The organism is Alistipes montrealensis (assembly GCF_018362775.1).
In the GTDB taxonomy this organism is placed as follows: domain Bacteria; phylum Bacteroidota; class Bacteroidia; order Bacteroidales; family Rikenellaceae; genus Alistipes; species Alistipes montrealensis.
This window is the reverse complement of record NZ_JAGYXY010000007.1, coordinates 1-57,671: the sequence shown is the minus strand read 5'-3', so window position 1 is coordinate 57,671 and position 57,671 is coordinate 1. Positions and strand designations below refer to the sequence as shown.

Annotated in this window: 45 protein-coding genes (1 of these 45 running past the window's edge); 18 read left to right on the top strand and 27 right to left on the bottom strand. The window is 53.7% G+C overall.

Annotated features, from left to right (window positions below):
- Positions 1 to 144: the final stretch of a hypothetical protein gene (locus KG007_RS12710; RefSeq protein WP_213349320.1), read on the top strand. 804 nt of this gene lie to the left of the window's left edge; only the last 144 of its 948 coding nucleotides appear in the window; the start codon falls outside the window, past its left edge; the stop codon is at positions 142 to 144.
- A 30-nt stretch (positions 145 to 174) separates the two neighbouring features.
- On the opposite strand, the gene KG007_RS12705 is transcribed toward KG007_RS12710, so the two are convergent.
- The 6 genes from KG007_RS12705 to KG007_RS12680 all read right to left on the bottom strand — a co-directional run bounded on the left by KG007_RS12705 (position 175) and on the right by KG007_RS12680 (position 10,040).
- On the bottom strand, positions 175 to 3,006 hold the full coding sequence (locus tag KG007_RS12705; RefSeq protein WP_213349317.1) for an FAD-binding and (Fe-S)-binding domain-containing protein: 2,832 nt from the start codon (positions 3,004 to 3,006) through the stop codon (positions 175 to 177).
- 65 nt (positions 3,007 to 3,071) lie between these two features.
- Complete coding sequence (locus tag KG007_RS12700; protein WP_213349315.1) at positions 3,072 to 3,986, bottom strand: ROK family protein; 915 nt, start codon at positions 3,984 to 3,986, stop codon at positions 3,072 to 3,074.
- Positions 3,967 to 5,826: a class I mannose-6-phosphate isomerase gene (locus tag KG007_RS12695; protein WP_249413355.1), complete on the bottom strand. Its 1,860-nt coding sequence runs from the start codon at positions 5,824 to 5,826 to the stop codon at positions 3,967 to 3,969. Before KG007_RS12695 ends, KG007_RS12700 begins: the two co-directional genes overlap by 20 nt.
- A 25-nt stretch (positions 5,827 to 5,851) precedes the next feature.
- Positions 5,852 to 7,294 (bottom strand): hypothetical protein, encoded by a 1,443-nt coding sequence (locus KG007_RS12690; RefSeq protein ID WP_195461634.1) that lies wholly within the window; start codon positions 7,292 to 7,294, stop codon positions 5,852 to 5,854.
- Positions 7,287 to 8,549, bottom strand: coding sequence for an MFS transporter (locus tag KG007_RS12685; protein ID WP_195461635.1), 1,263 nt, complete (start codon positions 8,547 to 8,549; stop codon positions 7,287 to 7,289). Before KG007_RS12685 ends, KG007_RS12690 begins: the two co-directional genes overlap by 8 nt.
- Before the next feature lie 15 nt (positions 8,550 to 8,564).
- Positions 8,565 to 10,040 carry a GH39 family glycosyl hydrolase gene (locus tag KG007_RS12680; RefSeq protein WP_213349312.1) on the bottom strand — a complete coding sequence of 492 codons (1,476 nt, stop codon included), beginning with the start codon at positions 10,038 to 10,040 and terminating at the stop codon, positions 8,565 to 8,567.
- Positions 10,041 to 10,202: 162 nt separating this feature from the next.
- Between KG007_RS12680 and KG007_RS12675 the strand changes: the two genes are divergently transcribed.
- The 4 genes from KG007_RS12675 to KG007_RS12660 all read left to right on the top strand — a co-directional run bounded on the left by KG007_RS12675 (position 10,203) and on the right by KG007_RS12660 (position 16,449).
- On the top strand, positions 10,203 to 11,237 hold the full coding sequence (locus KG007_RS12675; protein WP_195461637.1) for a GntR family transcriptional regulator: 1,035 nt from the start codon (positions 10,203 to 10,205) through the stop codon (positions 11,235 to 11,237).
- Positions 11,238 to 11,378: 141 nt separating this feature from the next.
- The gene (locus KG007_RS12670) at positions 11,379 to 12,533 is read left to right on the top strand and encodes an acyltransferase (protein ID WP_213349309.1); all 1,155 of its coding nucleotides are present in this window, start codon (positions 11,379 to 11,381) and stop codon (positions 12,531 to 12,533) included.
- Between the two features lie 323 nt (positions 12,534 to 12,856).
- Positions 12,857 to 15,604, top strand: coding sequence for a PCMD domain-containing protein (locus KG007_RS12665; protein ID WP_249413354.1), 2,748 nt, complete (start codon positions 12,857 to 12,859; stop codon positions 15,602 to 15,604).
- A 17-nt stretch (positions 15,605 to 15,621) separates the two neighbouring features.
- Positions 15,622 to 16,449, top strand: a complete 828-nt coding sequence (locus tag KG007_RS12660) for a porin family protein (RefSeq protein ID WP_213349306.1) — start codon at positions 15,622 to 15,624, stop codon at positions 16,447 to 16,449.
- Between the two features lie 24 nt (positions 16,450 to 16,473).
- On the opposite strand, the gene KG007_RS12655 is transcribed toward KG007_RS12660, so the two are convergent.
- Entirely contained in the window at positions 16,474 to 17,871 is a 1,398-nt protein-coding gene (locus KG007_RS12655) for an alanine/glycine:cation symporter family protein (protein WP_213349304.1), read from the bottom strand.
- Between the two features lie 667 nt (positions 17,872 to 18,538).
- On the opposite strand from KG007_RS12655, the gene KG007_RS14090 reads away from it, so the two are divergent.
- The 13 genes from KG007_RS14090 (at position 18,539) to KG007_RS12590 (ending at position 36,778) form a co-directional block, all read left to right on the top strand.
- Positions 18,539 to 19,453 (top strand): RNA polymerase sigma factor, encoded by a 915-nt coding sequence (locus KG007_RS14090; protein ID WP_317194944.1) that lies wholly within the window; start codon positions 18,539 to 18,541, stop codon positions 19,451 to 19,453.
- Positions 19,454 to 19,485: 32 nt separating this feature from the next.
- Entirely contained in the window at positions 19,486 to 20,304 is an 819-nt protein-coding gene (locus KG007_RS12645; protein WP_249413352.1) for a FecR family protein, read from the top strand.
- Positions 20,304 to 21,335: a DUF3575 domain-containing protein gene (locus KG007_RS14005; protein ID WP_249413351.1), complete on the top strand. Its 1,032-nt coding sequence runs from the start codon at positions 20,304 to 20,306 to the stop codon at positions 21,333 to 21,335. The genes KG007_RS12645 and KG007_RS14005 overlap by 1 nt, the downstream gene beginning before the upstream one ends.
- A 294-nt stretch (positions 21,336 to 21,629) precedes the next feature.
- Complete coding sequence (locus KG007_RS12635) at positions 21,630 to 22,229, top strand: DUF3575 domain-containing protein (RefSeq protein WP_213349300.1); 600 nt, start codon at positions 21,630 to 21,632, stop codon at positions 22,227 to 22,229.
- 16 nt (positions 22,230 to 22,245) lie between these two features.
- The gene (locus KG007_RS12630) at positions 22,246 to 23,796 is read left to right on the top strand and encodes a DUF3868 domain-containing protein (protein ID WP_213349298.1); all 1,551 of its coding nucleotides are present in this window, start codon (positions 22,246 to 22,248) and stop codon (positions 23,794 to 23,796) included.
- Positions 23,797 to 23,844: 48 nt separating this feature from the next.
- Positions 23,845 to 24,966, top strand: a complete 1,122-nt coding sequence (locus KG007_RS12625) for a hypothetical protein (RefSeq protein WP_213349295.1) — start codon at positions 23,845 to 23,847, stop codon at positions 24,964 to 24,966.
- Between the two features lie 67 nt (positions 24,967 to 25,033).
- Positions 25,034 to 26,158, top strand: coding sequence for a hypothetical protein (locus KG007_RS12620; RefSeq protein ID WP_249413350.1), 1,125 nt, complete (start codon positions 25,034 to 25,036; stop codon positions 26,156 to 26,158).
- A 64-nt stretch (positions 26,159 to 26,222) separates the two neighbouring features.
- On the top strand, positions 26,223 to 27,347 hold the full coding sequence (locus KG007_RS12615; RefSeq protein WP_213349294.1) for a hypothetical protein: 1,125 nt from the start codon (positions 26,223 to 26,225) through the stop codon (positions 27,345 to 27,347).
- A 57-nt stretch (positions 27,348 to 27,404) separates the two neighbouring features.
- Positions 27,405 to 28,538 (top strand): hypothetical protein, encoded by a 1,134-nt coding sequence (locus tag KG007_RS12610; RefSeq protein WP_249413349.1) that lies wholly within the window; start codon positions 27,405 to 27,407, stop codon positions 28,536 to 28,538.
- Between the two features lie 68 nt (positions 28,539 to 28,606).
- Positions 28,607 to 29,512, top strand: coding sequence for a FimB/Mfa2 family fimbrial subunit (locus KG007_RS12605; RefSeq protein ID WP_213349291.1), 906 nt, complete (start codon positions 28,607 to 28,609; stop codon positions 29,510 to 29,512).
- A gap of 41 nt (positions 29,513 to 29,553) precedes the next feature.
- Complete coding sequence (locus KG007_RS12600) at positions 29,554 to 32,490, top strand: fimbrial protein (RefSeq protein ID WP_213349289.1); 2,937 nt, start codon at positions 29,554 to 29,556, stop codon at positions 32,488 to 32,490.
- Between the two features lie 20 nt (positions 32,491 to 32,510).
- Positions 32,511 to 35,570 (top strand): fimbrial protein, encoded by a 3,060-nt coding sequence (locus tag KG007_RS12595; protein WP_213349286.1) that lies wholly within the window; start codon positions 32,511 to 32,513, stop codon positions 35,568 to 35,570.
- Positions 35,571 to 35,590: 20 nt separating this feature from the next.
- Entirely contained in the window at positions 35,591 to 36,778 is a 1,188-nt protein-coding gene (locus tag KG007_RS12590) for a clostripain-related cysteine peptidase (RefSeq protein WP_213349283.1), read from the top strand.
- A gap of 389 nt (positions 36,779 to 37,167) precedes the next feature.
- Here KG007_RS12590 and KG007_RS12585 read toward each other — a convergent pair whose 3' ends face one another.
- The 20 genes from KG007_RS12585 to KG007_RS12490 all read right to left on the bottom strand — a co-directional run bounded on the left by KG007_RS12585 (position 37,168) and on the right by KG007_RS12490 (position 57,547).
- Positions 37,168 to 38,406, bottom strand: a complete 1,239-nt coding sequence (locus tag KG007_RS12585) for a Gfo/Idh/MocA family protein (RefSeq protein ID WP_229095520.1) — start codon at positions 38,404 to 38,406, stop codon at positions 37,168 to 37,170.
- Entirely contained in the window at positions 38,403 to 39,239 is an 837-nt protein-coding gene (locus tag KG007_RS12580; RefSeq protein WP_213349281.1) for an FAD:protein FMN transferase, read from the bottom strand. Before KG007_RS12580 ends, KG007_RS12585 begins: the two co-directional genes overlap by 4 nt.
- Positions 39,240 to 39,242: 3 nt before the next feature.
- Entirely contained in the window at positions 39,243 to 39,470 is a 228-nt protein-coding gene (locus KG007_RS12575; RefSeq protein WP_213349280.1) for a hypothetical protein, read from the bottom strand.
- Between the two features lie 61 nt (positions 39,471 to 39,531).
- Complete coding sequence (locus KG007_RS12570) at positions 39,532 to 40,896, bottom strand: Gfo/Idh/MocA family oxidoreductase (RefSeq protein ID WP_394369674.1); 1,365 nt, start codon at positions 40,894 to 40,896, stop codon at positions 39,532 to 39,534.
- A gap of 96 nt (positions 40,897 to 40,992) precedes the next feature.
- Entirely contained in the window at positions 40,993 to 42,330 is a 1,338-nt protein-coding gene (locus KG007_RS12565) for a 3-keto-disaccharide hydrolase (RefSeq protein ID WP_394369673.1), read from the bottom strand.
- A 900-nt stretch (positions 42,331 to 43,230) separates the two neighbouring features.
- Entirely contained in the window at positions 43,231 to 44,478 is a 1,248-nt protein-coding gene (locus KG007_RS12560) for a DegT/DnrJ/EryC1/StrS family aminotransferase (RefSeq protein WP_213349275.1), read from the bottom strand.
- Between the two features lies 1 nt (position 44,479).
- Positions 44,480 to 45,082, bottom strand: a complete 603-nt coding sequence (locus KG007_RS12555; protein ID WP_213349273.1) for a sugar transferase — start codon at positions 45,080 to 45,082, stop codon at positions 44,480 to 44,482.
- Between the two features lie 9 nt (positions 45,083 to 45,091).
- Positions 45,092 to 45,379 carry an acyltransferase gene (locus KG007_RS14000; protein WP_249413348.1) on the bottom strand — a complete coding sequence of 96 codons (288 nt, stop codon included), beginning with the start codon at positions 45,377 to 45,379 and terminating at the stop codon, positions 45,092 to 45,094.
- A gap of 222 nt (positions 45,380 to 45,601) precedes the next feature.
- Positions 45,602 to 46,588 (bottom strand): glycosyltransferase family 2 protein, encoded by a 987-nt coding sequence (locus tag KG007_RS12545; protein ID WP_213349271.1) that lies wholly within the window; start codon positions 46,586 to 46,588, stop codon positions 45,602 to 45,604.
- A gap of 30 nt (positions 46,589 to 46,618) precedes the next feature.
- On the bottom strand, positions 46,619 to 47,362 hold the full coding sequence (locus KG007_RS12540; RefSeq protein ID WP_213349269.1) for a polysaccharide deacetylase family protein: 744 nt from the start codon (positions 47,360 to 47,362) through the stop codon (positions 46,619 to 46,621).
- A gap of 1 nt (position 47,363) precedes the next feature.
- Positions 47,364 to 48,359 carry a GNAT family N-acetyltransferase gene (locus KG007_RS12535; RefSeq protein WP_213349267.1) on the bottom strand — a complete coding sequence of 332 codons (996 nt, stop codon included), beginning with the start codon at positions 48,357 to 48,359 and terminating at the stop codon, positions 47,364 to 47,366.
- A 54-nt stretch (positions 48,360 to 48,413) separates the two neighbouring features.
- Entirely contained in the window at positions 48,414 to 49,244 is an 831-nt protein-coding gene (locus KG007_RS12530) for a glycosyltransferase family 2 protein (RefSeq protein ID WP_213349264.1), read from the bottom strand.
- 2 nt (positions 49,245 to 49,246) lie between these two features.
- Positions 49,247 to 50,305 carry a glycosyltransferase gene (locus tag KG007_RS12525; protein ID WP_213349261.1) on the bottom strand — a complete coding sequence of 353 codons (1,059 nt, stop codon included), beginning with the start codon at positions 50,303 to 50,305 and terminating at the stop codon, positions 49,247 to 49,249.
- The gene (locus tag KG007_RS12520) at positions 50,295 to 51,431 is read right to left on the bottom strand and encodes an O-antigen ligase family protein (RefSeq protein WP_213349259.1); all 1,137 of its coding nucleotides are present in this window, start codon (positions 51,429 to 51,431) and stop codon (positions 50,295 to 50,297) included. The genes KG007_RS12525 and KG007_RS12520 overlap by 11 nt, the downstream gene beginning before the upstream one ends.
- A gap of 50 nt (positions 51,432 to 51,481) precedes the next feature.
- Positions 51,482 to 51,937: an acyltransferase gene (locus KG007_RS12515; protein ID WP_213349256.1), complete on the bottom strand. Its 456-nt coding sequence runs from the start codon at positions 51,935 to 51,937 to the stop codon at positions 51,482 to 51,484.
- 100 nt (positions 51,938 to 52,037) lie between these two features.
- Positions 52,038 to 53,168, bottom strand: a complete 1,131-nt coding sequence (locus KG007_RS12510) for a glycosyltransferase (RefSeq protein ID WP_213349254.1) — start codon at positions 53,166 to 53,168, stop codon at positions 52,038 to 52,040.
- Complete coding sequence (locus KG007_RS14140; RefSeq protein WP_317194943.1) at positions 53,158 to 53,796, bottom strand: DapH/DapD/GlmU-related protein; 639 nt, start codon at positions 53,794 to 53,796, stop codon at positions 53,158 to 53,160. Before KG007_RS14140 ends, KG007_RS12510 begins: the two co-directional genes overlap by 11 nt.
- 2 nt (positions 53,797 to 53,798) lie before the next feature.
- Positions 53,799 to 55,226, bottom strand: a complete 1,428-nt coding sequence (locus KG007_RS12500) for a lipopolysaccharide biosynthesis protein (RefSeq protein ID WP_213349252.1) — start codon at positions 55,224 to 55,226, stop codon at positions 53,799 to 53,801.
- A 61-nt stretch (positions 55,227 to 55,287) separates the two neighbouring features.
- A complete protein-coding gene (locus KG007_RS12495; RefSeq protein ID WP_213349250.1) occupies positions 55,288 to 56,547 on the bottom strand; it encodes a nucleotide sugar dehydrogenase in 1,260 nt (419 codons plus the stop codon).
- A 22-nt stretch (positions 56,548 to 56,569) separates the two neighbouring features.
- Positions 56,570 to 57,547, bottom strand: a complete 978-nt coding sequence (locus KG007_RS12490; RefSeq protein ID WP_213349247.1) for an SDR family oxidoreductase — start codon at positions 57,545 to 57,547, stop codon at positions 56,570 to 56,572.
- Positions 57,548 to 57,671 lie beyond the last annotated feature (124 nt).

Sequence of the window (57,671 nt, the reverse complement as noted above, 5' to 3'; positions counted from 1 at the left end):
ATCCAGGCCTCGGGCAGCGGGCAACTGTCGCACATGGTCCTCTGGGTCTGCCCGACAGTTGCGTGCCTCGAACCCTACACCCCGTTCCGGGTCTTTCCCGGCGAGACGGGCGTGTGGCACATCGACTACGAACTGCTGGCATAAGAAAACCCCGGTCTTCGGACCGGGGTTTTCTTATCGTTTCGCCACTGTACAGGCGTCCACCAGGTAGACGATCGAGACATAAGGCACGCCGGCATGGGCCGTGAGCCCGATTTCACACGTGCGGCTGTTCGAATACCCGACACGGACGCCTGCGCGTTCGACGACGGGCCGCAGTTTGCGCAGGGCATAGGCGTTCACCTCGGGGTGCGTGAATCCGCGGTCGCCGGCAAATCCGCAACACCCCACCTCCTCGGGAACAACCACCTCGCGGGCGCACAACTGCGCCAACGAGACGATCATCCCGGCCAGCCCCATGCGCCGCATCGAGCAGGTAACGTGTACGGCAACAGGCCCGGGCTGGGGCCGGAACTCCAGCCGCTCCCGCAGAAAAGTCCAGATAAACTCCGCCGGCTCGTACAATTTCATGCGCCCGATCTTCTCGCGCATGCGGTGCAGACAGGGGCTCTGGTCGCACAATACGGGCCAGCGGCCTCCTTCGCTCGCACGCCACAGCGCCTCCTCCAACTCCGCCGTTTTGCGGTCGGCAATGTCGGCCATACCTTTGCTCTCCCAGATCGTTCCGCAGCAAAGACGCTCCATATTTTCCGGAAAAATCACCTCATAGCCCGCTTTCCGGAGCAGGGCGGCCATTTTTTCAGCCAGCGGCTCCGCAACCGGCGTCTCGCGGGGCAGGCCCATCGTCTGGTTAATGCAACTCGGGAAATAGACGACCTTATCGGACTCCTGCACCGGAGCGGTTTTCAACACACCGGTAATGCGGTACGCCCGCGGCATCGAGGCGAGCCATCGGGGTATCCCCAGCGCATGCAACCCCTTCGCCACGGCCGTCATCGCCGGCGTTCCGAGCACCCGGTGCGTCGCATCGGCCATCGTCAGCACAGGGCGCAGGGTGTCTTTCAATCCCGCGAAATGGCGGGCTGCAAATTCCCCTGCGGCATGGCCGGCACTGCCGGGCGGCATCCGGAGCGCGCGCAGCGCATGTGTCAGTTCCCCTGTATTGATCCCCACCGGACAACTCGTCGAGCAAAGCCCGTCCCCGGCACAGGTCTGCTCGCCGGGGTAACGGTAGCCGCGTTCGAGTTCCTTCAGCCGGCGCGGGTCCTCGCCGGAGGCTTTCAGCCGGGCGATCTCCCGGCGCACGACAATGCGCTGGCGCGACGAGAGCGTCAGCCCGCACGTCAGGCAGTTTACTTCGCAGAAACCGCACTCGATACAGCGGTCGACCAGCGGATCGGTCAGCGGCAGGGGTTTGAAGTGGGAGAGGTGGCAGCGGGGATCGTCGTTGAAAATCACCCCGAGGTTCAGCACTCCCGCCGGGTCGAACAACTCCTTGACAGCCCGCATCACCGCAAACGCATCGTCACCCCACTCCCGGCGCACGAAAGGCGCCATGTTGCGGCCCGTGCCGTGCTCGGCCTTGAGCGAGCCGTCGTATTTGCCGACGACCAGTTCCACCACATCGTCCATCAGCGCTTCGTAGCGCGCCGCCTCGGCCGGATCCGAAAACGACTGGTTGATAATGAAATGGTAGTTGCCTTCGAGCGCATGCCCGTAGATACAGGCGTCGTCGTAACCGTGGCGGGCGATCAGCGCCTGCAGTTCGGCGGTGGCCCGGGGCAGGTCTTCGATGTGGAACGCCACATCCTCGATCAGGCAGGTAGTCCCGGGGCGGCGGCCGCCGCCCACCGCGGGAAAAATACCCGACCGAACGGCCCAGTACTTCGCCTGCTCGGCGGGATCGCCGGTAAACCGCGCGGGAACATAAAGTGCAAACCGCCCCAGCAACGCTTCGATCCGGGCCACGTTGGCGGCCAGCTCATCCGCCGTGTGCGCCTTGGTCTCGGTCAGCACGGCCGTAAGACCCTCCCCCGTCGTGTCGCCGACCGAAGCCAGCGATTTGCGGTCGAGCATCTCGGCGCTATGCACGATCCGCTCCCCGGCGGCGTCCTGCAATTTGTGCATCTCCACGACGGCGCGGCTCGCCTCGCCGATGTCGCTGAAATAGACCATTGCGCTGGCCTTGTATTCGTATTCACGCTCGGTGCGCATCGTGACCCCGGCCAGAAACGCCAGCGTTCCCTCGGAGCCGACCAGAAGATGGGCGATGATGTCGAACGGATCGTCGAAACGCACCAGCGGCAGCAGGTTGAGCCCCATGACGTTCTTGATCGAATATTTATGCAGAATGCGCTCCGTCAGGGACTTGTTGCCGCGGACCCGGCCGCGCAGCGCTTCGACGGCGCGGAGGAATCCGCCGTGGCTCTGCGAAAAGGCCCGGCGGCTCGCAGCGTCGCCCGTGTCGAGCAGCGTGCCGTCGGCCAGCACCAGACGCGCCGAGAGCAGCACCCTGTCGCTGTTGGCATGGGTTCCGCAGTTCATACCCGAGGCGTTGTTCATCACGATACCGCCCACCATCGCGCTTTTGATCGAAGCGGGGTCGGGCGAAAAGCGATACCCGTAGGGTTTGAGCACCTCGTTGACCCGTGCACCCACGACGCCGGGCTGGAGCCGCACGGCACGGCCGCCGTCGAGGACCTCGCAACCCTCCCAGTGTTTACCCGCCACAACGAGCACCGAATCGCTGACGGCCTGCCCCGAAAGGCTCGTTCCCGCGGCGCGGAACGTCAGCGGCACGCCCGACTCACCCGCCGCCTGCATAAGGCGGACGACCTCCCGCTCGTCGGCAACGCGCACGACGATCTGCGGGACAAGACGGTAAAACCCGGCGTCGGTTCCCCACGCCAGGCGGCGCAGGTAGTCCGTATAAACCCGCTCACGGGGTATGAAAGCGCGCACGGCGCGCAGGAATCTGCGATGTTTGTTGGTCATATGTTTTTGCATTCAAAAACAGGAGAGGCGTGGCCTCTCCTGACAAATATACGAAATCGGTCGGTTCGACGCAAACTTTACCGGTCGGCATCGAGTTGTGCCAGCAGCCCGTAGAACGCCGCATGCCCGATATGCGCCGCAGGAGCAATCGTCCGAAGGCTCCCGACTCCCTGCAACCCCTCGCGGAGCGCAGGTTCCAGCAGGGCGAACGAACGCGAAATCTGGCCGCCCATCAACAGGCATTCGATCTTCTGTTCTTCGAGCAGGCCGCGGATGCCTCCGGCGAGGATACGGCCCGCTTCGGCGAAGGTCGCTTTCGCCGCAGGGTCCCCTTCGGAGGCCATGCGGCCCAGGTCGGCCACCGTCAGCGCCGGGTCCGCAGAACCTGCGAGTTCGGCGTAGATGCGCAGGAAACCCCGCTTCGAGACATAGTCTTCGAGGATGCCGTCGCGGTAGGGACAGTTGTAAATCGCCAGCCGCGGCGACCCCGTGGGCGAGTACTGCACTTCGCGCCCGAGGCAGCAGGCAAAGCCGAGTCCGGTCCCGAGCGTCACGAGCGCGGCGTTTGCCGCATCCCGGGCATTGCCCCAGGTCATCTCGCCCAGCATCGCCGCATTGACATCGTGCATAAAGCGGACCGGCATGCCGGGTCCCGTCTCCGGAAGCCCGTGCAGCAGGTCGGCAAGCGAAAGCCCGTAAATACTCCGAAACTTGTGCTCCATGCGGGGGATGCCGTTGGCGTAGTCGAACGGCCCGGGAAAGGCGATGCCGATGCCCGCCAGCACGAGCCCGTTGCGCGCGGCGAAGGCTGCTCCCCGGGCCACCGAAGCGGCCAGGGCTCCCGTAATCGCTTCGCGCGTGCCGTCCGAAGGCATCGGACAGGAGAACTCCGACCCGGGGATCAGTCCCCCGGCGGAATCCGCTGCGACAGCTTTGAGGAACGTTCCCCCGACATCGAACAGCAGCCGGCAGCTATTCGTTTTCAAATCCATCCTTAAGCATCGTCTTGTGGACACAGATCGGCTCCGTGCGCAGGTTCTCGATCACGTAACGCCCCATGTCCGCGGGAACCACGACCATATCCATATACTCGGCGTCAAAGAAGCGTTCGGGCTCATCGACGGAGCGGATGCGCACGCGCTCGCCATCGACCAGCACCAACACGTGGAACTTGCCGTCGGTATTGTCCTCGATCGACTTCTCGAACTCCAGACGGCGCAGCGAGAAGTAGAGCATATCGCACTCGCCCACGATCTTCTCGGCCCAGCCTTCGCCCTGGCGCACGACGCGGGGCTGCTGAACGATATTGCCCCGCAGCCAGCTCGTACGGCAGTCGTAGTTGAGCGTGCGCTCGCCGTGCCACGTGTGGATGGGACGGGGTTTGCCGTCGAGGTCGGCGCGCAGGTAGTCGTAGAGTTTGTAGGTGTACGACCCGATCGTGAGGCTGCCGATCTCCAGGATCACCTGGTTGCGGCCCGAAGAGTGGATCGTACCGGCGGGAAGCATCACCTGGAGGCCGGGTTTCGACTCCTCGTAGTGGACGTATTTCAGGTAGTCGACAGGCTTATGCTCCGTATCGGCCAGCTTGATGTCCCGGATAAACTGGTCCGTATCGGCATCGTCGCGGAACCCGACGAAGGTCTTGGCGTCGTGAGCCGCCACAATGACGTAGTAGCTCTCATCCTGACGCCCCAGCTCTCCGAAATTCTCTTCGTTGTACTTGGCTCCCGAATGCACCTGGATCGACATGTTGCCGTTGCTGTGGTAGGTGTCGTCGTAGTTGAAACGGACAGGGAAGTAACCGCCGAACTTCTCGACGCACTTGTCGCCCATGATGGCATGGCCCTCCTTCTGTACGAACGAGAAGTAGGGGAAGTCGATCTTTTCGCCGCCCACCTCCACGACGATCGACACCTCCATCGGAATCAGGTCGAATACCCAGGCGCAGTTGCGCATCGAGTCGGGCAGGTTGCGGAGCTTCTTGACGTAGGTTCCGCCCCAGACGCCTTCCAGGTAGACCGGCTTGCACCGGAACGGATAGGACGCCAGCGACCTGAATATCTCGGTCAGCGCAGCCATCGGGATCATCTGGATGTTTTCGGGCTTGTCCGACGCCATGTAGTAATCAATCAGCGCGCCGCGCAGCAACTCGCCGCGGTGGTGAACGCCGATTTCGAAGTCGGCATAGTAGCAGCGGCGGATCACCTGATTGGCCGGGCGTGCAACTTTGTCGCCCATATTGGCATACTGTCCGCGACGGATACGCAGGATCGACTCCTTGGGGGTTACGTCGAAGTAGCACTTCACATCGTACAGGCCGAGCAGTTCCTTGGTCAGGCATCCGTTTCCGAAGACGATCAGCACGCGGCCTTCCGCCGCGGGCGCTTTCAACTCCTCGAGCCGGGACTTGAACGCGGCAAACTTCCGGGTATCGAAGAAATCTTCGAAACTGCGCTTAATCAGCCGGCCGAACAGCAGCGAAGGGTCTTTGCGGGTGTCCCACTCCAGATTGGGATTGATCATATCGGCAATTTCCTGCTCCGATTTGAGCACCTCGGCAAACGGGAAAGCCTCGACTTCGACGCCTTTTCCGATGAGTTGCTGCGAAAGCAGGTTGACCATGCGCGTCCAGTCGGCGGTAGCATAGCCGTCGAATGCCACGACGACATTCTTTCCGGGCGCGGCGCCGAGCCGCCCCATGACATCGGCAGCCAATGCCGAAGCGGCTTTCGGGGTTCCCGCGACGACCGCCTCGACGGCTTTTTTCGGAAGTTGCGGACGGTTGACGGCACGCGGGTCGTCATACGGGAAGGGGTTGTACATGAAACTCATGACAAATACATTTTTATAGGGTTAATTAGCTTATTTCGTGATATTCGAAGTCCATGATCTCGGACAACATGCCCAGTTCGCGCAGGTAGTCGCCGTCGACGATGGCGAAGTGCTGCGTGGTCCCGATCTTCAGTATCTCCTCGAAGAGCCGCTCGACGGGAACCACCGGACGGAAGATGCTGTGCGAATAGGTAGCCAGGATATGATCGCCTTCGAGCGAATCGACCAGCGTGGCGACCAGTTTATAGCGGCCGTCGCACTCGACCAACTGGGCCATGGTCTTGCGGCCCGGAGAGATGCGGTACCAGGCGAACGGCGCCCCGGCATACTTGTACGAAGTCTTGGCGAAACGTACGTCGCGGGCGATGACGACGTTTTGCTGCCAGGCGGGGTCGTTGTGGTCGTTGGGACCTGCATGGCCGCCCGCGAAAGTGCCGTAGTCGGACTCGATATGGAAAGGTTCGAGGAAGTTGACGTTCTTACCCGAAATCAGTTTCAGCAGGTAGGTGACGAGGCCCGCGCCGATGTCGGCCTCGGGAACCAGCACCGAGCAGTTGTCGTTGAACCACGGGTGGTAGAATCCGGCGCGCAGGCCTACCAGTTCGAACATGGCCCGGTCGATGTCGTTGAATACCATCACGTCGATGTCCGAAGATTGGGCCATCTTCTGGAGACCGATCGAAGCGCGTACCGAGGCTTCGAACTTGTCGCGCGCCACGTCGTCCATCATCTTGTAGCGGGAAGTCAGTTCGTCGCAGTAGGCCTTCAGCTCCTTGTCGCTCACCGCGTCGATCACATCGCCGTAGACCGAATAGGGCAGGAAACGGATTTCGGGGCCCAGTTTGGTGAACAGGTCGTAAGGGTCGATGTAGGTGGACCACATGGCCTCGTTGTAGTTGGCCAAAAGACCCACGTTCGACTGGCGGAGGATGGCGCGGGCACGGGCCGCCGAAGCGAAGAGGCGAACCTGTTCGGTGACCTCCTCACGCGAACCCATCACGACCTTCACGTGTTTGCGCCCGGTACGGGGAACCGACCCCGAGGCTTCGAGCGAACCGACGAGCGTGCCGGCGCAGAGGTAGTCGATAAAGTCATCTTCGTCGAGCGTATCCTTGAACGAAACGTGGTCTTTGGCGACGTTGACAAAGAGAATCGGCACATCGGGCATGTCCCGCAGGAAACGAATCCACGCAAAATCCTCGGACCAGGAGAGGAACTCGGCGATCACGAAATCGACCTTCTCCATGTAAAAATGGTCCATGGCGTCCATGGCCTCCTGCTTGTCGTAGACGATTCCGGGGAATACGACATCGAGGAAATCCATCGTCCCGAGTATTTTTTTCACATCGGCATCCTTGCGCTCGGCGTAAGTGCCTCGTTTCAATCCTTCGCCCAGCATCTTGAAGCGCGGCGACGCGATCAGCAGCAAACCTGCCTTCGCTTTTCTGGTTTTCAGGTTACTATTCATGTCTGATTTTGTTATAGTCCTTCATGTAGAAATATTTGGCGCCCAACAGCATGATCACGCCGCACACGAGCCACACGACAGCCAGCATCGAGATGCCGAACGACAGTCCGGCGGCCTGCTTCACCATACCCAGCACCAGGGGAGCCAGCGCTCCGATGGCGAAGCCGGTCATGATCATCACGCCCGAAGCCGAAGAGTGGTAACGGGGCGGAATAACGTCGTAGAGTACCGTGTAGGTGTTGGCGTCGAAGAATGCGCGGGCGAACCCGAAGCCGGCGAACCCGATATAGATCATCCACAGCGCGGCGGAATTGCCCATCAGGACGATGAACGGCACGGCGGCCAGCAAGCCGAAGCCCTGCATGGCCATGCGCCACGCGGGATGCAGGCTGCCCAGTTTGTCCGAGAGGCGTCCGGCCAGCAGCACGCCGATAAAGGCGAACAGGTGGGTGTAGAACATCGAGTGGAATCCGGCGCCTGCGAGGTCCATGCCGAAGTTTTCGTAGAGGTAGGTCGGCATCCACGTGAGGTAGCCCGTCAGCACGAAGATCAGTCCCGCGAAACAGACCGTGAGGATCAGGGCCGTCGGCGTGGTGAAGACCATGCGGAACCCCTCCATGATGCGCGGTTTGGGCTCGGCGGCCTCCGCGGCTGCGACGGCGGCCGGCTCCTTTTTGTCCTTCAGGCGCACGGCCATGACGATGCCGTGCACGACGCCGATGGCGCCGAAGATGTAGAAGGCGCTGCGCCAGCCCCACAACTGTCCGATATATCCCGCGGCGTAACCGCTGATGATGATGCCGATGTAGTAGGCCGTCTGGTGGACCGACATGGCGAAAGCCCGCGTCTTATCGTGGTACTGGGCCAGGAGCGAATAGTTGGCCGGGCCGAAGAACGCCTCGCCGCCGCCCGTGGCGACGCTGCGCATCAGCACGAGCATCACGAAACCGTTGCAGAGCCCCGTGAACATCGTGGCCACGCTCCAGAACAGGATACTCCCCGTAACGATCCATTTGCGGCTAAAACGGTCGCCGACCAGTCCGCCGATAGGAACCAGCAGGGCATAGAAAAGGTTGAAAACCGTGGCGATGGAGCCGATGGCTACGTCGCTCAGGCCCAGGTCTTCGCGGATGAGCGGAAGCACCACGTTGAAGACCTGCCTGTCAGCCTGGTTCAGCAGGTAGGCGACCCACAGCAGGGCCAGCACCTCCCACTTATATTTCGGGTTCTTCTTCCCGACGGTTGCAGTTGTCATTGGTTAGGGGTTAGGTTAATACAACATGTCATTGGTCGTTCCGGCGGCCTGTTTCCCGACAGCCGGAGTACGGAACGGAACGGCGCTGCGCTCCATAACGAGCATCGGGCTGTCCCAGACGGGGAGTCCCGTCAGTTTCAGTTGTCCGCCGATACTGTGGCCGTGCGGCAGCGAAAGCGCATAGATGCGGCCCGTAATCGGCTCGACGAGCACCGGATCGGAGAGCGAGAGTCCCCTGACGGCCAGTTCGACCTCGTCCCACGCCAGTTCGTCGGCCGGAATCCGGTCGGAATACCAGTACATGGCCCCGACGAGTTTCCCCTCGGCCCCGGCAATCCCCACGACAGCGATCTCCCGCGACGTATTGGCCCGGTATTCCAGCCGCCCGGCCGGCTTCATGCCGCGGTGCAGCAGGTTGACCATGTGCTGTACGCCATGGTAGGAAGGACGTTTGTAAACCACCTCTTTCAAGAGATTCGTGCGCAGCAGTCCGAACGATTGCTGCATGTTGGGATATTGCAGGTCGACGAGGGTGAAAATCGACGAACGGAGGCCCAGCGCAAAGTCGTTGGCCATGCGGCGCATGTCCCATTTGGCCTGGCTGTATTCGCTCCACTCGTGGTAGCGCAGCGCATGGCCCCATTCGAGCACCGAAGGACAGCCGCTCTCGCCCTGGAACAGGCGGATGCGCGGATCGTACGAAGCGACGAGTCCGGCCAGCGCCTCGATGCCGGGCGTAGCGTCGTCGGGATTTTCATAATAGGGGTGGAAACTGACGTAGTCGATCAGTCCCAGCTTGCCCCGCTCGCGGAGCATATCCAGTACGCGCCTTGTGAAGTCAATCGGCATGCGCGAAAGCCCGAATCCGATGATCACCGCTTCGGGGTCGACCTTGCGCACGGCTTCGGCAGTCCGGACCAGCAGTTCGGCATAAGCGTCGGGATGCTTGGCGTTACTGCCCAGGTTGGGCTCGTTCCACACTTCCCACTCGGCCACGCGCCCTTTGTAGCGGCGGACGACGGCCGTAACATACTTTTCCCACGCACGCATGGTCTCCTCGTCGGTGAAAATCCGCGAGCCGAGGCCCTTGGCGGCTCCGTAGAGGGGATTGCCGTAGGAAAGGCACATCCACGGCTTCACGCCCTGTTCGACGAGTCCGTCGACGGCTTCGTCGAGCCAGGCGAATTCGTATTTGCCCTTCTGTTTTTCGCAACGCGCCCAACCGCTCTGGAGGCGCGCAGCCCCCACGCCCAGCTCGCCCACATAGGGTTTGTAGGCTGCAAATTCGGCATACTCCCGGTCGAGGGTTTCACACCCTACCGACCAGGCCGGGTTGGCAAGTTCACGCGAAGCAGCGGTCGTTACCGATCCGATCTGTTCGAGCCGGGGCGAGACCATCTGCATCTTTTTCCAGGTCAGCGACCAGTGTTGTGCGGGTGCAGACGATGCAAACAAAAGGCCCAATAAGCTGAGAAAGACTGTTTTTTTCATTTTAAAAAGCGGTTAGCAGTTTTTTTTCATATCTTTGTAATTCCACAACATAAAAGGTGTGGGGTGTGGTGCTTATTTCTGATTGGTGTTGTGTAGTGTGGTGCAAATATAAGCAAAAAAACAAACAAACCAATATTTATTTCATTTTTTTAAGCGACAGACATGCCTGAAAAAATTAAAATCGACCCGGATAGTCAGATTCCGGTTTATAAACAGATCGTCGAACAGGTAGAACAACTGGTACGAAACGGCGACTATCCCGAGGGGCATTTGCTGCCTTCGATGAACGAATTGTCGGCGCTGCTCGACATCTCGAAGGAAACCGTAAAGAAAGCCTATTCCATCCTCCGGAACAAAGGATATATCGACGCCAGGCAAGGCAAAGGTTTCTACGTGGCGGCCACGGGCGCGGCGGACAAACTCCACATACTCGTGCTGTTCGACAAACTGAGCAACTACAAGCAGGTCCTTTTCAACTCGTTCGCCGAGGAGATCGGCGACGCGGCCGAAATCACCATACGCCTCCATAACCAGAACGTCGAACTGCTCGAATACTACATCGACGAAAACCTCGACCTGTTCGACTACTACGTCATTACGCCCCACTTCCCGCTCGACGCCGCGTCGCAGAAGCGCGTCATGAAGATACTCGCGCGCATTCCCAACCGCAAACTGATTATGGTCGACCACTGGATGGAAGCCCACCCGGGCAACTACGGCGCTGTCTACCAAGATTTTGCCAACGACGCCTACGAAGGGCTGGGATACGGGCTCAAGAAACTCAAGACCTACTCGAAACTCAACGTCGTGACGCTTCCGTCGAGCCTCTATTATACGTCGGTAAGCAAGGCCGTCGAGCAGTTCTGCCGCGACAACGACATCGCCGTGGAATTCCACACGAAGATCACCCCGGAGATCATCCGCGAGAAGGAGGTCTATCTGATCCTCAACAGCCAGTACGACCTCGGGCTGATCGAACTGGTACGCCGCGCCCGCGAACTCAACTACCGCGTGGGCCGCGACATCAGTATCATCTCCTACAACGAATCGCCGATCAACGAGATCATCCTCAACGGCCTGACGACCATCTCGACCGATTTCCGGCAGATGGGTGTACTGGTGGCCCGGATGATCCTCGACAAGACACCCGCCAAGATCAAGTGCGACTTCCAGATGATTCGCCGCAACACCTTTTAGGCACGACCGGCAAATGGAAAGCGGGAGATCCGGTGAGGATTTCCCGCTTTTTAAATACCCGGCATCCCCGAAGAGCGGCAAACAGGCGCAGCAGTCCGGGATTTTTTTATTATCTTCGCCGGAAATCCATTCCCGACGACAATGAAGAACCGACTTCCCGACCTCAACGTCCCGGCCCGCGAACGCATCGGCTGGGTGGACCTGCTGCGCGTGATCGCCTGCTTTTTGGTGGTCTTTTCCCACAGTTGCGACGCCTTCGTCGCCGTATTCGACAGCGACCGCGCGACCTTCCTGCAAGGAGCTCTGGCCGGCAGCCTCGTCCGGGCCTGCGTACCGCTCTTCGTGATGATGTCGGGCGTGCTGCTGCTGCCCGTGCGGACCGACGCCGGGAGTTTCTACCGCCGACGCATCGGCCGTATCCTCGTGGCGCTGGTCTTCTGGTCGCTGGCGCTGCCCGTTCTCTATTTCTTCTACATGCGCTACATCGGCTCGGCCAGTCCGGCGATCGACCCCGCGCTGTTCACCGGTGAAGCCACGCTCCGCAAGATGTGGACCTTCGTCTTCAATTTCACCTACGACACTACGCCGCTTTGGTATCTCTACATGCTCCTCGGCCTCTATTTCATCCTGCCCATCATGAGCGCATGGCTCGAACGGGCCTCGCAGCGCGATCTGCGGATCGTGCTGGGCATCTGGGGCCTGACGCTGCTGCTGCCCTACCTGAAGATGCTGGCTCCGGCGCTGGGCTATGCCGGCAATTACGGCAACATGGGCCTTTACGGCGTCTGCGACTGGAACGAATTCGGCACATTCTACTACGTCTCGGGTTTCGCGGGCTACCTCGTGCTGGCCTTCTACCTCGTGAAATTCCCGCCCGCGTGGAGCTGGCGCAAGACGCTGGGTATCTGCATCCCGGCGTTCCTCATCGGCTACCTGATCACGGGACTGGGCTATGTAATGATGCAGAAAGAGTTCCCGGGCAACTACGCCTACCTCGAAATCGTGTGGTATTTCGCCGGCATCAACGTCTTCCTGATGACCGCCCCGGTCTTTATCCTCGTGCAGAAAGCCGCTGCGAAACCCCGCGCATGGCTCTCGCGGCTGGCCGGCGCAACGTTCGGCATCTACCTCTGCCACTTCATCTTCGTGCAGGCCGGTTACGACCTCGTGCAGCAGATTCCGGGTCTTCCCGCACTGGTGCGCATCCCGCTGATCGCCTGCGGGGCCTTCGCCGTAAGCTGGCTCGTGGTATGGCTCATGCAGCGCTGGCGCCTGACGCGAAAATTCGTGGAGTAACCCACCGAACGGCGTAGATCCCGTCCGAATCCCGAACCCATTTTTTCAGTAAACCTATCCGATTTTCCGGGGCGTATCCATTCGTTACGCTCCGGAATCGGCATGCGCTATTTCCGGATGCGCGTCGATCCGGGAGAAACGGCCTGTTCGTGATGAAAAACCGCCGGTTCATTGAAAACCGAAACCGAAACGCTGTTTTTCGGGGAAGAGTTGATACCTTTGACCGATTTTTTACCCAATGTATAACCACCCCGCCGGGTGTATCCGGTTTATAAAAATTCCGGCAAACAAACCGCGGCGGGTTCACCCAGAAAATTTTAAATATGACATTTTTGACCTCCCGTCTGCATCGCATCCTGTGCCTAGCAATCGTAACGAGCACCGGGCTCATCTCGTGCGAAAAAGTAGCACAACTGAGCGACTCGGCCCGGGTGGAGGAGATCTCCATCCTCACGGCCGATCCCGACCGCGTAATTTTCGACCAGCCCGTCATCAAGGGCGAAGTCATCGAACTGCCGATTATTTACGGCAAATACCTCTTCCCGATCACCATCTCGCTGGATATCAAGACCGAAGCGGGATGTAAGCAGATACTCGGATTCGACGGGGGGGGGAACGAATTCACCTTCGACAACCAGAACCACGTCCGTGAACTCTACACGGTAGCTTCCAGCGGCGCCACTACGCGCTGGAAACTGCAGATCGTCGACGCCCAGTCGAACGAGTCGGCCGAGATCGCACGGGTCGGCGTCACGGCCGGAGAGGGATCGGAGATGCTGGCCGCACCGTATGCCCGCATCGACAAGGTTAACTCCGAGATCGTCTTCCAGGCACTGGGCTCCGCCGCTTATCCGCTGTCGTTCGTACCGGAATTTACCTTATCCGACGGAGCCGACTGGGCCGACGGAGCGGAAATCCCTGCGGAGACACTCACCTTCGAGGAGAAGACGAGCACGATGAAATACACGGTCGAAGCCGCCAGCGGCCTCACGAAAACCTGGACCTTCCGTTCGGAAATCGTGGCCCAGACCGACAACGGGAGCACGGCTTCGCTGACCGAGGACCAGGTGGAACGCCTGATGCCCGAGACCTCGAAAATCAAGTTCCAGGCGGGAACGGCCCAGCTCACAGGAGCCACCACGGAATTCAACGTGTCGAAAATCGGAGGACGCATCAACCTGATGATCCGTCCGGTGGCCCGTGCGATGGAATTCCCCGTCAAGGCTACGGTCGAAGTGCCCGTCCATGCCAACTCGGCGCTCTTCGGGGCTCCCGCCGACAACAGCTACACCTTCGAGTCCTACACCGACACCAAGCAGTTCTGGATCGTGGACAAAATATCGGGACTGGCCAAAAGCTGGACGATCGCCCTCGCTCCGGAGCTGAACACCGACATTCTCGGCCTCACCATCTCGGCCTACACCAGCACCCCGGGCAACGAGGTCATCGGCGTGGATACCGACCAGGTGGAGATCGACCACGAGAACAGCCGCATCACCGTCCCGGTCGGAAGGATCGACGGCGCGGCCATCGACCCGAAAGAGAAGATCAACCTGAAACTCACCTTCGCGCTGGAACTTCCCGAAGGATCGACCAGCACTTCGAAATCGTCGAGCCACACCTACGTCACGAATACGGGGACGATCACGGTCAAGACCAGCAACGGCCAGCAAAGCCGCAGTTGGACGCTCTACCTCAAGGATAAGAACGCCGCAGCATCTTCGGACACCGGCATATCGAACTTCTCGTATGCGTATACCTCGAAAGACAACCGGATGAAGTTGTACTCGACATCGGTCGTCGCGGACAACAACAACCATCGTATCACGCTGAAGATCACAGCCGGGCCCAAAGCCTTCCCGCTCACGCTGACCAACAAGATCATGAAGCTGAGCAATTCCGGGGCAACGGTCGTCGAACAGCAGATCGCCGACTACGACACGCCGCTCACGTTCGAGTCGCTGACCTCGACCAAGACCTTCACGGTGCGCGCCGAAGACGGGACCGAACAGCAGTGGACCATCGACCTCGAGTCGCAGGCAACGGGCCATAAGGCCGAAATCACCAGCTTCCTGGTCGGCAAAATCACAGGCGGCTCGCTCACGGCGGTGAAAATCGAACCGGAGACCAACCGTATCCGGATGGAGATCGAAGGAGTTCCGCCGTTCTATGCGACCGTCTCCATCGAAACCTCGGAGAGCGCCACCGTCACCGGACTGGAAAACGGCATCCTGGCAATCAACAACTACAACCACGAGATTCCGCTGACCGTCACGTCGCAGGACGAGGAGGTGACGAAAACCTGGACGGTCTACGTCGACAAACCCGTGGAGGTCCAGATCGACAACAGCGATTTCGAACTCTGGGGCGAGTTCAAGAACATCAACAGCGGGACCTACACCATCGACCCGACGCCCGGCGCCGGTTACGGATGGGGTACGGCCAACCTGACTCTGTTCAACATCGGCGTAACGGGAACCATGCCCGTCGAACGTGCCGACGGAACGCTGGCGGCCGAAATGACGACCTCGAACCAGAACACCATGCTCTACGGCTACGTCGTGGCGTCCGGAACGCTCTACACGGGTCTGTTCAACTTCAACCTCAGCTACATCACCCAGCCGCGTAAGATGACCAAGTTCGGCATCCCCTACACGGCACGGCCCACCTCGTTCTCAATGGAGGTGAAGTATGTTCCGGGCCCCCAGATGAAAGAGGCCACGAAAGAAAACAATAAATATGTGATCCACGACATCGCCGGCGTGGACAAGGGCCATATCTGGGTGGAGTTGCTGCGCTGGAGCGGCAACGGAGCCATCGACTACGACGGAAATTCCGAAGGGTCGGAGGACATCACCGTCCTGGGACGCGCCGAACTGGTGATCGACGGCGCGAACAACCCCTACAAGGAGTGGTCGAAAATAACGCTTCCGATGGTATACGACCCGCAGTACGCCGACATTACGCCGACGCATATCGCCGTGGTGATGTCGTCGAGCAAGGACGGCGACAAATTCATCGGCGCATTCGACAGCAAACTATCGGTAGACCACTTCGTGATTAATTACTAAAATACAGCCAGCAAGTTATGAGACTCAAACATATCGCAATACTCTCCTGCACGTTCGCCCTGCTCTCGGGCCCGGCCGCAAAAGCGGAAAACCCGTCGGCGAAAGCGGCGAAAACGAGCACCCGGACCGAAGAACTGAAACCCGCGCGCCAGAAACTGATCTCGTCGGACCGCAACATTTTCCGCGCAGGCGTACTGATCGGGACCGACATCGGCGGCGCCATTCCCGTGCCGTTCAAGTATATCCCCAGCACGTTCAACCCCTACCCGCAGTTGAACCTCGACATGGGCGTCTTTGCCGAATTCCGCCTCCAAGACCGCTGGAGCCTCGGGGCCAACTTCATCTACAAGACCGTGGGAATGAAGGCCGACGCCCGCGTCTCGAACCAGAAATACGAAGACCAGGAGGCCGGACTGCTCCAATATTACACGGGTACGGCCAAAATGGACATGTCGTTCACGATGTTCGAAGTGCCGTTCTACGCCAAATACACCTTCAACAACCACGTATCGCGCCTGCTTTTCGGCGGCTACTTCTCCTATAACCTGAAAGCGGAGTTCGAGACGCTGGCCACGAAGGGTTATTCGGGCGGCGAACCGGACAAGGTGGAGGTCATTATCGAAAAGGGCGGCGAACCGATCAACATGTCGTTCACCTCTTCGCTGCGCGACTTCGATGCCGGCGTAATGGTGGGTTACGAGCACACGCTCTACAACCGCCTGAATATCGGCATCCGCGTCAGCATGGGTTTCCTGGACATTTTCCAGAAAGACACCAAATATTTCGACTACAAGATGCTGCACATGCGCGGGTCGATCATCGTCGGTTATCGGCTTTTCCACTAGACGCAGCCCGCATCGGGCAGCAGGCTACCAGCACTCGATTTTATTTTTCAATTCAGGAATCCGGTCTTTTGTAAAGACCGGATTTTTGATGCCCTGCCGCTTCTGGGAAGTGTAGTCGGCCAGCAGCAGGAAAGCCTGACGGCCCAACAGCACGATCGCCGCAAGGTTGCACAACGTCATCAGCGCCATCGTCACATCGGCCAGGCTCCACGCCAGGTCGAGCGTCGCCAAAGCCCCGAACAGCACCATCGCCCCCACCAGCAGGCGGTAGAGCGTCAGCACCCACGGACGCGGAGTGATAAAACGAATGTTGGCTTCGCCGTAGTAGTAGTTGCCGATGATCGATGAAAAGGCGAACAGGAAGATCGCCACGGCGACAAATATGCCTCCCGCAGGGCCGATTTCGCTCACCAGAGCCGCCTGCGTCAACTGAATGCCGTTGAGCGAAGCGTCGGGAACGCCGCCGAACAGAATGATGAAAGCCGTACAGGTGCAGATGACCAGCGTATCGGTAAAGACCCCGAGGGTCTGGATCAGGCCCTGCTTCACGGGATGCGAGACGTGGGCCGTTGCGGCGACGTTCGGGGCCGAGCCCATACCCGCCTCGTTGCTGAAAAGTCCCCGCTTGATGCCTTGCATCAGCGCAGCGCCGACCGCGCCGCCCAGCGCCGGGCCCCATCCGAAAGCGTCGGCGACGATCAGTTCCAGCACTTCGGGCAGCCGACCGAGGTTGAACAGCACGACACCCAGCGCCAGCACGATGTAACCCAGCGCCATAACGGGGACGACCACGCTGCTGACACGCGCAATGCGGTGGATTCCTCCGAAGATAATCAGCAGCGTCAGCACCGCAAGCACGACGCCGACCCACACGTGGTCGATCCCGAAAGCCCCCTCCCACGCCGCACAGATCGTATTGCTCTGCACCGAGTTGAAAGCGAATCCGAACGTTACGGAGATCAGCACGGCAAACAACACACCCATCCACCGCCGCCCGAGGCCGCGCTCCATGTAGTAAGCCGGACCACCGACATAGGAATCGCGCCCGCGGCGTTTGTAAAGCTGCGCGAGGGTCGATTCGACGAAGGCACTCGCGGCCCCCACGAGGGCGATCACCCACATCCAGAAGACCGCACCGGGACCTCCGACCACAATGGCCGTGGCCACGCCCGCGAGGTTCCCCGTACCGACGCGGCTGGCCAGCGACACGGCAAAGGCCTGGAACGACGAGACGTGCCGTTCGCCCTTCGGGCCGCTTCCGGCCGACTCGCCCAATACGCGCATCATTTCGCCCAGCAGGCGGAACTGTACGCCCCGCGTACGCAGGGTAAACCACACGGCACATCCCAGCAGCGCCGCAACCAGCACATAGGTCCACAGCACGTCGTTCACGCTGCCGATCCAATCGGAAAGTGTCTCCATCTGCATCTGTTTTGGAACAAAGATAGCAAAGTTGGTGCTACATTCGGTTCCCGACAGGGCAAACTGCCCCTGCTGCGTCCCGCCGACTCCCCGTCCCGTTCCGCAACAGCCAAATCGGGGAATTTCCGGTAAAAAAAGAACAAAACAGGCCAGTCTCTTCCCAGACCGCCCGAAGCCATCATTGCCAGAAACCGCATCCGACACATAAAACAGTATAAATAAACAGTTTACAAAACCAGAATATTACCAGGCTCCAGTCCGGCCGGCCCCCGGATTTCCTGGGCAAGCACCCCGGCGTTCCGGTTGACTCGCCCGGGCCGGGCAATTAATCTGCCGAACATCCGTTTCTTATTCGAACAGGAAGTAAAACCCTCCGGAAAACACAATCACCTCGACACCGGATCGAACCACTTAAAGGGCAGTCTGCCTATCCTGCAATTTTCTGCTCGGATGAAGCCAGGCCTTTCGGCGGCAAAGATGCAATTTCCACCGGCAACAGCCCTTGCCCGTAACAACGCAACATTCCATTTTTTCAATTACCCGGGTAATTACAGCGAAGCGCCATGCCTTCGCCGGGAAAGCGTACGCCCTCACGCCCACAATTCGCAGACCGACCAATCCGGCTTTCACCTTGACACCGACCCAATGAGCCGAACCGCCGCCGGGCATGCACAGCATGCGGACATTCCGTCCGGCACGGGAAATACCCCGGCTCCTGCCGGGAACCGGGAACTCCGGACTCACCGACCGTTCTCCCGGCTTTCCTAAAAAACTTTATCCGTCCCGCCTCGCGTCGCCCCCATGCGAGCAATCGTCCCCATACCGCCCGCCAAGAGCGGGGATGCCTTGTCGTGCACTGTTGCGAGCACACACAACCGACTGTATCACTGCACGATTTGCCGATCGGCATCCTACCCGGACGAGATACACTGAACAGACCGGATTTCACCCCGCAGCAAAATTCCCGATTTTTTCTTGGGACAAAACGCCCGGTCGTAACTCTACACAAATAGAAGAACATATGAATCATCAATATTGGGATTTAGTTAGAGAAGGAGACGAACAAGCCTTCAGAACACTGTACAGTTTGTACGAAGAAAGGCTATTCCGATATGGAATGGGAATAGCACATGACGAGGAATTGGTGAACAATGCTATTCAGACACTATTCACCTACCTCTTTGAGCGGCGAAAGAAAATCTCTGCTCCGGTTTCGCCGTATGCATATCTGGCCAGTTCCTTGCGCCGTCTGGTGATAAAAGAGATCGAAAAAAGAAGGAACAGCCACCTGTCGATAGACGAGGTACGCCATAAAGACTACAATTTCGAACTGGAAATCGACGCCGAAGCATCCATCGTCCGCGCGGAATGTTCCGAGCAGGCAATTCACCGGCTGCAAACGGCGCTCAACGGACTTACCAACATGCAACGCGAAATAATTTATTTGAAATATTACGAAGGCCTCGACAACAAGAGCATCGCCGAAGTAACAGGCTATGCGGACAAAACGATTCGCAACGTAGCTTCGACAGCCCTTGCACGGCTGCGGGAAGATAAAACACTGAACAAGATATATAATTAATCGTCCTTTCATTTTTTTACGGGCGTCAAAATATGGACAGAGAAGAAAAGGACATGGAACGTACGGATATGGATAAACTGTTGTCCAGAATCGTGTATAAGACTCCGACCAACCCACGCATGGAGGAGGTCGGGGAGATCCTGGCGCGCAAACGCTCGGACATTCGCCGGCACGAGACTTTCCGTCGCCGGCTGATCCGGTGGAGTATTGCGGCGAGTGTCGTTGCCGTCGCCCTGACCGGCGGGCTGATTCGTTTTTCGGCGGCGGAATTCGAAAGCGGCGACCAGGAACTGGCGTGCATACTGCCTGACGGCTCCCGGGTAATCGTCATGCCCGATTCCCGCCTGTCATACAACAAATTCGCCTGGACATTCCGCCGTCGTGCCGTATTGAGCGGCGAAGCGATATTCTCAGTCACACACGGCCGGCGCTTCAGCATCGCAACCCCCGCCGGCAAAGTCGCCGTACTGGGAACCCGGTTCCGGGTCTACCAGCAGGGAGAGGACCTGCTCGTGGAGTGCTACGAAGGCTCCGTGCGTGTGGAAGTTCCCGCCGGGAAACTGATCATGCAGGCCGGGCAGCAAGTCCTGAGCGACACGAGCGGAGTCGCCCTTTCGAACCTCGAAGCCCCGTTGCCGCCCCATATCCTGTTCGAGGCGGTTCCGCTGAAGGAGGTAATCCGGAATATCGAAACGATTTTCAGCGTCACCGTCTCCGGCAAAGAGCGGTACGGGGAGCTCGTATTCACCGGTTTCATCCTGACCTCGGACATGGACGAGACGCTCGAAGCGGTCTTCCGCTCGTGCGGCATCGACTACGAAGTGTCGGGAACCGAAATAAAACTAAAATAATGAAACGCATCGCATGCATCCTTGCGCTCATCATATCGTCGATATACGGACCGCTCCGGGCCGCACAGCCCGGCAACCTCACACAACTGCTGAACGAACTTTCACACCGTCATCAGGTTAAGATTGCATTCAGCCACATCGTGACCGATCGGGTTACGGTCCATGACGACTCTTTCGCCGGAGACATTCCGGCTGTCCTGGAACGCTGGCTCGCAGGAACCGGCCTGCGGTATAAGGACCTGGAGGGGAATTATTATATCTACCAGGCGCCGCAGCCGCCGGAAACGGCCATCCCCACCCCTGCGCCCGCAGCAAAGCGGCCGGAACCGGAACCCGCTCCGGCCCCCATCCCGGCAGTGCGTACGACAGCCCGGGCATCCATTCTTGCAACCCCCGTCACACTGCCCTCCGGCCTGCCGGAGGTTCCTTTCGTGCGGCCGGAGTCCATCCGGATTTCCATCCGGACCAATCTTCCCGCAAAGCCCCTGCCCGTGGCAAAATGGGCTGTGAAAACCAACCTGCTCTACGACGCGACCTCGACGTTCAACCTAGGCACGGAGTTCGCCGCAGGCCGGAAATGGACGCTCGACGTATCGGGCAATTATAACCCGTGGACCTTTTCCGAAAACCGGAAAATGAAACACTGGCTGGTGCAACCTGAAGCACGCTGGTGGAGTTGCACCCGTTTCTCGGGCCATTTCGTCGGCATCCATGCGCACGCCGGGGGTTACAACTGGGGCGGCATGCTGCCCTGGGGCTTCGGCTCGGGCAGGATGTTCGGTTCCATGGAAAACCCAAATATACAAAACCACCGTTACCAGGGCTGGCTGGCCGGCGCAGGCGTCAGCTACGGCTACCACTGGGTATTGGGCAACCGCTGGGGGCTCGAAGCCTCCCTTGGCGTCGGTTATGCCTACCTCGACTACGACAAATACCCGTGCGCACGATGCGGCCGGAAAATCGGCAGTGAAACGAAGCACTATTTCGGGCCCACCAAGGCCGCAATATCGCTGGTTTATATCCTCAGATAGGCCCCAGGAAGCCGAAAATAAAAAAATCCTGCTTTTTTTTGGGACAAAATCAAACGCCGCGTCTCTATTATTACGAAGACGCAACTCTCAACGAATCATCATACGACCGTTAGGCCGCTTTACAGGTATCCTGCGGCGGCTTACAACCAAGTAACACAATACACTCTGTGTATTGTGCTGCCGGATCGGAACGGGCATTCGGGAAAGTTCCCTGCCGCTTCGGAACGGGATCGAAACGCCCGGTGCTGTCGGGGAAAGTGCGTCAAAAACGACAGAAAAACTAAACTGGGAAAGATGAAAAAAGCATTTACGCTGATTCTTATGACGATATGCCTCGGAATACCGGGTTCATACGCTCAAAAGGCGGCCGTGAAGACCAACCTGCTCTACGACGCGACCTCGACATTCAACCTGGGCGCCGAGTTCGGCCTGGGCCGGAACTGGACACTCGATATCTCGGGCAACTACAACCCGTGGACTTTCTCGGAAAACCGCAAGATGAAGCACTGGCTCGTACAACCCGAGGTCCGCTGGTGGAGTTGTACCCGTTTCTCGGGCCATTTCGTGGGTCTCCACGCACTCGGCGGCGGTTACAACTGGGGCGGCATGCTGCCCTGGGGTTTCAACTCGGGCAAGATGTTCGGGTCCGTCAAAAACGAAAACATACTCGACCATCGCTATCAGGGCTGGCTGGCCGGCGCAGGTGTCAGCTACGGCTATCACTGGGTGCTGGGCAACCGCTGGGGGCTCGAAGCCACCCTTGGCATCGGTTACGCCTACCTCGATTACGACAAATACCCGTGTGCTAAATGCGGCCGGAAGATCGGCAGCGAATCGAAACACTATTTCGGACCCACTAAAGCAGGCATCACCCTGATATTCATGATCAAATAACAACCGAGACTACGCTATGAAGAGAATATATACGATTTTGTTTCCGGTTTGTCTGGGCCTCGCATGGCCGGCATCCGAAGGTGTGGCTCAGAACAGTCCGGTCCGCCAGGGCAGCATCACCGTACAGGTAAACGAACTTGCCCAGCGCGGCGACTCGCTCTACGTCGACATGGCCGTAACGACCCAGGGCCGCAGCGTTCCCTCGCGCATGAGTGCGGATTTTACGCCGGTGCTCGCCTCCGACGGGCAATCGCTCGCCCTGCCCGGAATTTCGGTCAAGGGTCGCAACAACTACAAGAATTACCGCCGTTCCCAGGCGCTGATGAGTGCCAAAGAGCGCAAAACCTACGCCCTCTCGGCGCCGTACAGCGTCATCCCCGACTATAAGGGCGACGGGCAGGTCGACTACCGGGTGGCGATCCCTTACGAACCGTGGATGTCTTCCGCGCGCCTGAATCTCCGGAAGGACGACTGCGGATGCGGACAATCCAGCGTCACCGACGTACGGGTGTTGGCCAGCCGGGTAACACTCGAAGAGGTGATCATCATCGAACGCTATTTGATCGCACCCCATCTCGCTTACATGCAGCCCGAAGCCGAAGCCGTGAAACGCCGCGCCGAACAGGGTGAAGCGTACCTCGACTTCGCCGTCGGAAAGGCCGCCATTAACCCCGATTTCGGACGCAACACGGCGGAACTTGAAAAAATCCGCCGGATGATCGGGCTCGTACACGACGACAAGAACATAACGATCAACCGTATTTCCATCGCGGGCTACGCCTCCCCCGAAGGTTCGCTGGCGGCAAACGAACGCCTCTCCGAGGCCCGCGCAAACGCCCTGCAAAGCTATCTGCAGGAGCGTTACCCCGACATTCCGAAGTCGCTCTATTCGGTCTACTTCGGGGGTGAAAACTGGGACGACCTGGTCAAAGCCCTCCAGCATTCCGACATGCCCGACAAACAGGCCGTACTCGACCTGATCGACCGCTATTCCGTCACCGCGGGCCGTGAATCGAAACTGATGGCCCTGAAGGGCGGCACGCCGTGGCGGTACATGCTCAAAGAGCTGTTCCCGGCATTGCGCAAGGTGACCGTCGCCATAGACTACGACATCAGGAACTTCAATATCGAAGAGGCGAAAGAGGTCGTAAAAACACGCCCGCAGAACCTGAGCCTGAACGAACTGTATTTGGTAGCCAACACCTACGAACCGGGTTCGGCAGATTTCAACAACCTGTTCGAGACCGCGGTGAGGCTCTACCCCGAAAATACGGTCGCGACCGTCAATGCGGCCGTCGCAGCCCTGGAACGGCGGGATTTCGTCGGCGCCGAACGGTATCTGCGGAGCGTAAAGTCCCCGGACCGGATTCCCGAATGCGACAATGCCTGGGGATTGCTGCTGATGCTGCGCGACCAGGATTACGACCGGGCGACACCCTACTTCGAAGCCGCCCGGGCGGCGGGTCTGGAAGCCGCGAAGCAAAACCTCGGGGAGATCGCCCGCCTGCGGGAGAACCTCGACCAAATCCGGGAAGCGGAACTGAAGAGCCGGAAGCATGGAAAATAGAAAAATCAAATATCAGACGCCTTATTAATTATTAAACAATTCAGTATTATGAAGATGAAAACTGTTTTTGCCGCTGCATTGGCGGCGATGGCCCTTGCTGCATGCAGCAAAGAAGCCGATTCGGGCGCTCCGGCCCCCGCCGCGAAGACCAACTTCGCAGTATCCCTCCCGGGCGACCTGGAGACGTATGCAGTCGAAGACCCGCAGGCTGCGGGCCAGATCACGCCCTACTACGACAATGTGACCGTTTATCTGGTCGATGCCGGTAATAATGCAGTGGGCTATGCCTGGACCGATGCCGAAATCAAGGCCCGGCAGAAGCGTTTCGAGCAGATCGTCGAGCCGGCTTTGGTCGGAGTCGTTGTCAATTCGGGCAGCGTGACGCTGCCGACGGGACCGATTTCGATGACAGACCTCGGTGCGATTTTGGAAATGCTGGCCGTAGCCGATCAGAACAAGCCGACCAAAACCCTTGCTAGCGAGGATGCCAAAGGTAATGCCGCAGGAGATTACCTTCCCATACAGCAGGTGATCCTCAGCGGCGAGCAGACGACTTTCACGACCGAAACTTCCGATGACGGCCATACGCTGAAAAAAGCCGCCGTGGAGCTCCAATCGCCGGCAGCTCGTTTCGAAGTGGGAACCGTAAAGCCGGGCACGGGTCTGGATGCGCTGACCGTCGAAGCCGTCTACATCAATAATTTCCACAATTACAGCGGCGGTTCCACCAACACGGCCTATACCGAAGCCTCCTGGCCGTCGACCTATGCTCCCTCGTGGGCGACCGACGCCTACAACGCGGCCGTAACCTCCTCGACCGGAACGAAGGCATATGCTTACCAGATATTTGCGAGCGCCCTGATTCCCCACATTATCTACAAGGTCAGCGGTACGGTTTCAGCCGGTTACAAACTCGCCGACGGTACGGGAGATGCGGATAACCCGACCCCTTTCACCGACAAATACATCACGGTAAAAGGCTTCAAAGAGGGCGGTGTCACTCTCAATTCTATCGCACCGCACAAGATCTATAAGATGGGCCTGGAGAACGGCGGTATCGAGATCACTCCCGACAAGATCACCGACAAGCCCGAGAAGAACAAAATGGACCTGATCGTGGCCATCACGGTTGCCGACTGGACGGTATCCAACGTTACTCCCGAATTCTAATTTTTATCAAATAGCCCCGAGGGAGGGGCTTTCCCCTCCCCCCCCCCCGGTTTTTATTGAACAATTTATGAAAAAATTGACGAAAAGCCTTTGCGCTCTGACCGCTCTGGCACTGCTGGCAGCCTGTAACAAGGAGGCCGACTCGGGCGCTCCGGCTCCCGCCGCGAAAACGAATTTCGAAGTATCCCTTCCGGGTGCTTTGGAAACCTACGCGGTCGAAGATCCGCAGGCCGCGGGCCAGATCACGCCCTACTACGACAATGTGACCGTTTATCTGGTCGACGCAGGTGAAAATGCAGTGGGCTATGCCTGGACCGACGCCGAAATCAAGGCCCGGCAGAAGCGTTTCGAGCAGATCGTGGAGCCGGCCGTAGTCGGAGTCTTTGTCAATTCGGGAAGCATCACGCTGCCGACGGGGCCGATCTCGCTCGCTGACCTCAACGTGATCATGCAAACGTTGGCGGTCGCCGATCAGAACAAGCCGGTTAAAACCCTTGCGGCCGAGGACGCCAAGGGCAATGCCGCCGGGGATTACCTCTCCGTGCAACAGGTAACGCTCTTGGGCGAACAGTCGACCTTTACGACCGAGACTTCCGACGACGGCCACACCCTGAAGAAGGCCGCCGTGGAACTCGAATCGTTGACGGGTCGCTTTGAAGTCGGCACTGTAAAACCCGGCACGGGTCTGGATGCGCTGACCGTCGAAGCTGTTTATATCAACAATTTCATCAACGATTACGGCAAATCTTCCGTCCAGAGTTTCACAGAAGCGACCTGGCCCGCGACCTACTCTCCCTCGTGGGCGACCGACGCCTACAACGCGGCCGTAACCTCCGTTGCGGGAACGAAAGCCTATGCTTACCAGGTGTTTGCGGGTATTATGATTCCCCACATCATCTACAAGGTGAGTGGTACGGTTTCAGCCGGTTACAAACTCGCCGACGGTACGGGCGACGCGGACACCCCGACCCCCTTTACCGGGAAATATATCACCGTGAAGGGCTATCGTGAAAACGGTTCACTGATTTCGCACGCCGACGGCCATAAGATTTACAAGATGGGGCTGGAAAACGGCGGTATCGAAATCACACCCGACAAGATCACCGACAATCCCGAAAAAACGAAGATCGACCTGATCGTAGCCATCACGGTGGCCAATTGGTCGGTAGCCAACGTCACCCCAGAAATTTAAGTTTTGCTGAATTGTCCGGAGGGGGTATTCCTTCCCCTCCGGATTTACTCCAAAAAAGTTACACATGAAAAAATTATCGAAAACCCTTTGTGCCCTGACCGCTCTGGCACTGGTGGCGGCCTGCAACAAGGACGCCGATTCGGGAGCTCCGGCTCCCGCCGCAAAAACGAATTTCGAAGTATCCCTTCCGGGTGCTTTGGAAACCTACGCGGTCGAAGATCCGCAGGCCGCAGGCCAGATCACGCCCTATTACGACAATGTGGTCGTTTATCTGGTCGATGCCGGTGAAAATGCAGTGGGCTATGCCTGGACGGATGCCGAAATCAAGGCCCGACAGAAACGTTTCGAGCAGATCGTCGAGCCGACTTTGGTCGGAGTCTTTGTAAACTCGGGAAGCATCACGCTGCCGACGGGGCCGATTTCGCTCGTTGAACTCAATGGGTTCGTACAGAGGCTGGCTGTCGCCGATCAGAACAAGCCGGTTAAAACCCTTGCCGTTGCCGATTCCAAAGGCAATGCCGCCGGAGATTACCTCTCCGTGCAGCAGGTGACCCTCATGGGCCAGCAGACGACCTTCACGACCGAGACTTCCGACGACGGCCACACCCTGAAGAAGGCCGCCGTGGAACTCGAATCATTGGTGGCGCGCATTGAGGCCGGCACTGTAAAGGCCGGTACGGGTCTGGATGCGCTGACGGTCGAAGCTGTTTATATCAACAATTTCAACAACGATTACGCCAGATCTTCCGAACAGTGTTTTACCGAAACTACCTGGCCCGCGACCTACTCTCCCTCGTGGGCGACCGACGCCTACAATGCGTCCGTGACCTCCGTAGCCGGAACGAAAGCCTATGCTTACCAAGCCTTTACCAGCGCTCTCATTCCCCATATCATCTACAAGGTCAGCGGTACGGTTTCGGCCGGTTACAAACTCGCCGACGGCACGGGAGATGCGGATAATCCGACTCCCTTCACGGACAAGTACATCACGGTAAAGGGCTTGATGGAAAACGGCATCCCTCTCCGTAGAATCTATAACCACACGATTTATAAAATGGGTCTGGAGAACGGCGGTATCGAGATCACACCCGACAAGATCACCGACAATCCCGAGAAGACGAAGATCGACCTGATCGTGGCCGTCACGGTCGCTGACTGGACGGTTTCCAACGTCACTCCTGAATTTTAAGTTTTACCGAATTATCCGGAGGGGCTTCCCTCCGGTCTTTACCCCAAGAAGCAACACATGAAAAAATTGACGAAAAGCCTTTGCGCTCTGACCGCTCTGGCACTGCTGGCGGCCTGCAACAAGGACGCTGATTCGGGAGCTCCGGCTCCCGCCGCAAAAACGAATTTCGAAGTATCCCTTCCGGGTGCTTTGGAAACCTACGCGGTCGAAGACCCGCAGGCCGCGGGCCAGATCACACCGTTCTACAACAACGTTGCGGTTTATCTGGCGGATGCCGGCGGCAATGTGACGTACTACGCCTGGACCGACGCCGAAATCAAGGCCCGGCAGAAGCGTTTCGAGCAAATAACGGAACCCGCGCAGGTACTCGTTGTCGTGAATTCGGGAAGCGTCGTCCTGCCGACAGGAACCGTTCCGGTCAGCGAGCTCACGGCCGCGATGATGAAAAGCAGCGTGGCAGACCAGAACCAGACTGCCAAAACCCTTGCGACCGAGGATGCCAAAGGCAATGCGGCCGGCACTTACAACTCCGTGCAGCAGGTGATGCTCGCTGGCGACCAGTCCGTCTTCACAACGGAAACGGCTGATGACGGACACACGCTGAAGAAGGCCGCCGTGGAACTCAGCTCGATAGTATCCCGCTTTGAGATAGGAACCGTGAAAAAAGGGACGGGACTGGATGCGCTGACCGTCGAGGCCGTTTACGTCAACAATTTCCTGAACTTCAACGGCGGCATCTACAATAGCACCCTCCAGAACTACAACGAAATCACCTGGCCCGCAACGTTCACCCCCGCATGGGCGACCGACGCCTACAATGCGGCCGTGACCTCCGTATCCGGCACGAAAGCTTATGCTTATCAGGTTTTCAGCGGCTACGTGGTTCCACATATCATTTACAAGGTGAGCGGTACGGTTTCAGCCGGTTATAAACTCTCCGACGGCACGGGCGACGCGGATAACCCGACTCCCTTTACCGGAAAGTACATCACGGTAAAAGGCTTCCGCGAAAGCGGCACGCTGCTCTCATCTACCGCGCCCCACAAGATCTACAAAATGGGACTGGAAAACGGCGGTATCGAAATCACGCCCGATAAGATCACCGACAAGCCCGAGAAGGACAAGATGGACCTGATCGTGGCCATCACGGTCGCCGACTGGACCGCATCGAACGTAACCCCCGAAATTTAAGTTTTATCGAATCATCCCGGAGGGGAGGCTCGTCTTCCCCTCCGGTTTTTACCCCAAAAACGTTATCCATGAAAATTTTGTCGAAAACCCTTTTTGCCGCAGCCGCGTTCTTCCTGTCCGCAGGCTGTATTAACGAGGATATGAGCGACTGTCCGCCCCCGTTCAACACGGAACTTACGTTCAGCTATTCCGGCGACAGCCAGGATCCGGCGATGTTCTCCCGGGCGATCGACGGAGTGACGCTTTTCGTTTTCGACAGGACGGACGGACAGCAAATCCTGCAGAAAACCATTGCAAAAGCCGATCTGAACCGATTTCAGGGGACGCAGCTTTACCTGCCTGCAGGCGATTACAGGATCGTCTGCTGGGGCAATGCCTTCGGCGACACGGAGATACTTTCCAGTTCCCTTTCCCAGGGCCGCATCCATGCGCCTGCATACGGCGCACAAACCAAAATCCCCACGAACGATCACCTTTACCACGGGGATTATAACATAACGGTTCCGGCAGCCGACAAAATGCCGGACAAAGTGACGGGCGACATTCCCTTCCGGGGCGCACACATCGACATGGAAATTCATGTGAAGAACTTCGGGCAATCTGCCGACCCTGCGACATGGCCGGTTCTTGAAATCGGGAATCTGATGCCCCAGTACGACATGCAGATGAACGCCGTGCAGCCTTTCGGCACGACCTACCATCCCACCGTGGCGTGGAATACCCAACGGAAGGTCATGACCTCGGTCTTCCAGGTATTGCGTTTCGACGACGACAATCCGGTGACGGTCACCGTACGCGAACCCGACAACACGGTCAAAGCAACGATCGACCTGCGGCAATACATGGCCGACAACGGCATCTCCGTCGACGACAAACACGAAGCGGCGGTACGCATGCTGATCGAGTTCACCGACCTGGGCATATCCATTACGATTCCCGACTGGAGCGCCATCGGGACAGAGCCCGAAATTTAGGGCGCCGGTGCGATTGGAAAACGATAAAGAGCAATTGAGCGATGAAAAAATATAACATATTCGGAAAATGGGTCATTGTGTTCCTGCTGGCGGCAGGCCTGGGCGGTTGCATCAAGGACAACGCTTCGGCAGGCGACGACAAGACGGTGGACATGGTGCTTTCGCTGGATACCTATGCGGGCAGTTCCGATCCGAATGCCTCGGCGAACGAAGTCGCGGTCAAATCGGCACGGGTCTATATTTTCAATGAAAGCGGCGTACTCGAGAATCCCGGCCAAACCAGCGTGCCGCTGACTCCCTCGGGAGAGGTCACGGACGGCTCCGACAGGCTCAACCGCACATGGCGTGTCACGGTAGGCAAAAAAGATATCTATGTACTGCTCAATGCCGGGCGCATCCTGCGCAGCGGCACGGCCATCGACCTCGCCTCCTACAATCCCTATTCGAAAGCGGAACTGGATGCGCTGATGACCGATCCGACCACCTTTGCAACGGATTTCCCCGCAGCAGGAAGTGCCGGAATGCTGATGAGCGGCAAACTGGGTACGACCGTCTCGACCGCCACTTCGACGGTTTCGATCCCTGTGGAACGCCGTTATGCACGTATCGACCTGAGTCTGCGTCGCAAAGCCGGCCTCGCAGGGGCTGCCGTCATCGTCAAAAAAACGACGTTTAAAAATCGCCGCGAAAAGGCGCACGCCTTCGCCCCGGCAACCGAAAACACGGGCGCGGATGTCATTTACCAGAACACCCACGGAAACGTAACCGTAGGCGCGAGTACGACGGAATACACCGCCGTAACGTCATTCTATACCCTGCCGCGTACCGGAGCGTCGAAAGCCGCCTGCCTGGAACTGGCAATCGCCATCGACGGCAAGGACTATACGCTGCCCGTCTATATCAACAGCGGAGCACTCGGCGGCAATACGGGCAACGACGAAAATCTGCCGCTGGACATCACGGCGAACAAAGTCTACAAAATCGATGTGTCGCTCGACCGGCAGAGCGTCACGGTCGCAATGGACATTCTCGAATGGGACGAGGAGCCGGTAAACGGCAATATCCAAGGATCGTCGCTGATCGTGGACTCGGTCGTTTTCGTCCGTGCGGGCCGCGAAACGCTCATTCCCGTACAGAGCAAGGCCGATTCGATCTATGCAAAGCTCTCCGATGCAGCCGTTACGGCAGGATATTCGCTGACGGACGCCGATGCCGACGGAGTGCTGGGCATCAAAATCACCGACGGTAAAACCGGGATTCCCGTCACGGGTCCGGCCGCCTATCCCGTCGGATCCCAATACAACATGACGGTCATAGCCGGCAACATCCGCCGCAATGCACTGCTTCAGGTCGACGGAATCCCCGTACTGGAGGTGGCCGACAAGGTCGTCGAATTCGGTTATACGGGCGACACCAAGCCTTATCGGGTATCGAGTTACGTGGACCTCGGCGACGATGCCGGCACAAAGGTCCCGGTAGCGTGGACGGCGGAGTTTTCGATCGACGAAGGCAAGAACTGGACGACATCGAAACCCGCATGGCTGACACAGTTCACCGACACGCATGCCGGCAGCACGACCCCGGCGTCGTTCGACGCACAGATCGTGGCCGCAACCGGAGTCGTCACGTCGGCGCCCCGGGAAGCCCTGCAGGCTGCTGCTCCGGAGAGCGATTTGGACCTTTCGATGACGAAGGGGAGTCGCAATACGGCCAACTGTTACGTGGTCAATGCCTCGGGAACCTATACGCTTCCGCTGGTTTACGGAAATGCCCTCAGGGACGGAGATCCCAACACGGCGGCCTATACCTCGACGAAGAGCGGAACGGACGTCCTGACCGGGTTTGTCAACCACCTGGGCGACGCGATCAGCGAACCGTATATCTACGACAATCCGGGCTGCACGCCCGCCGACGCCTGCCTTGTCTGGCAGGATGCCGAGGGGCTGGTACAGAACGTCTCGCTGACAGCCGACAAGCAGAATATTTCGTTCGAAGTGCCCCGCGAGACCATTCGGCAGGGCAACGCCATCGTCGCCGTGCGCGACGCTTCGGGCTTGATCATGTGGAGCTGGCATATCTGGGTGACGGATTACGTGCTCGACAGCGATGTGCGGACCGTGACGACTGTCTATTCCGTCGGCTACGACTTCATGCCCGTCAACCTGGGCTGGTGCGACGGTCCGACGACCGTTTATGAAAGCCGCCGCGTGTCGGTAAGGCTTACACAGGCCGGAACCGGGCAGACCGCCCTCTTTACACTCGACCAACCGGCGGCTACGGTCGTCGATCCGGGGAACAACACCTACTACCAATGGGGCCGCAAGGATCCGATGCTTCCCGGAATATTCAAGGCCGGATCGTACGTCGCGGACGACAAGAGCTGCTATACCGACAGCGACAAGCCCGGTTATGCGTTCAACAGCAGCGATTTGTACTCAAGCGATATAAGCGAGTGGATCAAAGCTCCCTACTGCTTCAATACGAACGATTATATGGACATGAAATATTTCAACCTGTGGAACGCCGATAATACGACGACGGATGTCAACAACGATACGGTCGTCAAGACAGTCTACGATCCGTCGCCGGTCGGGTATTGCCTGCCGCCGGTGAACGCCTTTACGGGAACGACCGCTTATGGCAGCATGACAAGCGGGGAGAGTGCTTACGGATACATGTTCAATTCTCCGTACGCCTCTTCCGCCGACTATGACGCCAATAACGGGTGGGTGTTCTATTGCAACAGAATGGCCGACAGGGGCATTTACGATCCCGCCGGCGGAACGATTTACTTCCCGGCGATGGGCTTCCGCGGCTCTTCGGGCGTGTTCGGCTCCGGCAGCGGCCGCTATTGGACGGGCACTGCGATAAGTACGGACACCAGCGGCAACTTCTCGTTCAGTTCGTACCAGATCGATCCCCGTATCGACTCCAATCGTTACTCCGGGATGCCTGTCCGCCCCATCCGGGAACAATAAAATTTTTGAATTACGGAGCTATGAAGAAGATACTTATATACGGTTTTTATCTGTTGGCGGCCGCCGTGCTGACGAGCGGCTGCATCAAGGACGAAGCAGCGGCTCCCGCTGCCGCGTCCGGCGACAGGCTGGTCCTCCGGATGCCCGATGCGCAGAAGGTGGCCGTCACCCGTGCCGCGACCGAAGCGGAATGCAAAATCAACAGCCTCATCCTGCTGGTTTACCGCAATGAAGCGCTCGTTCATAAACAGGCATACGCAGCAGCGGCCGTTACCGGCAACGGCACGGCGCAGCCCTCCGTCGAACTGAACTGCAAGCTGCGGGCGGGCGACAAGGTCTACGTCGTGGCGAATTATCCGGCGTCGGTCGGAACTTCGCTGCAGGGACTCGGGACGGGAGCTGCCGAGAGCGCTCTTTCGGCGCTGCTCGTATACGACAATCCCGTTTATGATGCGGCCATGGCGGCTTCCGACCCGCAGCCGATGTACGGCTCCGTCGTCTGGTCGGCCGGATCGAATAGCTGCACGCTGGTGCGTTCGCTGGCCAAGGTGACGGTGGAGTTGGGCAATTCCGGCATTTTCGCCGGGAAGACCGTGAAGTACACGCTGGCGGGAGCTCCCCGAAAAACAAGCATGGAGGTCGTCTACGAACAGGATGCCGACCGATACGAAATTCCGAATGCCGGCGCAATCGGCGGAACCTGGAGTACAGCCGTCGATGCGGACGGTATGACCGCCCTGAGTGCGGTGAATTACTGCGCCCCCTATCCGCTTTCGACCGTCGTCGCCGGGGAGGATCTGGACGAGAACACATTCGACAAGAGACGTACGGCGTTGATTCTGCGCCTCACCGCGTCCGGCACGGAAGAGTATTACCGCCTTGATTTTTCGCGGCAGCTCTCTTCGACATCCATTACCGGCGACGCCTCGAACGAATATCTGGACATTCGTCCCAACACGCACTACACGTTCCGCATCGAGCGTGTGAACAACAGCGGTTACGGTTCCGCCGCCGAAGCCTGGGCGAATCCCGGCGGCAATATCGAATATACGGTTACGGTGTCGGGCGACGGATGGAAGAGTTTCACGAGCAACGGCCAGTATCTGGTCAAGACCGACCGGGATACGACGATGGTGGTGAACGGTGTTTCCACGCCTGCCGATCTGATGAAATTTGCAGTCCAGATGCCGGATGCCGGCCAGAAGCCGGGCGACGAGCTTCCGGGCTCGGTCGAGACGCGCACCGTGGCGCTCGTCGGAGCCGACAGAAAGACCCCCATTCCCACTACGGAGTTACAGATGTGCCTGGAAGACGGTACGCCCGTGGCGGACAACATACTCGACTTCTCGGGCATGACGATTCCTGCCGAAGGTTACCGGCTCAAATACATTTCTGGGAAATTCCTGCCCTCGTCAGCGGTGTATGCCAAAGTCCGTTACGGCAATATCGAGCACTTCGTACCGCTTCTGCTGGTTCGGTTCGACATGCAGATTTATACGAAATCGTTTACCTATGAAGGGAAGAGCGGCAATTACATGTCGACCCACAGCTATTCTTACGATGCTGCGGCCAATCGTTATGTCCCCTGCCCCTGGAAGGCGGAGTTTTCGACCGACGGCGGAGTGACCTGGACGACCGAGAGACCGGAGATGCTTCCGGATTTCCAGACCTCGGGCCCCGGCTCGCTTCCCGGGAACCTCACGGAGTTCCCGAATTCCTATCCTTTTTCCGTCGCCGCACAGCTTCCGGTCGAAGTCAGTGCGCACAACGACAACCTGCGTACCGCGAGGCCCGAGACGGATTACGACCTTTCGACCAAAGGCGGCCGGGAGGCGATGAACACGGCCAACTGCTATGTGGTCAACGCTCCGGGAACCTATACGTTCCCATTGGTCTACGGCAATGCGATCAAGGACGGGTCGCCGAACACGACGGCCTACACGTCGTCTGCGACCGGCACGTATGCGCTGAAGAAATTCGTCACACACCTGAATACGGATATTTCCAATCCGTATATCTACAATAACTCGGGTTGTACGCCCGCCGACGCCTGTCTCGTCTGGCAGGATGCCCCGGACCTGGTGCAGCGCATCGCCCTCGACATCGATAAACGGAATATGACGTTCGAAGTCCCGGTGGAGACCATCCGGCAAGGCAATGCCATCGTCGCCGTGCGCGACGCTTCCGGCCGGATCATGTGGAGCTGGCACATCTGGGTGACGGACTACGTGTCGGGCAGCGACCTGAAAACCGTGACCAACCGGCAGAACTATCAATACGACTTCATGCCGTTCTATCTGGGCTGGTGCGACAGCTCCATCGTCACCTATCCCGAACGCAGTGTGCAGGTGCGTTTTACGCAGGAGTGCACCGGAATGAGTTCTGCTGACGTACTCGTCCAAACGGATTATTCATATGCCCGTTCCGGGAACAACCCCTACTACCAATGGGGCCGTAAGGACCCCATGCTGCCGTGGTCGGGGCTGCGCTCTCCGATCGATAAGGATTGTCATACCGATCCCGACAAGACCGGCTATGCGTTCGACCGCATCGTAGGCCGGGTCACGATCGGAGAATCCATACAGCTTCCGTACATGCTCTATTGCGGAACCACTTCGCCGATGGATTGGTGCTCGACCACCTATTACAACCTGTGGAGTGCCAATAACGTGTCGACGACCGCCAATGACACGAAAGTCGTCAAGACGGTTTACGATCCGTCGCCTGCCGGCTTTTGTATTCCGCCGCCCAATGCCTTCTCCGGCTTTACGACGACACAAGCCGGTTCGGAAAACCCTTCGGACTTCAATGTGAAGGGAGACTATGATGAGGGATGGAATTTTTACTGCGGCCTGAACAAGACCGGAGATACCATCTTTTTCCCGGCTTCGGGCTATCGCAACAACTCGTCGGGTTCGATAATGGGCATCGTCAGCTTCCCCGGAGTTTCGTGCTTGGCGGCGACTGCGCGCGATACGCAGACAGGAAGCGCCATGTATTTTACTCCGTCGAGTATCTATCCGGTGGCGGGAGCCACCCGCAACATGAGCTATGCGGTACGGCCTGTCCGGGAAAAATAAGTTTTTCGAGCGACCTTTTCATGAAAGTCATACGATCCATATTCGTGATTTTGCCGCTGACCGTACTGCTCGGCTCCTGCATCCAGGAAGAGTATGCAGGCCCGGACCCGGACCTGCCCACGCGGACGATCGTCGTCTACCTGGGCGGCGACAGCAACCTCTCGGACGAGACGGCGCGCAAGGTCGAGGCCCTGCGGCAGGGATGGACCTACACCGGCAACAAATGCCTGATCTATCAGGATTCCCGCGACGGAGCGCGGTTGCTGCGCCTGCGCGGAGGCTGCCGGGTTACACCCACGCCCTATGTGGAAACCGTGCGCGAATACGGCGTCGAGAACTCGGCCTCTCCAGAGACTTTCGCCCGCGTGCTTCGGGAGGTGGCACGGGAATATCCCGCCGACAGCTATGGAATGATCTTCTTCTCGCACGCCAGCGGCTGGCTGCCGTCGGGGACGCTGCAAAGGCCCCGCAACCAGTCCCGTTCGATCGGGGTGGATGACGGCGGAACAGCACGCAGCGAAATGGAGCTTGCAGACTTCGCCGCGGCCATTCCCGACGGAATGTTCGATTTCATCGTCTTCGAAACCTGTCTCACGGCGGGCGTCGAGGTCGCCTGCGAACTGCGCGGCAAAGCAGACTACCTGCTTGCATCCTCCGCCGAAATCGTTTCGCCTGGCTTCACGCCGGTTTATCCGGCGGCGCTGCGACTGCTATGCAACACGGCGGAAGAGGTGCAGACGGCCCTCAGTGCCTTCGGACAGGCTTACATGGATTATGTTTCAATAAATTATACGGGAGTCCGTCGTTCGGCGACACTGAGCCTTATCGACACCCGAGAAATATCCCTATTAGCTGTCCGGATGCACGGAACGCTCCCCGCCTATCCCGTCGGGACGTCCGATCTAACCCGTCTTCAACATTTCGATCGTCCGGGCAGCTATGGGGATTCTCCGGCGCTGCCGCGCTACTTCGACCTGGACGAATGGGCCGAAACGCGCCTCACTCCGGAGGATTACCCGGATTTCCGGACACAGTTGAACCGCACGGTGGTATGGAAAGCGTCGACAGAAACATTCATGGACGGCCAAAACGGCTTTGCGGTCCACCGCCACTCGGGTCTCACGACCTATGTCGAACAGGAAGCTTTCCCGGCCCTGAACGAAGCCTACCGCCGACTATCCTGGTACACAGCCCTACAAGGAATATAACCGCCCGAATAACAATGAAACCTACGCCCGAGCAGTCCCGTCCGGTAAAAAATCACCGCCGCGCAGCGGTCCCGCCACCGATCCGGAAAGGCCTCGGCGTTTCTGTCCGCCTGCTGCTCGTCGTACCGCTTACGGCCTGCATGCTTGCGGCATTTCTCCTCTGTCTGCCGCTCTCGTTAATCGATCTGGCGCGCAGGCACTCGTAATCCCCTGATTCTATCATAGTTCAAACAACACCCCAAAAGTCGGATACGAGACTTTTGGGGTGTTCTTCGTCGGGACGGCCCGCGTTCGGGAGTGCCCGGACACCGCCGTCGTGCCGGACCGGCCTTCCGCCAAGCGCCTGCGCAAGCCGCTCCGGGTCGGTTGCCGGTCCCCGGGCCGGGCCGCTAAATATAGTCGATCCGGACCTCGTCGGGCAGAGCCAGAATCTTGTTTTGCAGGATCGCCTCGTCGCCCAGCAGGCAGAAAATCGACGCATAGTAAGCCTCTTCGAGGACGTTGGGCGGCTGCGTGTTGGTAAGGATGCTGTGGCAGAAGGACTGGAGCATTTCGAGCGAACCGTCGCTCCCGACCGCTTCCGGCATAATGGCAATGCCCGGATCGGCCGAAGCGGCCTCCGCCGACCAACTCGTGCCTGCAAAAACCGAGTTGCTGAAAATACCCTGCTCGATCTCCCCGACCAGTTGGCGGATGCCGCTCCTTTTACGGGGACTCTCGGCATAGAGGCGACCGTTGGCCAGGTCGACGGTTCCCTCCTTGCAGAGAATCTGCTCGCCCATGCCGAAATGCTTGTTGGCGATCACCGATTCGAAGGTCATGTTGACCCCGTTGGGGAATGTGTAGATGGTGCTGACGCTGTCGAACACCTCGCGGCCGTCCTTCCAGTAGACGATATTGCCCGTACCCATGACCTGGGTAGGAAGCATTCCCATGGCCCACGTTCCGTTCTGCAACTGGTGGCAGGCCAACTCGGTCATCAGCCCGCGGGAGTATTCGCGGTAAAGGCGCCAGTTGATGTGCCGTTCCAGTTCGGGCGAAGGAACCTTCCGCCGCCAGTCGTTGTTGCGATACCAGTAGTTGCGGACATTCACCACGGGACCGAGCTCGCCCTTGCGCACCGATTCCATGATCCGGATATACTTGGGATCGAACAACCGCTGCTGTCCCACGAAAAAGATCTTCCCCGACGCCCGGCCCTGCCGGTACATGTCGAGACACTCCTCCATGGTATAGGCCATGGCCTTCTCGCAAAGCACGTGCTTCCCCGCCCCGAAGGCGTCGAGCGCCACCCGGTGATGCAGGTGCAGCGGCACGGCGATGATGACGGCATCGACCTCCGGATCCTCCAACAGGCGGCGGTGGTCGTCGTAACGCTTCGCCCCGGGAGCGATCCCCGACGCCTGGTCGAGGTTGTGCGCATAGTTGTCGCAAAGGGCCGTGATCTCGGCATTGACGACCGACAGCAGGTTGCGCATGTGGTACTGCCCGCGTGAACCGGTTCCGATGATGCCGAAGCGCACACGGCCGCCCTTGATCTCGTCCTGCCCGGCCGCAGTACACCCTTTCAGCCAGGGAACGGCCGACAGCGCAATCCCGGCGGCGCCCAGCGTGCCGATTCGTTTCATAAATTCTCTTCTATCCATGATTCCGTATCTTGCTTTATTTCCGTGTAGCTATACCCTTCAAATTCCGCAACGATCCCCTGCCTCGCCCCGCGGGGTGCGGCGTAAAGCGCCGTGGATACTATTTCGCAGACAAAGGCCGAGCGGCCCTCGACCGCAATGACGCCGCCTTCGGACACCATCCGGCGGTTCGTCGGGTCGACGATGTGCGCCTGCCCGTCGGGCCGCAGCCCCGAAAACGAGAGCGAAGTCTCCCTGAGGCGGAACGTTCCCCCGCCGGCCGTCGCCGCGACCTGCCAGCAATCCCCGAAAGGATGCGAACCGACGGCTGTCACGGAGCTGTCCCCGAAGTTGACGAGGGCACTCCCGACGCCGGCGTCGGTCAGCAGTTTCTTCACCCGGTCGAGCGCATAACCTTTGCCGAAGCCGCCCGCGTCGAGCACGACGCCGTCTCCGGCCAACGTGACGCTCCGCGTAACGGGATCGAGCCGGTAGGCCGGGGCGTTTCCGCGCTCCGAAAGGGCTGCGATGTCGAAATAACCGCCCGTACTCTTGCGGAACACCTCGCAGAGTTGCAGGATGACGAAGGTCTCTTCGTCGAGTGCAACCGCTTCCCGCCCCTGCGAAGCATTGATCTTCGCAAAAACGCTCCCGTCGTCGTGCCGGTTCAGCTTCGCGCCGAGCGTTTCCACGAGCCGCTCTATTTCCCCGGACAGCCGCCGGGCCTCGGGTTCGCCGACTCCCGCCAGCACCGCCTCCAGGACAGTATGCATCGCCTCAAACGTAGCATAAGCCACCGGGGCCTGCGGATTTTTGGCGCTGTAAACAAATTCCATGGTCTACTTCCTGCGCCAAAACAACCGCACGACCAGCCGGACCAGCCACACGAGCAGGTAGAACACTGCGGCGACGCACACGACATATCCGATCTGCGAGAACAGTTCGGACCAATGCGTGCGGTAGCGGACGATGGCGAAGACGTTGACCAGGCAGGCGGCCACGAAACAGCCGAGGATCAAGCCGAGTTCCAGCCGTTTCGCCCGCGCCGTTATTACGGTATCTTTCATTGATTGCATGATTTAAACCGAACGCCATCCGGCCGCCAAAGCAGCCGGATGGCACAACCGGTTACAGTTTGTAGAACTCCTCCCAGCCGCGGCGGGGAACAGCGCCCCAGAGCAGTTGGTTGGCCAGCGGATTGTTGGTGATCTGCTTCGTTTCGCGGTCGAAGAGAATCTTTTCGCCGGTCCACTGGCTCACGACGCCCAGGCAGAAGACCTGGCTCAGCGGCCCCGAAACCGAGAAAGGCGAGCGGGTATGCTCCTTGCCCATGACCGACAACAGGAAGTTGGCATAGTGGTTCGACGTGGTTTTGGGAACCTCGGGAAGCCTTCCGGCCATCTCCTTCGCCCGCTCTTCGGGGATGATCGAGAGCGTGCTCGCATGCGAACCGCCCTTGAAGGTCAGCGTCTCGGAATAAATTTCCTTGCCCGGATTGAGTTTCGCAGGCTGGATCTTGCCGCCGGCGACCGTCGGGATGTTCGGATCGAGCTCCGACACGCCGTAGCCGTCGGGCACGGAGGGAATATTGTCCAGACCGTCGTACCACGTAATGTCCAGGGCAGGCATCTGCCGGCGCTCGGGGAAGCGGAAGACCAGCGTGGACGACATGGGATAGAAGAAGGGATTGTGTCCCTTGAGGTAGGTGGGATTGACCTCCGTGGGAAGGCCCAGTTCGAGGAACTCGTGCACCGTGTCGAGAATATGCGCGCCCCAGTCGCCCAGCACTCCCATGCCGAAATCGTACCAGCAGCGCCACTGCCCCTTGTGGTAGTCGTGGTTGTAAGCGTGTTCGTGCGCCGCGCAGAGCCATGTCTCCCAATCCAGTGTCCCCGGAACGGGTTCGGCCTGCGGGTAGCTCGTCATCTTAGGGTCCCAGCCGTGCCAGCGGCGCGGGTTGTTCATGTGGGCCGTAACGGCCGTAACGTCCTTGATGATCCCGGCGTCCTTCCACGCCTTGAACTGGAAATAGTTGGCTTCAGAGTGCCCCTGATTGCCCATCTGGGTCACAACGCCGTATTTCTTCTCGGCTTCCATCAGCAGTTCGCACTCGTAGAACGTGCGGGCCAGCGGTTTCTCCACATAAACATGGATGCCCTCGCGCATGGCCGCCATGCAGATGGGGAAATGGCTGTGGTCGGGCGTCGCCACCATGACGGCGTCGATCCTGCCGGACATCTCGTCGAACAGTTTGCGGAAATCGCGGTATTTCGGCACACCGGGGAACATGGCCTCGATCTCCTGCGTATGTTTGGCGCCCATGTCCACATCGCAGAGGGCCACGACGTTGCAAAGACCTGTCTTATGAAGTTCTTTCGCCACCTCGGCGCCGCGGTTGCCGATTCCGATCAACGCGATGCCGACCTTTTCGTTAGCCCCTACCACCTTCGGCGGGGCCATTTTTTTGGTTCCGTTCCCGGTATTGCCGCCCATGAGCAGCGAGGGAATCATCGCGGCCCCTCCGATGAGGGCCGTGTTCTGCAGGAAGCTCCTGCGCGACATCTTCTTGTCTGCCATCGTGCTCAGTTTTTAGTCCAACTCCTTGATCTTGATATTCTTGTAATAGACTTCGTCGCCGTGGTCCTGCAGCAGGATATGGCCGCTCTCGAAGTTGCCGAAGTTCACCCAGTCCTTATACTTGCTGTAATCGACCAGCGCGTCCCACATCGCATTGTTGCGCTCGTATTCGATGATCTTGACATCGTTGAGCCAGTGCTCGACGTGGTTGCCTCGAACGACAATGGTCGCCTTGTTGAAAAATCCCTTGCGGAAAGGCTTGTCCGCGGGAGCGGGAATGAGGTCGTAGAGCGAACCCAGCTTGCGGTTGCCGTTCACGCCCAGCTTGGCGTCGGGATGCTTCGCGTCGTCGAGCACCTGGTATTCGCAGCCGATGGCCGAACCGCCCTTGGCGCTGTTGATGTCGGGATTCACGAAGTACTTGATGCCGCTGTTGGCGCCTTCGGTAATCTTGAAGTCGACCGTCAGGATGAAATTCCGGTATTTTGCGGTCGTGATGATGTCGCCGCCGTTGCCCGATTCGGCGCCGTCGGCCTTTTCGACCGTCAGGATGCCGTCCTTGACGTGCCAGCCCTTGCCGGGGAACTGCGGGCCCTTGTGGCTGCGCCAGCCGTCGGTCGTCTTACCGTCCCACAGCAGTTTCCAGCCTTCGGCCTTCTCACGCTCCGAGATTGTATTGGGAATGCAGTTGTGCTGCGCAATGCCCGTTTCGGGCGACAGTTCGTACTCCAGTCCGGAGGTCAGGATGCGGATATCCTTCCAGCAGACCTTCTTGCCGGCCAGTTCGGGCTTGCCGATGGCATGCACCTGCAGGGCGATGAAACCCGAAGCATCCTGCGCGTCGAGCACGTCCGCCGCCGGAACGCCGTTGATCCAGGTCCGGATGCGGTTGCCGACCGCCTCCACGCGGACTTTGTTCCAGTCGCCGTGGCGGAAAGCCCGCTGCGCCGCGGGATTGGTCGTCAGCGGATAAAGCCACCCGAGGCGCGCCTCGTCGTAGATGCCGCCCGACCATGCACGCGCCGACGGATCAATCTCGTACTGGTAGCCCCGCACACGGCCGTCGGTCAGGTGGCTGCGCAGTTGAATGCCCGAATTCAACCCTTCGTCGACCCGGAACAGCATCTCCAGGATGAAATCGCCATACTCCTTGTCCGTGCGGAGAAAGGTGTTCGGCGTACCCGTCTTGCTGATGCCTTCGATAGCACCGTCGACGATCCGGTATTCGGCCGTACCGGCGACCGTCTTCCAGCCGTTCAGGTTTTTGCCGTTGAAAAGTGTTTGCCATTGAGCCTGTGCTCCGACAACGGTACAGGTCCCCAAGAGTAGAAGAAGTATTTTTTTCATTATTTTTTGGGTAGTTTTGATTTTACGAAGATAACTCATTTTTTTCCATTTTTGGCCCGTATCGTCTCAAAATAGGCGACAGTTTGGTCAAGTTTTACCGCCTCCGAACCCCTACGCCCCTATTCCAACCCCTGCGTCCTTACTCCAGGGGCATAAAGCCCCCATGCCTCGGGTTTTGCCGCATATCTAAGGCGCATGCTCCGCCGCGCCGAAAGTATCCCTGACCGGCATTCCTTTGGCCTGACACCCGTAGGACTGCATCATGAAACCAGTCGTTTCCCGATCGGGTATGATGAAGCTGTCCAAGGAGACACCGACAACGCGAGCCCCACACCGAATGCGCCTTTCGCGCCCGGCAACGAAGACTGCAACTTATTCGTCAGATTCTCAACCCCAAAAACAGCAATTCAAAATAAGCCGCTCCTTTCTTTTCGCCGCAAAACGAATGCTTAATCACATAGACCTTAAATCAAACCGATGTCGTTCAGTGCATTATCACCATTCGCGTGGTACATTTCCTCGGCTCGTACCCATGTACCACGTTTAAGCACTTTAGTGACCTGCTTTCGGATGCCTGCCTTTGCTATGGCTGCGAAATGAAATAACCCCGCATATCGTTGATATACAGTATTATTTGCTTCTATTTGCGTCGCTTTGCGCAACAAAAAAGAGGTCAAGATGACCTCTTTGGAGCGGAAAACGAGCCTCGGACCTATTGCCTTTGTTCTTTATGTATCAATATGTTATATTCGTTCTTTGTTTTTGAGGTCACAAGTTTACAGCGGTTGTTTTGCACCTCAATACATCTCTATGCCTAAATATAAAAATACGACTCATTATTGATATTTCCAACAGTCAATTTGATGGAAAAAATCAGTCCGATTTTCGAGTTTCTGTGGATGGTTATCTGACGATATTTTCCTTGATTTGGTCGACGATATAACGTACATTCTCATCCGACACATAGGGACCGCTGGGTAAGCACAGCCCCTGTTTGAATAAGGAGTCACTCGCACCGTTCACATAAGCCGGATTCTTTGCATAAACCGGCTGCAAATGCATCGGTTTCCACAGCGGCCGGGATTCGATGCCCGCAGCGTCCAGTGCCATACGCATTGCCTCGACGTTCGGGTTCGGTTCACAGGCCGTGTGGAGTGCCCCAGCGACATGCGTTACTCCGGCCGCCCCGCCGACTGCACCTTGGACAGCTGTCTCATAGGCGTGTTCTTCTCCTTTTACGTGCAAAGATAGATCGAGCAGAATCGTACAGAGCCAATAGTTGCTGTCGTAACGCAGCGACGGGTTTTCATGCAGTTCAACACCCTGGATTCCGGCCAGCAGTTCCTTGTAGAGTTGGCAAACATGTTTGTGGTGGGCGATATGCTCGTCAGCAACAGTCATCTGCCCACGTCCGATTCCGGCACAAATGTTCGACATCCGGTAATTGTATCCGATCTGCTCGTGCTGGTAATAGGGATAGGCTTCACGGGCTTGTGTGGCGTAGAACATGATCTCCTTCTTTGCCTCAGAATCCGGACAGATCAGTGCTCCGCCACCCGACGTGGTGATCATCTTATTGCCGTTGAACGACAGAACGCCGTATTTGCCAAACGTCCCGAGTACCCGCCCGTCGAACTTTGAACCGAAGCCTTCGGCGGCATCTTCGATGACCGGGATGTCGTATTTATCGGCAACAGCCATAATCTCGTCGATTTTATAAGGCATACCATATAGGGCTACCGGAACGATTGCCTTCGGTTTCTTGCCCGTTTTGGCAATACGCTCTTCGATAGCCATTTCAAGCAGAGCAGGGTCCATGTTCCAGGTTTCAGGCTCCGAATCAACGAAGATGGGCGTGGCCCCAAGGTAAGTTACGGGATGCGAAGAGGCGCAGAATGTAAAACTTTGCACGATCACCTCATCGTCCGGCCCTACTCCGCAAGCTAACAAAGCCAAATGTACGGCGGCTGTTCCGGACGCAAGCGCGACAACCTCTTTGGCTCCGCCGGTGAATTGTTTCAGGTCCTCCTCGAAAGCATTGACATTTGGCCCTAAAGGTACGACCCAATTGGTATCGAACGCTTCTTTGATAAATTTCTGCTCTTCACCCGACATGTGTGCCAAGCAGAGATAGATTCTGTTTTGTGCCATTTTATTTAGGTATTTCCGCTAATTCGTATGATCTGAAAATGGTTTGAAAGATTAATTTTATATCCCCGAAAAACGTATGGTTGTAATAGTAATCGAGGTTGATGCGGACTTTATCGGGAAAAATCACTTCATCGTTGTAGCGAACCGGATCGTGAACCGTCGCCAGAATTTCCTCCTCGTTGGCATATTTCAACGATGCAGGACCAGTAATTCCGGGCCGCAGTTTCAAAATAAGGCGATCTTCACCCCGGAGTTTATCGGCATATCCCGGAACATCGGGCCTTGGTCCGACAAAACTCATATCACCTTTCAGAACATTCCACAATTCGGGTAATTCATCGAACTTATACTTGCGCAGTTTCGCTCCGAGAGGCGTGATCCGGCTCTCGCCAGCTACGGATACAGACGATCCGGAGTGCGAGACGGTCATCGACCGGAATTTGTACATCATAAAGAGTTTCCCATTCCGGCCTATGCGTTGCTGCTTGAAAATCACGGGACCTCCCGGCATTTTTATTTTGATCGACAGAGCGATAACGATCAGTACAGGCCAAAGAACCAATAGCCCGAGCAGCGAGACTGCCCGGTCAAAAAGGTATTTCATGATTTAAGATTAGTTTTTGTTGGGGAAAATACGGCAGGGAATACCAACAGCAGTGTGATTGGCCGGAATATTTTTATTTACCAATGTCTGCGCCCCAATAATGGCATGTTTCCCTATTTTGATATCGGTCCGTGCTACCACCGAGGCTCTCATCCCAATATAAGCACCATCTTGAATCGTAATCTTATGATGTCCTTGGTTTTTGCCATGACAAGCAAAATAGACACCATAAGAGATGGTGACATTTTCACCGATTTCCATAAGATCAAAGCACATATCATCAAGATAACAACGCATGCCGATAAATGTGTTCTTTCCGATTTTATAGCCGCACCACCTGTAACATTGTACACGCAAACCGTTGAACGGTATGGAAGGAATAAATACTACAGAAAACCATTTCCGTACCGGTTTGAATATAATGGTGAGTGGAGAATAGTAACAATAATAAGGGGGGGGGATTTTTTGACTTTACGCCAAAGAAAGGAGGCTACTGTCTCTCTCTGAACCATATGCTTATTATTTGTTAAATATCACGCTAATGAGTCCGTACAACGATCCCCATCCATAGGATAGATGCAAAACAATAAAACTCCATAAAAGGTAACCAAAATGTAAGCCTTTTCTATGTGCAAGCATTCCACTAATTGCCCCTATTGCAAATAAATATCCCACTATTGATAAAATAGCTACCAATCCTAATGGTGGACAAATGAATGATACAAGTACTGGCAATATGAGTGATACGAGGAAAATCAACGGAATAAAATGACGTAAGGAAAGTGACCGAAACTGTCCTGTGTAATAAACTGTTAGAATGTTCCATTTGCCGTTTCCAAAATTATTTTTTGCCAATCCGCTGAAAGTTTCGCGCGCCAAATAGGTGCAATAGGTATCCGGAACGATTACGATTTTACCTCCGCCATGCTTTATTCGCTTATTTAGCTCAATGTCTTGATTACGAATTAAGCGTTCGTCATATAACCCATATCTATCAAACACACTACGAGGCCAGCAACCGAATGGAACCGTATCTACCTCCATAATTTGATTAACCCCGGTTCTGAATGCAGAATTTCCAACTCCCAATTTATTACTCAATACTTCCCGAATCGCCAAAGTCTTTGGTGTTTTATTCAAAACATCTGTTTTACAGACCACGCCAACATTTTCAGCACGAAGTTCACACGAATATCGATATAAAACAGAAAAATAATCAGGTTGATAACTTGCATGAGCATCAAGGCGAATGATTATATCTCCTTTTGAAGCGTGTATACCGATATTCATTGCACACGGAACTATCTTATGAGGATTGTCAATCAACCGAATATGCGAATACCGTTTAGTATACTCAGAGACAATCTTCCGAGTCCGATCTGTGCTCATACCATCCACAAAGAGTACTTCCACATCGTTGTATGGATAATCTTGTGATAATATAGAGTCTATGCACTGACGAATGTATTTTTCCTCATTGTAGATTGGGCATACAACGCTTAGCATGTTGTTAATTATATAATTATAAATAGATTATTAATTGCGTTTAAATAAAAATACTTTGATCTTGTTATATTTGTTTCCTAAAATATTTTTGGCCAAAGACAACAATTTCCATTTAAGAAATATTTTATTACGGTGATGTTTGTTAGAGATGATTGCAATAACATCTGTTGAAGTCATACCTTGATATATTACATAACGCCCGAATATGGGCATTCCATAGAAGCGCTTTGTTTGGGTTGTAGGGACAGAGGTATAAAGCTTATTTATTCCAGCTTCTAAAGCCTTCTTCCTCACAATTGAATTTTCATCGCCATTGGGTATGGATGCACTAATATTCGTTGTTGTATATGGTTTTATTAGATTGATGGAATTTACCCACTCTTTTGTGATCTCATTTTCTGATAATGTTGTTAGCGGCTTATGAGAGTGAGCATGTGACCCTATATGATGCCCCCTGTCTGATAGTTCTTGCAGTTGGACCGATGTTAGAAAAAGAGGTGTATTTATATATTCGGTACTGATGAAAAATACGCCTTTAAGTCCATATTTTTCCAATATCGGTGCCGCTAAATTCAGAAATGATATACCTCCATCGTCGAATGTAAATTCAACTTGGACATCCAAATGCTTGCGGCAGTAATCAACTACTGCTTTAACATGCCTTTCAAATTCATCTATTTGAATCTTATACTGAAACGCACTTTCATTCTGAAATCCGCTTTCTGTTCCCGATTTGATATATAAATCGTGATACATCAGCACTATCTTGGCCATGCTATTTTTTGAAATTTCTGATATAATAATAGGCTTTTTTCGCGAAATTCTTCATGGGTATAACAAATGGATATTTTGTAACTAAAACTTGAGGTTTGGAATATTGGATAGGATTATACTTTTCTTTGTATGGTCGAATGCCTTCCATTTCCAATAAAGATACCCCGACGTCCTTCATTCGCTTGATAGCTTCAAACATCAACAATTCATTGGGACAATATTTCTGATAAGCTCGGTAACTTGCCGCTCCCCAATAAAAAGCCATATGGTTATGGTAAATAAATATAATTGTAGCTATACATATATTGGTTTCAGGGTGTCTAGCTTCCAACAGAATACGATGACAAGGTGATACATTGTCAAGTAAATATTTAACATGATCAACTGAATATGTAGGTGTTAACTCTTGTTTGGAAAAGACATCAATTAATTCATTATAATATTCTTCCGCAAATTCATGAAGATGTTTCGGCTCTAGAACCTTGACGCCCAATCTTTGAGCTTTATGAATAGCGTATTGACATGATTTTTGCTTAAAACTTTTAAAAAGAGTTTCAATATCTGGAGATAAATCCAAATAATAACTGTTCTGAAAGTTAAAGTTTTCGAAATATCCCTTTACATCTCCGTTGTTCAGATTCCAATCTGAGAACTGAAGAAGAATGCAATATTTTAAACAATATTCGGAAAGCTCTTTGTAGATGGAGACGCGCAGTTCTTTATTGAGTGAATATAATGTGCATATTCCTTGATAACTTGTTGTCCATCCTTCAAAGGGAGACCCAATAATATTCAATCCAAATTTTTTAAACCTATATCCGATAAAGAAACCAATAAGTTTTTCTTCGAGATGAATTCGAACGATAAACGGTTGCAAACCTTTACATACAATCAAGAATTTCATCCAATCTTTTGTATGGAAAATATTAGAATCAGAACAAGATTCTATTTGAGTCCATGGAATATCATTCTCTTCGCAGATTGTAAATTTGTACATATTTGATTATTTAGATATCAGTTTTCGCTTTTTATAATTCAAGATTCAACTATTTCATTGTTGAATCTTCCCTCTTACGGCAAATATCATTGATATCATTTCTGCGATAAGGCGTGAGATATAAAAGAGGATATTATAATGGCGAATATCTTGTAAATAATATTTAGTATAGCTAGTCATCAATTTAAAGTTATTTTTTAACCTTTGGCCTCTTGGCCTTAAGCGATTTATAGCAGAACCGTCTCGATTTCGGCGATAATATACGCAACTTGGAGATGCCGCTTTTAATATTTTTATTTTATTGGATATCTGAAACATGAATAAGCCGTCTTCTCCGACTTTGAACTCCGGATCAAATCGGCGAAGACCTATTGCATTTTTTGATAAAATCTTTGCAACCGGTACCGACATAAAAGATCGGGCCTGCATGATTGTGATTTTGTCTTTATCGTATAAGTGTTTATAGCATTCTGTGAGATAATTTCTTTCATATTGCCCTGTAACATGATTGAAAGCTATTACATTACTTACAGGAGTTATACCTTCTTTTGCAATATTATATAACTCTTGAAGATAAGTAGGGGAAATATAATCATCATCATCGATAAACGTTAAGAACTCTCCCTTCGCGTTATCTATGCCTATATTTCGAGCATTTGAAACGCCTGGGATATCTGTTTGAAGCATTGTCAGATTTTCAGCAGGATACTTTGATATGAATGATTCAATTTCTTTAGAATACGGCTCACGGCATCCATTTAAGATGAGAATCACCTCAAACTCGTCCTGCGGCATTGTTTGAATTTGTATAGACTCAAGGCATTCCCATAAATAATTTTGAGGTTTATAGGAGGGAATTATGACAGAAACCTTTATCTTTTTCAATGCTAAAACAATGTGTTATAATTAAAATTATTGATGCAAATGGCTGATATATCAAATGAAGTTGTCAAAGCTCGTTTTATTCCGCTTTGAAGGGATTCTATATTGTTTTTTTCAACGACATAACCATTAATACCCTCATATATGATTGAGTTGAAATCGACACAATTGGTGGCAATTACGGGTACGCCTAGCGTTAATGCTTCAAGAACTACATTGGGAAATCCTTCCGTACGGGAAGACATTATGAAAAGATCTGAAGCTTTGATGTATGGGTAGGGATTAGGTTTATGCCCCATTAATATTATATTTTCATGTAGGCCATTTTTATCAATCAAAGATTGTAAATAGTCACGATAGCCTACTTCATAACGCTCTTCTCCAAGAATTCTGACTATTATATGATTATTAGAGTTAATCAGTGGAATAACAGCCTTTATTAAAATATCGAACCCCTTGATGGAATAAAGCGCACCAACTGCTATTATATTAAATTCTGATTTAGAAATATTTTCAGCGATTGGTTCTTGAGATTGCGTTCTCACATAGTCTTTGTCAATTAGATTGAAAATGACCTTTACTTTTTGAGGGGATAACCCATAACTTTTTATGATATCTTGGCGCATATACTCGGTTTGAGCAATCACCATATCCATTTCTTTGTAAAGTAGCGGATAAATGTAATGCAGTAGCTTTCCTTTAATACTCGTCTCATATATTTCAGAAGGTGTAACAGCTACACGAGTATAAATTTTAAAATTATTTTTTGTTATAAATCTTACTATTGGCAATGTATAAGCGATTGTACCATGCGATGTAAATACGCTATGAGGTCGAAATTCACGTATTAACTTACACAACTGTTTCAATGCCTGTCGCATGTGAGGTCTATTTGCAAATGCTATAGGGATTAGCGGATCAATATTACACTTTTCAGATGCACAAGTATAAAAAACCTTGATTTCATATTTGGACAGATCCAAACTATTGATAATATTAATGAATACTCGTTCTGCGCCACCACCACTTACTGATGTACCAACGAATAAAATCTTATGCTTCATTATGGGGTAATAAGTTGTTCTTATTCAGACGGTATAAGGTGTATATAAATATAGATATAATAAACCACCACTTACGAGACTCCCAATTAGTTGTAATCATGGAAATAAGGGGAATAATTAATAAAAGATAATAAACTGATTTATTTTTAATTCTGATTAATTTGAGATATAAGAACAGACGGTATAAATAGTATAAAACTAATGACAATCCGATTAGACCAGTAGTTGTTAATAGATTTAGATAAAAATTATGCGCTCCAATTTGCTGACCAGAATATTGAGAAAAAACGGTTATAAACGTTCCCCATCCTGTCCCTTTTATTATTGGAAAGCCAGGCTGACTTAGCATATCAAATATTTTACTCCAAATATAGCCTCGTCCAGCCATTTCATTCTCTGCTATTTGATCTTGAATGCCCAAATAACGTTCCTGAATGGTTTCCGGGAGTGCAAAAAATAAATATAGGGTCCCGAGTATCAGTATTAATATGGTGAGTATAGATTTAAAATTATTTTTTCTATAAATTTTCGGAATTGAATAAAATAATAATGTCGTTGCTAACATTATTATACCGTTGCGAGAACCTAAAATTAGAATAAAATAACTGAATATCACAATTCCCACTATACATAGTATATTATTAAGCAGTTGCTTAGTACGCAATAAATTGTTTGAGATTATCAATAAAAAAATTATTGCATAATTTATCATAAACGCATTTTCATTGGGATTCCCCGTTGTGAATTCAGATCGATAACTCATATCGATTGCCGAGTTTATTTGATATTCACTCAAACTTGCAATTCCTATATATCCACACCCCAAACAAAATACGATCATTGCCCATTTTAGTCTTTTATAATCGCATAGTACATTGGTTGCCAACACGGTGATAATTATATATTGGAGCAGTAGTTGTACCCTATGCAACGTCTCATCTTGATCGTAACTCCAGATGATCGATATGAAACAATAGAATATGAATGAAAATAGAATTACAATGTGGGGTTGCTCTGTTGTTTTTATCTTATAGCAACGCGAAATATCGAATAAACTTGATGCAAACAATAAAATGAATACGATACGTCCATAAGATATATCTTCAGCAATGGTAATTGCCTCCATTGGAATAAGCCCAATATATAGAATTGTCAGGATATATATTATTTTACCCATTATTCTCGAGTCGAGATCAATCTAGCAGGATTACCACCTATAACAGAATAGGATGCAAAATCTTTACATACTACTGTACGTGCTGCTATTACAGTTCCGTCTTTTACGATCCGGCCAGGAGTGAATAAAACTTCACGACCGATCCATACATCATTGCCGATGCGAGTAATTTTTTTGTCTGTATAACCTTGTGACTGAATACTTTTTGATTTATCTTTATATGCATGGTTAAACGCGAGGAAAAAACATTTCGGTCCCATCATTACATTATCCCCTATTTTGACATTGGACGGTAATGTACAATTTATCCCCATGCCGGAATTATCTCCTATTTCAATCTCTAACCCTGATCCAAAGTTGCAGCCATGCTCAATATTTACATTTTGCCCACATTTCAAAAAAATATGTCGGCATAATGCATATCGGATAGCCTTAGCTCGCAATAATTTACCCATAAAACTATAACTACTGGGAAGATGTATAGCGAAGCCATAGTATAATGCAAGCTATATTAGCTTTATTTTATGATTCCTGGGTTTATTGCTATATGGCCGACTATATGTTGATACCATAATGATGAAGTAAATTAGTTACATTAAATCTTAATTGAAATTTTTGAAGTGCATGTTTCCGGGCCATTTCCCCCATTCTGATACGTTTTGATGCCGAGTTGATTAAATATCCCAGGGCATCGGCAAGTTGTTGTGCATTTTCTTTATCTACAAGTATTCCGGTTTCTCCATCTCGAACGCTTTCTACAATACCACCAACTCGTGTACCTATTGTCGGGATATTTGCAAGAGATGCTTCCATGATAGAAAGGGAAATTCCTTCAGAGCGGGAGGGCTGACAATATATATCACATGCAGAAAGCAATTCAGGAACTGTATCTATTACACCGATCCAACGAATATGATCACTAATGTGTAATTGGGCCTCCAATTGATGTAAAGCTTCTGTTTGTTCCGGATTTTGGCCTCCGCCGATCTGCACTATTTGGAAATTAGTTATCTGTTTTTTATGAACAAGTATATCTACGGCTTTCAAGAGAACATCCACACCTTTAACGGGATTGTGATAGGCTACATTGGCAATTTTTATTTTATCCGCAGGCAATGCATATTTTGAAATCATTTCACACTTATCGTAAAAAAAATCTTCAACCCCAAGATATTCTGTAACTACCTTTTTCTTCCCCCACCACAGGCCGTTGCACATTGCATCGGTAGAAGCCTGAGATACACACAAATATTTTGTACATATCAAATTTTCCATACTATAAATAATTCGAGCCTTAAACGTGTTCAAAGACGGGAGACAATGTTGAGTTGCAATGCGATATTTGACCCTGCGACTTATTGCTGCTAACATCGTAGAAAACCCACAGCTCGAAAAATTTGTATGTATAGCAATTGTATGATACTCTTTAATCAGATTTCGAATAGCTTGATAATGCCGAAAATGACTCTTGAACGGTATTACACGGCATTCTCCTCCGATAGATTTCAAATCATTGATATAATCCTGACATATGGGTTCTACGGAAAAACAGACGATTAAATGATATCCCATAGACTTGAGCTGCCGGCATTCTTCAATGATGAATTTTTCAAATCCACCATATTTTTTTGCTCCCATCCCAATTATTTCAATGACCGTAGGGAGCGAGTTGTGATTATTTCCCATATTGTTCCAATATGTCATCAGAAAGTAACCGAGGTAATTGATCTATATCTGTTTTTACTATTTTTGCAGGGTTGCCAGCAGCAATACTATTAGCAGGGACATCTTTTGTAACGACGCTGCAAGCTGCTATCACTGCCCCTTGTCCAATTGTCACACCTTTGCAAATACGGACATTGCTTCCAATCCACACATTATTCTCTATGATAATCGGAGCCGATTGACTATATTTCCATCCACGATATTCAGAGTCCCATGGAGTTTTGTACATCAATGCACGATCTTGGGGATTGACTGGATGATTATTATTATCGCACACCGTAATATTATCAGCTAAAATGACATAATCCCCCACATTAATAGAATTGCCACACAATATTTTGCAATCAAATCCAATTTTACAATGCTCTCCTATTGTGATTTTCCCCTTGTTTTGAGAACTAATTGTTCCAGAAAAAAACCTAAAATCATTACCAATAATGATGTCTTTAGCTGTTGAGCCTCTAAATGGACGTATATGTGCATGGCGAAGAATTTGAGCTTTTCCAATAAATGTTGCATTCTTACGAACCTGATGGCAGTTATACCATTTGCCAGGAAACTCTATTAGTTTGAATATAAATGAAATCATGATTATTTTTTTATAGTATCGAGTAAATGGGTAAAAGGGGTTAGTTTGAAGATATAAGATAATCCTGTATAACTAACGATTCCAATTATAATCTCAACTAATAGGCGTATTGCGGGGTAAATATTCATAAGGCCGCAACTAAATACCAGACAAAACATTATGATTGTTATGATGAATGTTGGCAAAAGGTCTTTGAGCTGGGAATATATCGGATATTTTATCTCTTTTCCACAATAATAGCTAATAAATAAACAGCTGGTAATTGTCGCAACAACATATCCTAAAAGCACAACTACTATTGAATACCTTATTGTAAGAATAATAAATATGGTCATCAACAAGTATTTGAATAAATTTAGTCTGAAGTAAAGTTTTCCCTTTCCCAAAGCTTTAATCACATTGACATTGATCATGTGCATAGGATATAGGGAACTTGCAATGCATAATAAGTGAAAATATGGAACTGCCGGAAGCCATTTTTCAGTTAAAAGGACCAAAAACAAGTCATGCCCTATCGCAGCAATACCAAGCATGATCGGTAAATGCAAATACATCGTTACATTGATGACCTTTTTATATGCATCACGCAATCTATCCATATCGTTTTGCAACTCTGCAAAAGCAGGGAAACTAACTCTCTGGACTGCTGAGGTTACAGTATTGGTGGCTATACTTTCAAATCTAAATGCCTGATTATAAAAACCAACATCTACAACATTAAAGAAACGACCAATTATAACAGTGTAGATATTTTGAAATATCGATGCTAATGTAAAAGTTCCAAGAAGATTGATGCTGAGATTCCAAATAGCTTTAATAGAGCTGATACTAAAAACAACGATTGGCCTCCAGTCATTAATTATCCACAAGGTAAAAGTTCTTACTATGTACAACGCTAATGTTTGATACACAAGGGCCCAAACCCCGCAACCGCTATAAGCACAATATAAACCTACAAATCCGGAAATTAAAGCGGAAACAACCGACACCAATGTAAGTTGCTTCACTTTAAGTTGTTTCGTTAAAAGGGTATGTTGTATTATACTGAATGCATTAATCGGGAATAAGAGAAAAAGTGTGCGAGATATACTTATTAATGAGGGTTGTCGATAGAATTCTGCGATAAATGGTGCTAAATAATACAATGCAACAAAAACGGCTAAACTTAAAAGAATGTTTAAGAAAAAAATTGTACTATAGTCTTTGTTTGATACATCTCGTTTTTGAATGAGAGCCTGTCCAAAACCGCCATCTATTAGCACCATTCCGAAAACGGTAAATATATGGATCATATTAACTAATCCATAATCAGCCGGCGTCAACTTTCTGGCAAGCAGAACCGTAATGACGAATCCTATAAATAATGAGGCAAATTTTTCAATCGTCCCCCAAATTACACCTGCGACAAAAGTTTTTCCTAAACTGACCATAATTCCGAAGTGACGGAACAAGCCATATTATGATTATACATAATATGGCTTGTTTAAATAGTTATAATCTGCCATCAGCCTCTTTGAGTAACCACTTCACATCATAAATTACATTGCGATCTTTACCAATTTGACTAATATTCAGGTTTTGAAATTCGTTATGTGCCACAGCCATAATTGTTGCATCGAATTTCTTCATGGGAAGTTCGCTAACAATATCAATATTGTATTCGCGCTTAGCGACTGTTGGATTGGCCCAAGGATCGTAGACCGTAATGTTGAGGTTGTACTCTTGGAGCGCTTTGTAGATGTCAATGACCTTCGTATTTCTTACATCCGGACAGTTCTCTTTGAAAGTAAATCCCAGAATTAAGATATCCGAGCCTAAAACTTGAATACCCTTCTTCAGCATTAGTTTAATGACTTGATTCGCGACGTAAGCCCCCATGCCGTCGTTCATACGTCGTCCGGCAAGGATTATTTCGGGATTGTAGCCGTGCCGCTGTGCACATTGTGCCAGATAATAGGGGTCCACCCCGATGCAATGCCCGCCAACCAATCCGGGCTTGAATGGCAGGAAGTTCCATTTTGTAGAGGCCGCCTCCAGTACATCCTGCGTGTCGATACCCATACAAGTGAAAATCTTTGAAAGTTCATTCACAAAAGCGATGTTAATATCGCGCTGTGAGTTTTCAATCACTTTCGCCGCCTCTGCAACCTTGATTGTCGGAGCCAGGTGCGTTCCGGCCGTAATCACCGAGGCATAAACCTCATTTACGAATCGGCCGATCTCGGGAGTAGAACCCGATGTTACCTTCTTGATTTTCTCAACTGTATGTTCTTTATCTCCAGGGTTGATACGCTCAGGAGAGTAGCCGGCAAAGAAATCTTTGTTGAACTTCAAGCCTGAAACTTTTTCTACAACCGGAATACATTCGTCTTCAGTAACACCCGGATAAACGGTCGACTCATAAACGACAATATCCCCTTTTGAAATAACCTTTCCAACCGTTGTGCTCGCTCCATAAAGGGGCGTCAGATCCGGATTGTTATTCCCGTCGACAGGCGTGGGAACCGCAACCACATAAAAATTGCAATCGCGGATATCTTCAATATTCGAGGTACAAATAAATCCATTTCTAATCGCCGCTTGCAACAGTTCGTCCGAAACCTCCAGCGTTGCGTCATGACCAGCCATCAGCGCTTCGACACGTTTTTGGCTCATATCAAAACCTACGGTTTTATACTTTGTGGAAAAAAGTCGCGCCAACGGCAAGCCAACGTAACCGAGGCCGATTACGCAAATTTTTGTCTCTTTCATTTTATTTATGTTTGTCGATTTTTTATTGCAGATTCTCCCAATACCACGTTACGGCCTCTTTTAGTCCGTCGCGCATCGAGAACTGCGGATCATATCCCAGCAGACTTCGGGCTTTATCGATAGACGCCAGTGAATGCGGAATATCTCCGGTACGATTCGGACCATGCGTAGACTCAATCTTTTCGATCGCGGGATCATATTCCGCAAGAAACTCTTTCAGATAGCCTGCCAATTGATTCAACGTCGTACGTTCTCCGTAAGCCGTATTATAAATTTGATTTATAGCCTCAGGACTGGTAGTTTCCATCGCACAGATATTCATCTGAATCACATTATCCACATAAGTGAAATCCCGGGAATATTCCCCGTCACCATTGATGTTGGGCGCTTCATGGTTCATGAATTTCTTCACGAACAGCGGAATGACCGCGGCGTATGCGCCGTTGGGGTCCTGACGGCGACCAAAGACATTAAAATAACGAAGTCCGATATATTCAAAGCCTTCATATGTGCGGGCGAATACGTCAGCATAAAGTTCGTCCACATATTTCGTTATAGCATAGGGCGAAAGCGGTTTCCCGATCACTTCCTCCACTTTGGGCAGACTTTGCGAATCTCCGTATGTCGAGGAAGAGGCGGCAAAAATAAAACGTTTGACTTTCGCATCACGCGCCGCAATAATCATATTCAAAAAGCCGCCGATATTGACATCGTTGGTTGTTACAGGATCTTTGATTGACCGGGGGACCGAACCCAGAGCCGCTTCATGAAGCACATAATCCACTCCGTCGACTGCTTGGCGGCAATCTTCGATATTACGGATATCCCCAACGATCAATTTGAAACGGTCGGGGTAGTTTTCGATCAGCGGAATGAGATTTTCCATGTGCCCTGTGGCGAAATTGTCCAGGCAAACCACCTGGTCGCCCCTTTGCAGCAATGCTTCGCACAGGTTGGAGCCGATGAAGCCAGCTCCGCCGGTAACCAATACTTTATTCATAATAATGTTTCGAATCATTTCCGATTTATTTTCGTTTTTTCATTAGGCCTCGATCCGCACCTCTTCCCGGTCGTACTGCTCAAACCTGGAGTTTTTGGAAATGAACTCGGGCACTGTCTGTTTC

Coding starts and splice junctions, on each gene's coding strand:
- KG007_RS12705 (WP_213349317.1), bottom strand. CDS start 3,006: ATGCAAAAACATATGACCAACAAACATCGCAGATTCCTGCGCGCCGTG.
- KG007_RS12665 (WP_249413354.1), top strand. CDS start 12,857: ATGACATTTTTGACCTCCCGTCTGCATCGCATCCTGTGCCTAGCAATC.
- KG007_RS12675 (WP_195461637.1), top strand. CDS start 10,203: ATGCCTGAAAAAATTAAAATCGACCCGGATAGTCAGATTCCGGTTTAT.
- KG007_RS12575 (WP_213349280.1), bottom strand. CDS start 39,470: ATGAAAGATACCGTAATAACGGCGCGGGCGAAACGGCTGGAACTCGGC.
- KG007_RS12595 (WP_213349286.1), top strand. CDS start 32,511: ATGAAGAAGATACTTATATACGGTTTTTATCTGTTGGCGGCCGCCGTG.
- KG007_RS12555 (WP_213349273.1), bottom strand. CDS start 45,082: ATGAAATACCTTTTTGACCGGGCAGTCTCGCTGCTCGGGCTATTGGTT.
- KG007_RS12500 (WP_213349252.1), bottom strand. CDS start 55,226: ATGGTCAGTTTAGGAAAAACTTTTGTCGCAGGTGTAATTTGGGGGACG.
- KG007_RS12625 (WP_213349295.1), top strand. CDS start 23,845: ATGAAGATGAAAACTGTTTTTGCCGCTGCATTGGCGGCGATGGCCCTT.
- KG007_RS12545 (WP_213349271.1), bottom strand. CDS start 46,588: ATGCTAAGCGTTGTATGCCCAATCTACAATGAGGAAAAATACATTCGT.
- KG007_RS12610 (WP_249413349.1), top strand. CDS start 27,405: ATGAAAAAATTGACGAAAAGCCTTTGCGCTCTGACCGCTCTGGCACTG.
- KG007_RS12615 (WP_213349294.1), top strand. CDS start 26,223: ATGAAAAAATTATCGAAAACCCTTTGTGCCCTGACCGCTCTGGCACTG.
- KG007_RS12520 (WP_213349259.1), bottom strand. CDS start 51,431: ATGGAGGCAATTACCATTGCTGAAGATATATCTTATGGACGTATCGTA.
- KG007_RS12525 (WP_213349261.1), bottom strand. CDS start 50,305: ATGAAGCATAAGATTTTATTCGTTGGTACATCAGTAAGTGGTGGTGGC.
- KG007_RS12630 (WP_213349298.1), top strand. CDS start 22,246: ATGAAGAGAATATATACGATTTTGTTTCCGGTTTGTCTGGGCCTCGCA.
- KG007_RS12655 (WP_213349304.1), bottom strand. CDS start 17,871: ATGGAGACACTTTCCGATTGGATCGGCAGCGTGAACGACGTGCTGTGG.
- KG007_RS12600 (WP_213349289.1), top strand. CDS start 29,554: ATGAAAAAATATAACATATTCGGAAAATGGGTCATTGTGTTCCTGCTG.
- KG007_RS14090 (WP_317194944.1), top strand. CDS start 18,539: ATGCACAGCATGCGGACATTCCGTCCGGCACGGGAAATACCCCGGCTC.
- KG007_RS14140 (WP_317194943.1), bottom strand. CDS start 53,796: ATGATTTCATTTATATTCAAACTAATAGAGTTTCCTGGCAAATGGTAT.
- KG007_RS12590 (WP_213349283.1), top strand. CDS start 35,591: ATGAAAGTCATACGATCCATATTCGTGATTTTGCCGCTGACCGTACTG.
- KG007_RS12605 (WP_213349291.1), top strand. CDS start 28,607: ATGAAAATTTTGTCGAAAACCCTTTTTGCCGCAGCCGCGTTCTTCCTG.
- KG007_RS12685 (WP_195461635.1), bottom strand. CDS start 8,549: ATGACAACTGCAACCGTCGGGAAGAAGAACCCGAAATATAAGTGGGAG.
- KG007_RS12540 (WP_213349269.1), bottom strand. CDS start 47,362: ATGGCCAAGATAGTGCTGATGTATCACGATTTATATATCAAATCGGGA.
- KG007_RS12690 (WP_195461634.1), bottom strand. CDS start 7,294: ATGAATAGTAACCTGAAAACCAGAAAAGCGAAGGCAGGTTTGCTGCTG.
- KG007_RS12680 (WP_213349312.1), bottom strand. CDS start 10,040: ATGAAAAAAACAGTCTTTCTCAGCTTATTGGGCCTTTTGTTTGCATCG.
- KG007_RS12560 (WP_213349275.1), bottom strand. CDS start 44,478: ATGGCACAAAACAGAATCTATCTCTGCTTGGCACACATGTCGGGTGAA.
- KG007_RS12670 (WP_213349309.1), top strand. CDS start 11,379: ATGAAGAACCGACTTCCCGACCTCAACGTCCCGGCCCGCGAACGCATC.
- KG007_RS12660 (WP_213349306.1), top strand. CDS start 15,622: ATGAGACTCAAACATATCGCAATACTCTCCTGCACGTTCGCCCTGCTC.
- KG007_RS12570 (WP_394369674.1), bottom strand. CDS start 40,896: ATGGGCGGCAATACCGGGAACGGAACCAAAAAAATGGCCCCGCCGAAG.
- KG007_RS12495 (WP_213349250.1), bottom strand. CDS start 56,547: ATGAAAGAGACAAAAATTTGCGTAATCGGCCTCGGTTACGTTGGCTTG.
- KG007_RS12620 (WP_249413350.1), top strand. CDS start 25,034: ATGAAAAAATTGACGAAAAGCCTTTGCGCTCTGACCGCTCTGGCACTG.
- KG007_RS14000 (WP_249413348.1), bottom strand. CDS start 45,379: ATGCGTTGTTATCTTGATGATATGTGCTTTGATCTTATGGAAATCGGT.
- KG007_RS12490 (WP_213349247.1), bottom strand. CDS start 57,547: ATGAATAAAGTATTGGTTACCGGCGGAGCTGGCTTCATCGGCTCCAAC.
- KG007_RS12695 (WP_249413355.1), bottom strand. CDS start 5,826: ATGAGTTTCATGTACAACCCCTTCCCGTATGACGACCCGCGTGCCGTC.
- KG007_RS14005 (WP_249413351.1), top strand. CDS start 20,304: ATGAAACGCATCGCATGCATCCTTGCGCTCATCATATCGTCGATATAC.
- KG007_RS12645 (WP_249413352.1), top strand. CDS start 19,486: ATGGACAGAGAAGAAAAGGACATGGAACGTACGGATATGGATAAACTG.
- KG007_RS12515 (WP_213349256.1), bottom strand. CDS start 51,937: ATGGGTAAATTATTGCGAGCTAAGGCTATCCGATATGCATTATGCCGA.
- KG007_RS12510 (WP_213349254.1), bottom strand. CDS start 53,168: ATGGGAAATAATCACAACTCGCTCCCTACGGTCATTGAAATAATTGGG.
- KG007_RS12700 (WP_213349315.1), bottom strand. CDS start 3,986: ATGGATTTGAAAACGAATAGCTGCCGGCTGCTGTTCGATGTCGGGGGA.
- KG007_RS12580 (WP_213349281.1), bottom strand. CDS start 39,239: ATGGAATTTGTTTACAGCGCCAAAAATCCGCAGGCCCCGGTGGCTTAT.
- KG007_RS12635 (WP_213349300.1), top strand. CDS start 21,630: ATGAAAAAAGCATTTACGCTGATTCTTATGACGATATGCCTCGGAATA.
- KG007_RS12535 (WP_213349267.1), bottom strand. CDS start 48,359: ATGTACAAATTTACAATCTGCGAAGAGAATGATATTCCATGGACTCAA.
- KG007_RS12585 (WP_229095520.1), bottom strand. CDS start 38,406: ATGAAACGAATCGGCACGCTGGGCGCCGCCGGGATTGCGCTGTCGGCC.